We start from the raw sequence: 42,029 nt of genomic DNA on the forward strand, positions 1-42,029 counted from the left end.
TTGAACAATCTTTATGCATGCATAGTATGCACCTTAAGGGTGTTTTCAGGCGAAACCCGCCTGTTTGAATCGCGACCTGCGGAAATGCCGGAACAACACTTCAAAACAGCCCTAAAATGGTCGGAAGGATTGTTCAACGACTGTGAAAACGGCTCGAAATGGGTGTGACGTGCGGATTGTTCAGCAATCCGCACCACCTGCTTACCCCCGGAAATTACCCCCGTTTTAGGACCAGGTACGCCATAACAGGCCTCAAGACACGAAAACAGGGCGTTTCACGCCCGTTTGCGCCGCTGCAACCACCATCACGACGCCCGATTCGATGCCTATATATAGGGCTGTATAGGGCCTGGCTGGGATTCGATCGATTTCAGAGGAGCGAGGGCAGGATCAGCAGCATTGCAATACTCCACGTCAGGTGGAGTGCGATGGGGGAGTACAGCCTGCCGGTGCGCACTGCCTCGGTATAGGCGAGCGCACCGAGGACCACTGCCGCGAACACAAGCAGCGGCACACCCATCACGACGGTGACCAACCCGTAGGCGACCGTCGACCACACACCAGCTTGCAGCACCGTTTGTCCAATGCTTTGTAGCTGGCGGGGGACGACGTCGCGGAAGATGAGCTCCTCGCCGACGCCGTTGACCACGAGGACGAGCAGCGTCAGCGCGTAACCGCCTTTGTTAGGAGTATCCAGGATCTCTGCGACAGGGCCGGCAAGTGCTGGGATGCGGGTGACGATCAGGGCACCCAAGAAAAAGACAACCGCAAGTGCGGTGCCTAATCCGATGCCACGTACGACGTCGCGGAGTTTGCCGGGGCCAGCGAATGCGCCTTTGTCGCCCCACACCCACCAGGCGGCTAGGTACACGACGGCGGTAAAAGCGGTGGCCCAGTAGAAACCTGCGGTGCCGTCGCCAGCCTGGCGCGCGAGGAAGAGCCCGAGCGCACCAAAAGCGCAGGGCAGAAGAAACAACCATTGCCTGGCCACGAGAGAAACTCCGTCCAAATAATCTGGCGATGTGAATGACAGATTACCGGGCAGTTTCTCAGGGCAGATAGTTGTTAATTGACAGAGAAGATGATCATCTCCGTGTCGTCTGGCTTACCGCGGTACCGGCCGTCATCGCCAGGGAAGTTGTTGTCCAAGGCAGTTAAGTATCGGCCGTCCTCAAGCTGAACAATCGTTTCGACGCTCAGTAGCGCAAACATGAAAGGGTCGCCGACACCGTATGCCCGTGCATCGGAAACCATGCCGATCTTATTGGGGTTGGCGATGTGGAGAAGGTCTGCCATAAGCGCCTTTTCCACTGTTTTCCCTGGCTCGATACCCTTGAAATTCGCAACCTCGAATACCTTCTTCAGCTTCGCATCGGAGCCGAGGAAGTCGTCGCGCTCAAGCACGAGCAAACGGCCATCCTTGGTTAGGAAAGCGTCGCCGATGAGCGCGTCATCGCCTTCAGCAAGGTAGGTCCAAGTCTTGCCGGTGTATTTGCCTGTCGTTGTGTCGAACTGAGAAATGACGCGTTCACGCTTGTCGGCCGCCTTGTCGAGGTACCCCTCGAAAATCGGGTAAAGATAGCGTCCGTCCCATGCCATGGCTTCAAAGCCTTTGGAATTGTGCAGGTTTGGTCGCTCATTATCGCCAAGTGTTGGGTTCGATGGGCTCTTCACACCTGGGTATGCGTAGGGCTCTTCGAGCAAGGTGCCGTTCTTGTCCACATGGAGGATGTAGGGGCCGAACTCCTCGCCGATCCAGAAAGATCCGTCGGCGGCCTGGACGAATGACTCGGGGTCAAAGTCTGCGCCGGTAAGTAGACGATCCTCGGTGTCGTTGTTGACGATCTTCCACGGAATCTTTCCGTCGGGGTCTTTTAATGAGATGTAGTCAAGTACATCAACACCACCGGTGGTTTGTGGATTCTTCGCTGTTTCCGCCGTTTCCCAATTGGGCTTGACCGTGTAGATCCTCAGGAGGAAATCGGAAGAATTCGATTTCGAACCGAAGCCGTTATCTGGCAAGCCATAAAACGTGCCGTCGCCAATCTCGATCATTCCAGAAAAGCCGGGGATGACCTGCCCTTTAAAAGGGTGGGTTTGCCCGTTACCGTCGAAAGCATCCTTGCCTGAATTCGGGCCGGGAGCCTGGTATAACGCCGAGAGCTTCGCACGGCCCTCGAGAGTTGGGCCAGTGACCTCGGGAGCCGTGGTGGACGCCGTTGGATCTACGTCGCTGTTGCTGGAACCAGAATGCTCGGATCCGTTGCCGGCAGCCGCGCCAATTGCTCCGCCGACAAGACCACCGACGACGAAAACGCCTGCTACTGCTGCGATGAGCTGCTCAAGGTTGATGTCTTTGATCAGTTGGTTTAAAGGGGGTGGAAGTTGAATGTTCATGTGTCACTACCTCGAAAATCGCCAGGAACTGAGCGAGAAACTCAGGCGAAACTTACATTTCGCACAGCGAGTGTATGGCGGGCAGTGCACTTTCGCTCGGTGAGATTTTCCGGCCGGTTTCAGCATTGAGGCGCCGGGGAAGTACCATATTTCTCGGCGCCCCTATAGCCCAATTGGCAGAGGCAGCGGACTTAAAATCCGCCCAGTGTCGGTTCGAGCCCGACTGGGGGCACAATTACTAGCCCGGTAACCGGGCTACATGGCGGTATAGCAGCCGTTGACGAGGTGTCGTCGGAAAGCAAGAAGCTCACTCGCGCAGCAAGCTACGCAGCCTCGCCGATTTGGGATGCGGCAGCCGTGACCAGCGCGACTCGCGACGATGAATCCAGTGATGGGAACGGGCCAGCGCGTTCAGTACAGTCGAGGCCATGACTGATCGCATGAATGTTGAATCCTTCAACCTCGACCACACCAAGGTTGACGCACCGTTTATTCGCCTCGCGGATCGCAAGGAACTTCCCCAGGGTGACACGCTGGTGAAGTGGGACATCCGCTTCAAGCAGCCGAACGTCGAGCACCTTGAGATGCCGGCAGTGCACTCCCTGGAGCACATGTTTGCCGAGCACGCCCGCAACCATGCAGACAACGTGATCGACTTCGGCCCGATGGGCTGCCAGACCGGTTTCTACCTGATGCTCTCCGGCGACGTCGCAGAGGCAGAGGTCACTGATCTGGTGGAAAAGACGCTCACCGACATCACCAACGCCACCGAGGTGCCGGCTGCGAACGAGAAGCAGTGCGGCTGGGGCGCAAGCCACGACCTCGAGGCCGCTAAGCGCGAAGCGCAGGCGTTTCTGGACAAGCGTGACGAGTGGGGCAACGTCTTTAAGTAAGCGTCCTACGTTGTCGGGTCGATGACCTGGAACGTCAACGGCACGGTCCTCAACGCATAAGTGCCCGGCGCAGTGTCGAATACAGCGAGCAATTCATTCGCTACATCGGCACGGCCCGGCACGACAATGTGATCCTCGGCCAACTCGAGATCGATTGCCTTCGGGTCGAACATGAGCCACGTGTCGTTGCGGATGAGGGCATATGACTTGCCAAACAGCAATCGGTAGCGCGCCGCCCGAAGGAGTGCGGCGGCGGCACGTTCGTCGAGATCCACACGGCCAGCGACATCGACATCTAAATACTTGGCGGTGTTTGCGCCGATAGAGGAGCCGTCGGTGTGCGAGGCGTCGTCGAGAAGCACACGCACCTGCGGATCGCTTGACAGCGGGGCACGTGCAGGGTCCGTCAACCCAAGCGGCACATGCTCGCCGAGCACGCCCGCGAACTTCACCGGATCCCACCGCAACATCCGCTCCAGATCATCTCCGACCAACCCCGCGGCGTAGGTGAACTGCACTCGCCCGGTCGGCCCTTCAGCGCAGCCGAGGAGTGGATCCGCGACGAACACAAACCCCGCGAGCGAGCCAGAAGCCGACGATAAATAATGCCCAGGCTCAATCTCGACTCCGCTGCGGACCACGTTGCGAGCCATGCGTGCCAGCTGCTGCGCCGGCCACTCAGGAGGGAACACCTCATCGTCCATCGGGATGCGGAGCGTGAGCTCGGTCTGTGTGCCCGCAACGCGTTGCGACGACTCCACCTGGGACAACCCGAACGTGCAGTACAAGACGTGGGGGAGGGGGTCGTCGACAAGAAATGCGAGCACATCTACCTCTGCGTAAGAAAAGGTGTAGGACTGCGCGCCACCAGTTGCTGCAGCGAGCCGTTCCAACACAAGATCGCCGCCCGTGCTCGGGCCGCGACGCCAACGATCGAACACACCCATGTGTCCAAATTCTACGCCTCGGGAACCTTTTTGAAGGTGCAAGCGTTACAACCTGTGAATAGTGGTCGCAACAAGACTCGAAAGGAATGTTGGACGACGTGAGAAGTACCAACCCGGTTCTGAAGAACCTGACCAATGAAGAACACACCGCTGGATACGGCTACGCGCCCGAAATCCAGCAGGACCGCCCGCTGACGGTCGATGACATTGTCTCCAAGACCGGCATCACCATCGCCGTTATCATCCTGTTCGCCGCCATTAACTTCGGCATTTACCTGTCCGGAAACGCCGGCGTGGGGATGATCCTGACGCTTGTTGGCGGCATCGGCGCGTTCGTGGTCACCCTGGTCCACGCGTTCTCGCGCACCTTCGGCTCCCGCACGGTGACGCTTCTGTACGCAGCCTTTGAAGGCCTGTTCCTAGGTGGATTCTCTCTGCTGATCTCCGGCTGGTTCTCCGTCGGCGGGGCTGACGCTGGCCAGATGATTTTCCAGGCCATCCTGGGCACCCTCGGCGTGTTCATTGGCATGCTCGTGGTTTACCGCACCGGCGCCATCCGCGTCACGCCGCGACTGAACCGCCTGATCACCGGCGCCATCTTCGGCGTTGTCATCATGGCGCTGGGCAACCTGCTGCTCGCTCTTTTCACCGGCCAGAACCCACTGCGTGATGGCGGCACCATGTCCATCATCTTCGGCGTCGTATGCGTGGTCCTCGCAGCTATTTCCTTCCTGCAGGACTTCGATCTGGCCGACAGGCTCGTGCGCACCAGCGCACCGTCGAACGCCGCGTGGGGCGTCGCACTGGGCCTCGCTGTGACGCTCGTGTGGCTCTACACCGAGATCCTGCGTCTGCTGTCCTACTTCGCCAACGACCGCTAGACGGCGCTAAGCAACGCTAAACGGCGGTACCAAACGCCGCCGACAATAAAGCGGCCCTGTTCCGATTGGAACAGGGCCGCTACTCTTTGCGCCGATGAGAGGCGATTAGAGGCGATTAGAGACGTTCCGGGTTCACGGTCGCACCATCAACCGAGATGGTGGTGAACAGCAGATCGTTGTTCACAACTTGCGGAGCGCCAAGGACGACCTTGACGCCTTCCTCGCGGTTATTCGGGTCCAGGACAACACGGGTTGCGGTGCCCTCGGCCAGGTCCTCGGTCCAAGTGTCCCAGACGATGTCCTGCAGGAAATCGTTCTGGCTCTTGCAGTCGACCGTCAGCTGGGTCGGGCGCAGCAGGCCGGTCTCGCCACAGTTGTTGAAGGTTGGCAGCTCGTCCGCGGCGGCCTCGAGGGTCTCCGTCGCGGTCGCCTCGCTGGCCTCGACAACATTGGTCGCGGCGGTGGCGGAAGCGCCAGCACCCTTGAGGGAGCCAGCGTCCTGGCTCGTCGCGGTGTCGATCTTCTTGTCGGACGGGTTCTCGTTCGGCGGGGTGCAGCCGGCGAGGGCGAGAGCAGCGATGGCAGCTACGCCAACCAGAGCTTTGCGGGAAGAGGTTGCAATCACAGGATGATCCTTCGCTATCGAAAAAGAACGGGTAAAACTACTTTGCACGAGGCGTTGAAGCTTTAACTGAATCATACGGCTCAGCCTTGACGATCGTGACCGAAATCTCGCGACCATTCGGAGCCGTGTAGGTACGGGTCTCGCCCTCAGCGGCACCAACGACGGCGGCGCCCAGCGGGGACTGCTCGGAGTAGGTCTCCAAATCAGCGTTGTCGGTCGACGCAGCGCGGGTACCGATGAGGAACGTCTCGCGATCCTCCTTGTCGTCGTTGTAGTAGACGTGAACGACGGAACCGATGTGAGCGACACCTTCGACAATGCCGGTGCGCTCGGTGGTGGAGTTGGAGAGGATCTCAGAGATCTGCTTAATGCGAGCCTCTTCCTGATCCTGCTGCTCACGAGCTGCGTCGTAACCAGCGTTTTCCTTCAGGTCGCCTTCCTCGCGGCGCTCGTTGATCTCCGCGGCAATCACCGGACGGTTATCGATCAGCTGCTGGAGTTCGGCCTCCAGCTTGGCCTTCATTTCCGGGGTAATGTACTGCTGCTGGGGTTCAGCCATAGGGGTAACACCCTTCCCTCATACGTAAAACGAGCCCGCAGGCTGCGGGCGAAACTGTGCAGATATACCGCAAAAGATTAGCACATGGTAGTGCGTGGCCCGTGTGCTAGCGGGCGTCGTAAAATTTGCTCTCCGGGTCCATGTAGAACGGCAGATTTTCGGAACAGCCGTAGATGCGGCCGGAAACAAGCGGTTCACGCAGCGGCAGGTCCACCGGGATGCGCTGGTGCTTCTCCCCGCCGGCGGGAAGGATGACCTCGCGGCGCCCCACCTCAGCGTGGGAGTAATCCACCGCAGTGACGATGCAATAGGACGGTACCGACGGGTCCTTGCGGGTCACGTCGATCCAAAGGCGTCCGGTTGAGTCGTCGATATGTTCCTGCGAAATAAATTCAGCGGTGACGGGACGGTCCATCCTGTCGATGATCGTTCGGGCGCCGAAGAAGATGAACGCGATGGCGATGAGCACAGCGGCGACTGCGACCACTTTGCCGCTTACGCCGTCGCTCTTGCCGGAGCTATAGCGTTGCGACGGACGGCGCACTGGAGTGGACACGGATGCAACCTCGCAATAACAAGGGGGATAGGGACTTAACTGGGATGGTACTAAGATGTTCCGAAGTTCTAACAACACCCCTACAAAAGTTGGAGAGTACGAGTGGCTGGTCTGCGTCTGATGGCGATCCACGCTCACCCGGACGATGAGTCCTCGAAGGGTGCGGCGACCATGGCGAAATACGCTGCCGAAGGGAACCGTGTGAAGGTGGTGACCTGTACCGACGGACGACGTGGGGACATTTTGAACCCTGCGATGGACCGCCCTGGGGTGCTCGAAAACATGACGGCCGTGCGCCACGAGGAGATGGCGCGTGCCGTCGAGGCGCTTGGTGTGGAACACGTTTGGCTGGGCTACGAAGACTCCGGCCTGCCCGAGGGGGACCCGCTGCCGCCGCTGCCGGAGGGGTCATTCGCGGTCCAGGACCCGGAAGAGGTTGCGGTGAAGATCGTGGAGGAGATCCGCGAGTTCAAACCGCACGTCATCATTACCTACGACGAAAACGGTGGCTACCCGCACCCGGACCATCTCATGGTTCACGCGATTTCGATGATTGCGTGGGAGAAGGCGGGTGACGCCTCGTTTGCGCCAGAAGCCGGCGAGCCGTGGACACCGCTGAAGCTCTACTACACGCATGGTTTTATCCTCCAGCGCATGAAGCTGCTGCAAGAGGCGTTGTTCGAACGCGGTGAGAAGAGCCCCTACGAGCTCATGATCAAGCGCTGGGAGGAAGCCGAGGGGGATGTGTTTGACCGCGTGACCACCCAAGTGGAGTGCGCCGACTACTTTGGACAACGTGAGCAGGCGCTGACTGCTCACGCCACCCAGATCGATCCGGCAGGGGCGTTTTTGGCCAGCCCGGTGGCGGACCAGCAAAAGGTGTGGCCGACGGAAGAATTCGAGCTCGCACGTACCCGGGTGGAGACCACCTTGCCTGAAGATGACTTGTTTGCCGGTATCGATGCCGGTGCTGAGGAGGAGTAGTGTTCGCCAACTTCATCAACGCCGCCGCAACCGTTGATCTGGTCCTGGCGCAGTCGCCGGGGGAGACCCCGGCTGGTCCGGACTTTGGCAAGGCGTCGCCGATTGGGCTGCTGCTGCTTGTCTGCCTCGCGGTCGTTGTCTTGTCGATTGGGTATGCGTTTCACCGGCGTTTCTCCCGGTTCCGTCGTCGTCAAGCATTTGCTGAGGCGCATGGCATTGATCCTTTCGACGAGAAAGCTATCGACGAGGCCATGGCGAAGGCTGGCGTTGCCGACCAGCGTAAGAAGCGCACCTTTTAAGCCCCGCTAGAATCAACGTTGTGTCTGTCCTCTCCAAACTGCGCTACCCGCTGTACCAGCTGTACGAAGCACGACTTAAGCGTGAGCTGCGCGGAAAGAAACGCCCGAAGCACATCGCTGTGATGGCTGACGGGAACCGGCGCTGGGCTCGCGAGTCGGGGTTTAAGGACATTTCCCACGGCCACAGGGTCGGCGGCGCGAAGATTGGCGATTTGGTTCGCTGGTCTGCGGAAATGGATGTCGATGTTCTCACGATTTACCTGCTTTCCACCGAGAACCTTCAGCGCACCTCGGAGGAGGTGGAGCTGCTCTTCGACATCATCTCCGAAGTCATCGAGGACCTCGCCACCGAGGATTACACCTGCCGCGTGCGCTTGGTCGGCCAACTGGACCTGCTGCCGGACGATGTGGCAGCACGCATGCGAGAAAGTGCCGCTACCACTACCGAGAAAGCCGGGCTGACCGTGAATATTGCGGTGGGCTATGGCGGGCGCCAGGAGATCGTGGACGCGGTGCGTGCGCTTATCGACGACACCGCAGCCGCCGGCGCAACCCCCGCCGAAATCAAAGAGGCGGTGACGGTCGAGTCCATCGCTGAACACCTCTACACCAAGGGCCAGCCCGACCCAGATCTGGTGATCCGCACCTCCGGTGAGCAGCGTCTTTCAGGATTCCTGCTGTGGCAGGCCGCGTACTCCGAAATCTGGTTCACGGATACGTACTGGCCGGCGTTTCGCAAGATCGACTTCCTGCGAGCACTGCGCGACTATTCGCAGCGCTCCCGCCGCTTTGGCAAATAAAACCCTGGCGAATTAGAGCTTGCGCATGCGGACGCGCTGAACGGTGTGGTCGTAATCCTTGCGCAGCACAAGCGATGCGCGCACCCGCGTGGGCAGAATGTTTTCCACCAGGTTTGGCAGGTTGATGGACTGCCAGATTTCGCGTGCGGCGTAGGTCGCCTGCGCGTCGTCAAGACCTGCGTAGTGAGCAAAGTGTGCGCCGGGCTCTTGGAATGCGGTATCGCGCAGTTTGAGGAAGCGCTCGATGTACCAGTGCTCGATGTCGGAGGTCTTGGCATCGACATAGATGGAGAAGTCGAACAGGTCCGACACCATCAGCGTTGGGCCGGTCTGCAATACGTTGAGGCCCTCCAGAATCAAGATGTCTGGCTGGCGTACCTCGATGTACTCGTCCGGGAGAATGTCGTAGGCCTCGTGGGAGTAGATCGGAGCCTTGACCAGGGGCTGGCCCGATTTCACCTCGGTGACAAATCGCATGAGGTTGCGGCGGTCGTAAGACTCAGGGAAGCCCTTACGGGCCATCAAGCCGCGCTCCTTGAGCACTGCGGAGGGGTGCAGAAACCCGTCAGTGGTGATCAGGTCGACGCGGGGGTGGGAGTCCCAGCGCTGAAGTAGCACCTGCAGCACACGCGCGGTGGTTGATTTGCCTACTGCGACCGAGCCTGCAAGCCCGATGATGAACGGCACATGCCCCGGATCGCCGCCGATGAACGTTTCGGTGGCTTTGGTCAGTTTCTGGCGCGCTCGTACCTGCAGGTGGATCAGGCGCGACAGCGGTAGGTAAATGTCTTCGACCTCTTGCAGATCGAGGCTCTCACCGATGCCTGCGAGTTTGGTGAGCTCATCTTCGGTGAGCACCTGTGGCATGGTGGCACGACGTTTGCGCCAGTCCTCGCGGTGAAAATCGAGGTAAGGCGAAGAATCGACACGTGGCATGGCCCTATTGTTTCACCTTGGATCCTGTGCATGGAATTCGACATAACACCCGGGTTGCTTACATATACTTCGAAGCGGTAACTACGACCGAACGAGAAAGGACCCGGTGGACGTGTCTGAAGATTTCCGTTACCAGGATCTGGCTACTTTTGACCCCGAAGTTCACGCCGCGATTGTCGACGAGCTAGCGCGCCAGCGCAACACCCTCGAAATGATTGCGTCTGAAAACTTCGTTCCGCGCGCCGTACTTGAGGCACAGGGTTCTGTGCTGACCAACAAGTACGCCGAGGGCTACCCGGGCAAGCGCTACTACGGTGGCTGCGAGCACGTGGACGTTGTGGAGACCCTGGCACAGGAGCGTGCCAAGGAAGTCTTCGGTGCAAAGTTTGCAAACGTGCAGCCACACTCCGGTGCGCAGGCGAACGCCGCTGTGCTAATGGCACTGGCGGAGCCGGGTGACACCATCCTGGGCCTGAACCTGGCTCACGGCGGCCACCTGACCCACGGCATGAAGATCAACTTCTCCGGCCGTCTCTACAACGTGGCAGCGTACGAGGTAGAGAAGGACACCCACCTCATCGATATGGCCAAGCTGCGTGAGCAGGCTCGCGAGGTCAAGCCGAAGGTGATCATCGCCGGCTGGTCCGCCTACCCGCGCCACGAGGACTTCGCTGAGTTCCGCTCGATCGCGGACGAGGTCGGCGCCTACCTGTGGGTTGACATGGCCCACTTCGCCGGCCTGGTTGCGGCTGGCCTGCACCCGTCGCCGGTCCCGCATGCGCACGTGGTGTCCTCCACGGTGCATAAGACGCTGGGTGGCCCCCGTTCCGGCTTCATCCTGACCAACGATGAGGAGCTGAACAAGAAGATCAACTCCGCCGTCTTCCCTGGTCAGCAGGGTGGCCCGCTCATGCACGTCATCGCTGCGAAGGCGACCGCGTTCAAGATCGCGGGCATGGAGGAGTTCAAGGACCGTCAGCAGCGCACCATCGACGGTGCGAAGATCCTGGCCGAGCGCCTTACCAGCGAGGACGCGAAGGCTGCCGGCATCGACGTTGTCTCCGGCGGCACCGACGTCCACCTCGTGCTGGTGGACCTGCGTAACTCGCCGATGGATGGCCAGCAGGCCGAGGACCTCCTGCACGCCGCAGGCATCACGGTCAACCGCAATGCGGTGCCGTTCGACCCGCGCCCGCCAAAGGTCACCTCTGGCCTGCGTATCGGCACGTCGGCGCTTGCTACCCGTGGCTTCGGCGAGGAGGACTTCCGCGAGGTGTCCGACATCATCGCCGAGACCCTGATCCAGGGCGAGAAGGCTGATATCCCGGCGCTGCGCGCCCGCGTTGAGGCCCTGGCGGAGAAGTACCCGCTGTACCCGGGCCTTGAAGACTGGAAGATGCTCTAGTCGTTCTGGCCGTCGGCGGCGCTTGCGGTGTCGACATTGTGCCCGCGCTGCTCTGCGAGAGCGGCGCGGGCTTTTTGTAGCCAGTCCGGTTGGTCGTCGAGAAGCGCGCGGATTTGCTCCGTGGTCATCGACTGCTCAACGCCGGCTGCTTTCAGCGCGGTCACCGAGATGCCGAGCTTGCGTGCGACCTCGGTACGGGGGTGCGGGCCGTTGAGGCGCAGTTCTTGCAGCCACGCGGGCGGGTTTTCCTGCAGTTCGCGCAGTTCGGCGTGAGTGATGGCGCCGTCCTGGAACTCCTGTGGGGTGGCGGGAAGGTAGATACCGAGTTTTTTCGCCGCGGTCATCGGCTTCATTGCGGTGCCGGATGGGGTCTGTTCAGTCATGCCCAAAACGGTAGCATTACCTGCCATGCTCACCATCGCGTTCGTCACCGGTACTGAACCCGGCAAATGGTTCCGCCGCTACGCCCAAATGTCGGGCGAGGACCCTGCGACATTGCCGTCGGATGATCCGTTTCCCCTCGTCGGCAAGGATGCGGACGCGGCGCTGGTCAGGCTTCCGGACGAGCGGGTCACGGACGAATACCACGTGGTCCGGCTCTACGAGGAGGCCTGGGGCGTGGCCGTGCCAAAGGACTCCGTCTATGCGGAGGTGGGGGAGGTTGATCGCGGGGATCTTGCGGAAGAGATTGTGAATTTCGAGTACGCAGAGCAGCCGCTTATCGACGATCTGCGCACCGCCCTTTCCGTTGTCGCCGCAAACGTCGGCATCGCCTACGGGCCGTTGCCGTTGCTGAAGACGCTTGCGAAGAAGCAGATTAAGGCGCTGCCGATCGACCCGGGGGAAGGCGTTAATATCACGACGGTTGCGCTCGTGTGGCGGAAATCGGACGATTGTGACGCTATCCAGGACTTTGTTGGTATTACGAAGGGGAGAACTCCCAGGTCGTCGCGCAACACATCACACCCCCGATCGGGTGGGAAGAAGACTCGACGTTCGCGCGGTGCCCATAATGGGCGACGCACCTAAATCAACATGAAAGGTATGACAAATTATGTTTTCCCGTAAGATCGCTGCTTCCGCCGCTGCTGTAGCCCTGGCTGCTACCGGGTTAGTTGCGTGCTCTAACGACGACGACACCGCGGCAGAGACCGAGGTTGTGGAGGCCACCGCTACTGAGACGAACGTAGAGACTGAGACTGCGGCTGCGAAGACGGAAACCGCTGACGCTTCCGCAACCGATTCCGCGGACTCCATCGGCGCTGCGGGCGAGGGCACCGAGGCGACCGAGGAGATTACAACTGCTGACGGCGGCACCGCAATGGTTCCGGCTGGCGTCGTTGCTGCCATGGATAAGTTTGCTGAGCCGTCCTGGGGCGAGCCGATGAAGGTTGAGCAGGTCGACGAAGGCTGGATCGTTACGTACGACCAGGAGCACTACGTCACCTGGAATGAGAACACCGGTGGCGCACCGACCTGGGGTCAGATTGCCAACGAGTGGATGACCGACGTCAACGTGGATAAGAAGCTGGGCTTCCCGCTGGCTCCGGAGGCTGCTAACCCGGACGAGTCCGGCTGGACCCAGGAGTTCGAGCGCGGCTCCATCAACTGGACCCGTGCTGGCGAAGGCGAGCCGTTCGCCGCGGTGATCACCGAGAAGTAAACCGCGCCCATGTAACGGCGTTCGGCCCGGCCCCATGTGAGGGGCCGGGCCGTTTTCGTTTCCCGGTTAGCTCAAATCTTCCTTGAGTGGGTCTTCCTTGACCGGCAGGAGTATCACGAACGCGATGATGGCCAGCGGCACCATGAGGAGGAACACGGGGGTAAGGCCGTCGTTGTAGCTCGACAGCACGACTTCCTTCACCGGCTGAGGCAGTTGCGCCACGCTGCTCGGGGTTAGCGAGTTCGCGGCACCCTCACCGAATTGCTTGCCTAGCGCAGCACCTTCTTCGCCGAGTTTCGCCAGAGCTTCCGGCAGGCGCTCCTCCAGCTTTTCGCGCATGTTGTGAATGAACAACGAGCCGGACAGGGAGGCGCCGATAGCGGAGCCGATCTGGCGGAAGAAGTTGTTCGTCGACGTTGCGGTGCCCACTTGGGCGAGTGGGAACGAGTTCTGCACGATGAGCACAAGAACCTGCATGACCAGACCAAGGCCGAAACCGAAGATGAACATGTAGATCCCGAGCACGGTCAGCGACGTGTCCACGCTCAGCCGAGAGAACAGGAACAGTCCCACGGTGGTAATGAGCATGCCGGACAGTGGGTACATCTTGTAGCGGCCGGTGCGAGAGATGATGAAGCCGACTGCCGTGCCGGTGCCGAGCATGCCGAGCACCATCGGCAGCATCATAAGGCCCGCGTCGGTCGGGGTCAGTTCGTGCACCATTTGCAAGTACGTCGGGAGGTAGGCGAGAGCACTGGTCATCCCGAGGCCAAGCACAGTGCCCGCCAGGGTGGTCAGCACCATGTTGCGGTTGCGGAACAGCCCCATGGGGATCAGCGGGTTAGTCGCGCGCAGCTCGACAATCACGAACAGCACGGCAGCGATCACAGCGATAGCGCTGGTGGCGATGATGGTCGGGGAGGTCCAGTCGTACTGCGTGCCACCCCATGTGGTGGTGAGGATCAGCGACGTGGTGGCCACGATCATCAGCGTGGTACCGATGTAGTCAAAGTTCATGCCCTTGGCGGATCCGCGGCGCAGCTTCAGCACCTTGGTGCATACCGTCATGGCGAGCAGGCCGAGCGGGATGTTCATCCAGAGCGCCCAACGCCAGCCGGGGCCGTCGGTAAACCAGCCGCCGAGGACCGGACCGAGCACCGAGGACACACCAAATACTGCGCCCATCACGCCCATGTACTTGCCGCGCTCGCGAGCAGGAACGACTTCCGCGATGATGGACTGCGAGTTCACCATCATGCCGCCCGCGCCGAGGCCTTGGATGGCGCGGCCGATGATGAGCAGCTCCATGGTGTTAGCAAAGCCGCCGATGGCGGAGCCGATTACGAACAGGCCGATGCCGGTGATGTAGAGCCACTTGCGGCCCAATACGTCGCCAAGCTTGCCGTTGATGGGCATCGCGATGGTCATCGTGACCAAGAACGAGGAGATGACCCAGCTCATGTGGTCCACGCCGCCGAGGTCACCAACAATGGTCGGCAGGGCCGTGGCGAAGATCATCTGGCCCAGCGAACTCATCAGCATGGTCAGCAGCAGGGCGGCGAACACGACGCCGACGTTCGGGGGAGTGGCTTGAAGCGGGTGGCGTCCCGCGCGGTTGTCTACCATGTCATGTCCTTTGCGTAATTCGTGATGTCTTTGGCGTATTCGATGAGCTGCTCGATTGGGTCTCCTTCATCGGGCGGCGCCCAAAGGTACCTGGTCACGACCCCTTGAAATAGCACGACGATGAATAGTGCTTCCGCCTCCAGCGATCCCGAATGCTTGCGGTCCTGCGGGAAGGTTTCAAAGTGGGCGCGGAGGGCGCGACCAATTTCGGTGAGGAATCCGCGCTTTCGGGCGGCTTCGGCGTGCATCAAGCCCGGGTTGTTCTCCAGTAATTGACGACGACACTTCGCCGCCGGACCATCAAACGTGCCCGGCTCAACCACGATGGAACGAATGACAAGCTCCAGCACGTTGTCGCTCTGGGTCGTGCGGATCGCGTCCAGCGCGTCCTCGTCGAGGGTGAACGGAAACGATCCCAAGATCGCCTCGTCCTTAGATTCCACATAGTTGAAGAAGGTTCGCCGGGAGATGCCTGCCTCGCGGCAGATGTCGTCGACGGTGACGTTGTCGTAGCCACGCTTGTCGACAAGCGCCGCCGCCTCGTTGCGGATCCGCTGTAGCGTCTCGCGGCGCTTCTGTTCCCGAATTCCCTCATTTTGCACGGGGTGCAATATTACACCCGGTGCATGTTAAGGCAAACCGGCGGAGAGTTCCCCTTCTACCAGCGCTTTTTCGCCTTCAAAGTACGTCAGTTTCACAATCCCGGGCTCTTGCTTTTCGACGACCCACCGCCCCGAACCATCCCCACACGGCTTCGTCAACGGCACCGACGCACCGTCCTCACCGATCAGTGCGGTGCATCCGGTCAACGGATACGTCACCGACGCGGTCCCACCACCGAAGGTTGCCACCGCTGGCCAGGCCTTCACTTTCGCGTTGTCCTCCAGGCTGTTCAGGGTGCCGGTGTAGGTGCCGGTGGGGGAGGTGGAGTCGTCGTCACGCAACTGCGGTTGTGCCGTCACCGTGACGGTTTCGGGCACCTCGTTGGTCGGCTCCGGCTTCGGGTTGGCGTACCAATATGCCGCAGCGAGCGCGACGCCGATCACGGCGACAATCAGCGCGAGCACACCACCGACGACCCACGGCTTGTTCGGGCCACCGGCAGTGCGAAGCTCGGAGAAAGAATCAGGCATGAAAAAGCCCCCAGCATGTTGAAGTGAAGTGCTGGGGGCAGATTCTAGCTAGGTGCGAGTTGCGGCCTAGTTTCGGTCGGTGTTGGCCATGGACAGTACATCGAGGCGCTTGTCCAGCTCCTCCTCGGTGAGCTTCTCGCCATCAACGAAGCCAAGGTCGATGGTGGCCTGGCGGATGGTGATGCCTTCCTTGACCGCGTGCTTGGCAATCTTGGCCGCGTTCTCGTAACCAATAGCGGAGTTCAGCGGGGTCACGATCGACGGGGAAGACTCGGCCAGGGTGCGCATGCGCTCCTCGTTCGGCTCGATGCCGTCAACCAGCTTGGTAGCGAACTGACGCGAGGTGTTTGCCAGCAGGCGGGAGGACTCGAGCACGTTGCGCGCCATCATCGGGATGAACACGTTGAGCTCGAACTGGCCCTGGGTGCCGCCGAACGCCACAGCAGCATCGTTACCGATGACCTGTGCGGAAACCTGGGTTGCGGTCTCGCACAGCACCGGGTTGACCTTGCCCGGCATGATCGAGGAGCCCGGCTGCAGATCCGGCAGGTGGATTTCCGCGAAGCCAGCCAGCGGGCCGGAGCCCATCAGGCGGATATCGTTCGCAATCTTGTACAGGGAGACCGCAACGGAACGCATCGCGCCGGAGAACTCCACCAGGGAGTCGCGGTTGGCCTGAGCCTCGAAGTGGTTCTTCGCCTCGGAGAGCTCATCGAGGCCAGTGAGCTTCTTGAGCTCCTCGGTAACCTTGCCGCCGAACTCAGCCGGAGTGTTGATGCCGGTGCCCACAGCGGTGCCGCCGATAGCCAGCTCACCCAGACGGTGCAGGGTAGCCTCGACGCGCTCGACACCCAGCTCGATCTGGCGTGCGTAGCCGGAGAACTCCTGACCCAAGGTGACCGGGGTGGCATCCATCAAGTGGGTGCGGCCCGACTTCACAACCTCGTGCCACTCCTTCGCCTTCTTCTCCAGGGACTCCTGGAGCACCTTCAGCGCCGGGATGAGATCGTTTGCGGCAGCCTCGGTGGCAGCAACGTGAGTAGCGGTCGGGAAGGTGTCGTTAGAGGACTGGCCCATGTTCACATGGTCGTTCGGGTGAACCTCAACACCGTTCGCCTTCGCAATGGACGCGATGACCTCATTGGTGTTCATGTTCGACGAGGTGCCGGAACCGGTCTGGAACACATCGATCGGGAACTGGTCGTCGTGCTTGCCGTCCGCAATCTCCTTCGCAGCAGCGATGATCGCGTCCGCCTTCTCAGCGTCCAGCTTGCCCAGGTCCTTGTTCACCTGAGCACACGCAGCCTTCAGCAGGCCAAGGGCGCGAATCTGCTGGGCCTCAAGGCCGCGGCCGGAGATTGGGAAGTTCTCCACAGCACGCTGCGTCTGGGCGCGCCAGAGAGCGTCGACGGGCACCTTGACCTCGCCCATCGTGTCATGTTCGATGCGGTATTCCTGATCAGCCATGATTGTCCTTTACTTCTGTCCCATGCACGCCACGCACGCTAAAGTGCGCTCGTGCCTTTCCAAAGATCGATTATGCCCCAGATAACAAAAACGGGGAGCTGTAATGTCTGAAAACCGGACACAAAAGGCCCCCGCATTGAGGGATGCGCTGGTGGCGTTGGCGGCAATGGCCATTATGTACGCCCTTTTGGCGGGACAAGGTCTGCTGTTGGTGCACGCGAACGTGTCCCGCACCGTCGCGATCAGCATGCTGCCTCTCGCGGTTCTCATTGCCATCGTTGTGCCCTTGGTGCTGCTTATCCGCTACATGAAGAGTCGCGGACTCGAGCTGGGGTTTACGCGGCTAGGGAGTCGAGGCTGGCATGTGCTGTGGCAAGTTCCGGCAGTGATCGTCGGGGCGGCTGCGTCGAGCGCTATCGTCGGCTCGCTGATCGGGATGGAACCAGGCGGAGGCTCAACCGCAGATGACTTAGCCAAAGATGCCGGAAGTGTGGCGCCGGTGCTCATCTTGCTTGCCGGTTATCTGCTGCTCGGGCCAGTGATTGAAGAGATTGTGTTCCGCCGTGTGCTCATGGGCTACTTTGACACGCTCATGCCGGCAGCAGCGAGCGTGCTGCTCACCTCCGCCATCTTTGCTGCAGCCCATATCGCGCCACCCGTGATCGTCTACACATTCTTCTGCGGCGTCGGCTTGGCGCTGGTCGCACGGTTCCACGGCAGCATCACCGCGAGTTTCATCGTGCACGTAGCCAACAACGTCGCGGCTAGCGCAGCAGTCATTGGTGCCTTGTTCTAGAACGACAAAGCCCCGCGCTCTTCGCTGAGAAGGCGCAGGGCAGCAGCCAGGGTTCTACTCGGTTGGCTCGGAGTAATCGACCACCGAGTAGTCCTGCAGCTTGGCCAGCTGGTGCTGGGATTCGACGTAGCGCACGGTGCCGGACTTCGAACGCATCACCAGCGAACGGGTGGTGGCGCCAGACTTGCGGTAGGTCACGCCACGCAGCATGTCACCGTTGGTCACGCCGGTAGCGGCGAAGTAGCAGTTATCAGAGGTGACCAGGTCGTTGATGCCAAGGACACGATCCAGGTCGTGGCCAGCGGCGAGTACCTTCTCGCGCTCCTCGTCGGACTGCGGGGCTAGCATGCCCTGAATGTCGCCCCCAAGGCACTTCAGCGCACATGCGGTGACAACACCTTCCGGGGTGCCGCCAATGCCCATAGCGATGTCGATGGAGCTGTTGTCTTGAGCGGCAGCAATTGCGCCGGCAACGTCGCCGTCCATGATGAAGCGAACCTTGGCGCCGGCGGCACGGATCTCCTCGACCAGCTTGTCGTGGCGCGGGCGATCCAACACAACAACCGTGATGTCAGCCGGACGAACGCCCTTCGCCTTGGCAACCGACTTGATGTTGTCCTCTACAGAAGCGGTGATATCAATCGCTCCGACCGCCTCCGGGCCGACAGCAATCTTGTTCATGTAGAACGCGTCCTGCGGGTTGAACATGGAGCCACGGTCTGCAGCAGCAATAACAGAAATCGCGTTCGGGCGGCCCTCTGCCATCAGGCGGGTGCCATCTACCGGGTCAACGGCGATATCCACCGCAGCACCACGGCCGGTGCCAACCTGCTCGCCGTTGAACAGCATCGGGGCCTCGTCCTTCTCGCCTTCGCCGATCACGATCACGCCGTCCATCTCCACGGAGTTGATCATCTTGCGCATCGCGTTCACGGCAGCGCCGTCGCCCTCGTTCTTCTGTCCGCGACCCACCCAACGGCCGGAGGCGAGCGCTGCCGCCTCCGTCACACGGACGAGCTCCATTGCTAGGTTGCGGTCAGGGACAAGATCAGACTGTTCAGTCATCGCGGGGGCCTTCCTCCAGAGGACAAAAATCGACCCCTCTATTCTGGCACTTCCACACGCCGAAGTGTTGGTATCGCCCACCTTTACGGGGGAGAAGCCCGCCCGTTCTGGGGTGCAGGTGGCTCATGACATACTGAAACGCGTGGCAAACGACAAGAAACCCCGCATCTTCCAAAACGGCCGAGACATGGCAATCAACGCCGTGCTCATTGTGGTGCTCATGCTCGTCGCTGTCGGCGCGACCGGGCTGTGCTCCTTCAACCCCGGCGCCCCCGAATCCGGCCCCGTGCAGGAGGTCGACGCAGAAGCGTTCCTCGACCTCGAGGCGCGCGCGGTGGATTACCCGGTGCGCTACCCGCAGATGCCAGAAGGCTGGACCACCAACTCGGCGCGCCGCAGCATGCTTGCCGGCAACTCGGCACCCGTCGTCGGGTGGGTCACCCCGAACCGTGGCTACCTGCAACTCACCCAGACTGGCGTCGATAAGGATGCGGCGCTCCAGGCCTCCAACGCCGACAACCGCATGCTCGATCGCACAGTGCGTATCGACGACACCGACGTCGAGGTCTACACCAGCGACGAACGCGAGGTCCGCGACCTGTGGATTGTGGACGCCGGCGACGCACGCTTCGTCGTCACCGGCGCAGGCAGCACGGACGAGTTCGAAGAGCTCATCAGCGCAGCGCTGAAGGCTACTCCGATCACACCCCAGTAGCTTCTAGTACTTACTGCTCAGGAGCCTGCCCGCTGACCTGACGGGTGCTGATGGCTTCTTCGACGCGCTTCGAAGCGCCGTCGAGAAGCACCTCGCACCGCTTCGCCAGCGCCTCACCGCGCTCCCAATACTTCAACGACTCGTCCAAACTCATCTGGCCGAGCTCCAAAATCTTCACCGTCTCCACAAGCTCATCGCGAGCCTGCTCGTAGGTCAGCGTCTCCGGGTCCGGGAAAGCGTTGTCGTTCGCCTGGCCGGATCCAAACGTGTTGTCTGTCATGAGTGTTCCTTAAACGTTCTTAGTTGACTTCAGCTGGTTGCATTAATCAGCGGGAGTGGTGGACATCGAAGCGGCGGTAATCGAGCCATCGCCGACACGGATACGCAGCTGCGCGCCGGGCTGAGCCTGATCAATAGAGGTCACAACCTCAGGGCCAGAGTGGTCGCGCGGAACCACCTGCACCACGGCGTAACCACGGGCCAAGGTTGCAGAGGGGCCGAGCGCCGACACCTGGGCGCGCAACGCCGAGACCTGCTGGTTCTCACGCTGCAGCACATGGGAAATGTCGCGGCGGATCAACGCCTGGGCGCGCTCCACTTCCTCGCGGCGGCGCGTGATCGCCATCATCGGATCCGCTAGGGCAGGACGGGTGCGAATCGACGCGAGGCCGTTTCGTTCCCGCTGCACCCATCCGCGCAGGGCGGCGGACATGCGGGCACGTGCTTCGTCGATAAGCGCACGCTCCTGCACAACATCCGGCACGGCGCGCTTCGCGGCATCGGTTGGGGTGGCGGCGCGAACATCAGCCACATTGTCCAGCACCGGATTATCCGGCTCGTGGCCAATCGCCGAAATGACAGGTGTGCCAGCGGCCGCCACCGCGCGTTGCAGGGCCTCCTCCGAAAACGGCAACAAGTCCTCAACCGAACCGCCGCCGCGGGCGATGATGATCACCTCCACGTCCGGATCGCGATCCAGCACTTGCAGTGCCTCGATCACCGCAGGCACGGTCGTCGGCCCCTGTACCGGCGTGTTGATGATCTCGAAGTTCACCTGTGGCCAACGTCCCTGCGCCACCGTGACCACGTCACGCTCAGCAGCCGAACCACGCCCCGTGATCAGGCCAACCTTTTTCGGAAGGTAGGGCAGCGGGCGCTTGCGTGCCGGATCGAACAGGCCCTCGGCCGCCAACTGCTTGCGCAACGCCTCAATGCGCGCCAGCAACTCGCCCGCGCCAACGTGGCGGATCTCCGCCACCTTCATCGAAAACGAGCCGCGGCCTTGATAAAACGTCGGCTTACCGTATGCGACCACGCGGTCGCCGTCCTTCAACGGCACAGCCATGCCGGTCAGTAACGACGTCTCCGCCGTCAACTGCACCGACACCTGCTCCTGCGTGTCCCGCAACGTCATATACGACAGCCGCCACGACGGCTTCGTATTAATCTGCGTGAGCTGACCCTCAATCCACAACCAACCCAGCCGGTCGATCCAACTCTTCACGGAGTTATTGAGCTTGGCCACAGACCACGGCGTTTCCGGCGTGCTCTTCGGCGGCGCCCCTTGCGCTTGTGCCATGCGATGCTCCTTTCTCCCCAGTTCTTCTGCCAGGTAAACAGTACCCGGCGGGCACGATTTACCCGCCTACTGTTTTTGACGCAGATTCGTTAGGGTTGGTTCCATGACTGATCAGGGTAAGAAAGTGCTACTCGCGTCCCCACGCGGATACTGTGCAGGCGTGGATCGCGCCGTGGAGACCGTAGAAAAGGCGCTGGAGAAGTACGGCGCCCCCGTCTACGTGCGCAAGGAGATCGTGCACAACAAGTACGTGGTGGAGACGCTGCAGGACCGCGGCGTGATCTTTGTCGACGAAACCGACGAGGTCCCCGAAGGATCCCACCTCGTGTTCTCCGCCCACGGTGTGTCGCCCGCAGTGCGCGAATCCGCCAAGGAGCGCAGCCTGCACACCCTCGACGCATCCTGCCCGCTGGTGACCAAGGTGCACAACGAGGCGAAGCGCTTCGCCCGCGACGGCTACCACATCCTGCTCGTCGGCCACGAAGGCCACGAAGAGGTCGAAGGCACCGCAGGTGAGGCTCCGGACATCACCCACCTCGTCGACGGCGTCGACGGCGTCGACCGCCTGCCGGACTTCCCGGAGGGGCAGAAGCTGGTGTGGCTGTCCCAGACGACGCTGTCTGTCGACGAGACCATGGAGATCGTCAACAAACTGCACGAGCGTTACCCGAACTTGGAGAACCCGCCGAGCGACGACATTTGCTACGCCACCCAGAACCGCCAGGCCGCGGTGAAGAAGATCGCGCCCCAAAGTGACCTGGTCATCGTGGTTGGCTCCCAGAACTCGTCCAACTCGAAACGCCTCGTCGAGGTTGCCCTCGAGGCCGGTGCGCAGAATGCTTACCTGGTCGATTACGCCCACCAGGTCGACGATGCCTGGTTCGACGGTGTCAACACCGTCGGCGTGACCTCCGGCGCGTCGGTGCCGGACATCCTCGTCCGCGAACTGCTCGACTACCTGGGGGAGAAGGGCTACGGCGACGTGGAAGAGGTCACCACCACCGTGGAGACCATCACGTTCTCCCTGCCGCGCGAACTGCGCCTGCCGCGCCGCGAGGCACCGCTCGAGGCATAAACCCCGCCGAGAACGACCAAAGGCCTTGCCCCGTTGACATCGGGACAAGGCCTTTAGCCTTTGTACAAGTCCTCGCCGAGGCGGTGAACCGCACGTGAAGAACCACCGGTTTCACCGGATCTACGCGAGCCACCCGCATTTGCCTTGCGACGACGCGCCCCCTCCGACTTCGCCCGCTCCAACAACTCCTGCACAGGAACCGACCGAGCCTGCTCGCGAGCCCTCCGCCCTTGAGAATTTGTGCGACGGTTGCTGCGGTTCTGCGAGGTCCGCTGGGCGGTTTCGCGTCGGCGAATCGCATCGTTTTGCCGACGGATCAGTCGCAGCCGCACCGCAGCGATAAGCAGCGAGCCCGCGGTGGTGAAAAACAGTACCGGGAAGTACTCCGCCACCGGGTACGCGATACCGAGCAGTGCAGTCTTAGCGCTCGCGCCGCCAGCCGACAGGCTCTCGCGCGACATGAAGTAACCCGTGGCCACCAGCGCGGCGACAAACATTAATGGTGCGCTCGTCACCGTCAGGGAAAGCCCCTTCGGGTTCACCAACGTGGTCACCACAATGACCGCGAGGGCGTAAAGCGCAAGAAAGGGCCACGAAATTACACCTGCGGACAGCGACAGCAGCACGCCGGTGAACAGGGCGGCGAACACGATGCCGAGGCCAGACCCCGTCGGCAACCCAACAAAGGTGGCGGACGTAGGGGAATGGCTCCGGCTCGAAAGATGTGACACGCTGACGCAGCTTACCTGTCATTGTCCTCCGCCATGTGCCGGGCACGCGTTGAAACCGGATTCAGCTCGGGCGCCTGCTCCCGCCGTACGGGAACATGGGCCTCCTCAAGCTTGCGGGCCGTCACCATCACGCGGGAATCCATCGACGCCAACGTGGCGTTGTATGCCTCAACTGCCTTCTCCAATGAGGCGCCGACTTTGTTGTAGTGGCGGGCCATCGTCGATAAACGCTGATGCAGTTCCGCACCGAGGCGCTGGACCTCTTTCGCGGAGGCGTTGATAGCTTCCTGCCGCCACCCCAGCGCCACTGTGCGTAGCAGCGCAAACAGTGTGGTCGGGGTGGCGATGACCACGTCGCGCGAAAACGCATAGTCCAGGAGTTGCGGATCGAGCCCGAGCGCGGCATCCAAAAACGGGTCCGCCGGAACGAACAACACAACAAACTCCGGGGTGGGTTGAAACGCCTCAATGTAGGCCTTGCCCGACAACGTATCCACATGCGAACGCAACAAATGCGCATGGCGACGCAGGTGGGCCTCGTGCTCCTCAGGATCGTCCGTGTTCAGCGCGTCGAGGTAAGAGCCGAACGGAACTTTCGCGTCCACCACGATGTTTCGGCCCTGGGTGAGGCGGATGATCATGTCGGGGCGGACCCGGGTGTCGTCGATACGCATGTGCGCCTGCGTATCAAAGTCGACATGTTCGAGCATGCCTCCGAGCTCCACGACGCGCTCCAGCTGCATCTCGCCCCAACGCCCGCGCGTCTGCGGGGAGCGCAGCGCAGTGATGAGTTGATCGGTGCGGTCACCGAGGCGCGCGGAGGTGCGCCCGATCGCCTGCACCTGCCCTGCGATTGCCGACGACGCCACCGCCTGCTGCTTATCCATCGCATCAATCTGCTCACGCATGTCCTTCAACGCGCGAGCGACGGGGCGAAGATCCTGCGGCGGCGCCGGCTGTGGCGCAGAGCGGCGAAACCACGCCACGCCGGTGAACACCCCGACGATAAACCCGGTGAGGAGACCCGTTGCAAGGATGAGAAAGACCGTGGAGGTTTGCATGCCGGAGATCTAACCACCCCGGCACGACACACTACTCGTCGGGTTCGCTTTTATGTTCGAACTCCCTGCGGCGCAAGATGGTGCGATTGCCTACCTCGCGCAACTTCTTCAAGCTGTTCGACGCGAAGTGGGGCGACTCCTTGTCCTCATCACCTTCTTGCACGTCCTCTTCGGGGGTCTGCGGAGCGTTCACCCAGTCACGCTCGCCACGCCACGCCTCGCGCTTGTGTACAGACTCGGCCTCGTCGATTTCCGCAATGAGCTTGCCTTCCGGAGTGGCGAAGGTGAGGTCCTCGGCACGGACCTCGCCGGCGTTGATGCGCAGGATATCCAGCACGTAGCGGTACACCACAGCAATCATCGCCGCCGCTGGTACCGCGAGGAAGCCGCCCATGAGGCCGAAGAGGCCGCCGCCGACGGTCACGGAGATCAGCACGATCACCGGGTGCAGGTTCATCGCCTTGGACTGCAGCAGGGGAGAGAGCACGTTGCCCTCAAGCTGCTGGGTGGCCAGGACGATGCCGAGCACGATCAGGGCCTTGGTGAACCCGAGCGTGACCAGTGCGATCAGGACCGCCAGCGCGCCCGCGACCACCGCACCGACGATCGGGATGAAGCCTGCAACGAACGTAATAATCGCAAGCGTGAACGCCATGGGAACGCCGACGATGGCAATGCCGATGCCGATCACCAGCGCATCGATAAGCGAGCACACCGCCTGCGCCCTGATGAAGCCCGACAGGGTGTTCCAAGCGCGGGTCAACAGTTCCGTGAAATGGAGTCCCGTGCGTCCGCCCGTCGCGCCGCGCAGCCACGGCAGGAAGCGGTGGCCGTCCTTCAGGAAGAAGAAGGTCAGCACGAACAGCACCATCAGCGTCACCGACAGGCCTGCCGCGGTGTTGATGCCGGAGAACACGCCACCGGCGATGGCGCCGGCCTGGTTCTGGACCCACCGCGTGATTTCGTCGACACCCTCGTTCAGGTTCTCCGGGTTAAGGTTCAGCGGTGGACCCTGCGCCCACAACTGCAGGCGCTGCACACCCTCGAGCGCTTGGATGTACAGCAGCCGCGACTGGCCCACAATGTCTGGGGCAACGATCATGCCGAGGGCAGCAAGCACCCCGAAGAACAGCAGCATGGTCACCATCGCCGCGAGGCCATCGGCGAACTTATGGTTGCGCAGCCAGCTCGCAACCGGGGCAAGTACCGTGCACACAATCAGCGCGAGCACCGCAGGCAACACACCCACCCAGAAGGCGCCGATGAGCTTGCCTATTGCGAAGAAAAACAGTGCGATGACCAGCAGTCGCAGCGTAAATTTCGCCCCGGAGGAAACCCAGGCGTTAAACACCACGATGCGATCGACGCGGTCGTCGCGCTTGTCTGCAGTCTGATTCGGAGCGGTCACGCGAACTATTGTGCCCCACTGCACATTGCTTTGCGACGAACCCCTCACAACCAGCGCCACAACGTGGGATAGGATGGAGCGCCGTGAGCCTTACTCTTGGAATTGTCGGTCTGCCCAACGTTGGTAAATCCACCTTGTTTAATGCGCTGACGCGTAACGAGGTGCTTGCCGCTAACTACCCGTTCGCCACCATCGAGCCGAACATCGGCCTGGTGGAGCTGCCGGATCCGCGCCTGGACCGGCTGGCGGAAATCTTCGACTCGGAGCGTGTGCTGCCCGCGACCGTGTCCTTCGTGGACATCGCCGGCATCGTCAAGGGCGCGTCCGAGGGCGAGGGCATGGGCAACGCCTTTTTGGCCAACATCCGCGAGGCGGACGCGATCTGCCAGGTGGTGCGTGCGTTTTCCGACGACAACGTCATCCACGTCGACGGCCAGGTCAACCCGTCCTCCGACATCGACGTGATTAACACCGAGCTGATCCTCGCGGACCTGCAGACCATCGAAAAGGCCCTGCCACGCCTGGAGAAGGACGGCCGCAAGGACAAGGACGTCGCCGACCAGGCCGAGGAGGCTAAGAAGGCCCAGGCCATTCTTGAAGACGGCCGCACCCTGTTCGCCGCCTCCAAAACCGGCGACATCGACCTGGCGCTGCTGCACCACCTGCACCTGATGACCGCCAAGCCGTTCCTCTACGTCTTCAACTCCGACGAAGCCGTGCTGACCGACGAGGCGAAGAAACAGGAACTGCGCGAACTCGTCGCCCCTGCCGAGGCTGTGTTCCTCGACGCCCAGACCGAAACCGAGCTGCTCGAACTTGACGACGAAGACGCAGCCGAGCTCCTCGCCGCCGTCGGCCAAAACGAACCAGGTTTGAAGACCCTGGCCAAGGCCGGCTTTGACACCCTCGGCCTGCAGACCTACCTCACCGCAGGCCCGAAGGAGGCTCGCGCCTGGACCATCCACAAGGGGGACACCGCCCCGAAGGCCGCAGGCGTGATCCACTCCGACTTTGAAAAGGGCTTCATCAAGGCCGAGATCGTCGGCTTCGAAGACCTGGACGCGCTCGGCTCCATGGCCGAGGCCCGCGCCGCCGGCAAGGTCCGTCAGGAAGGCAAGGACTACGTCATGGTCGACGGCGACGTGGTGGAGTTTCGTTTCAATGTAACCTAAATACGCTATGAGTAGCGTATGACTACGCGCGCTGCTATTTACCTCCGTATCTCGTTAGATGCTGCCATGGACGGCCTCGCCATCGACCGGCAGCGTCAGGACTGCGAAGCCCTCGCCGAGCAACGCGGCTGGGACGTCGTGCATACCTACATCGATCAATTGATCTCTGCATCAAAGAAGGACGTGGACCGTCCCGACTACGACGCGATGGTGGCGTCCTTTGAGCGCGGCGAGATCGACGCGATCATTTGCTGGGACCTCGACCGCCTCACACGACAGCCCGCGCAGCTCGAAGAGTGGATCGACAGGGCGGAAGAGCAGGGGCTGAAACTCGTCACCGCGAACGGTGATGCTGACCTTGCCACCGACGGCGGCAGAATGTACGCGCGTATCAAAGCAGCCGTGGCGCGCGGCGAGATCGAACGCAAAAGCATGCGCCAATCCCGTGCGCAACAGCAGCGCACCGAGCAGGGCCGCTGGTACTCCGGCGGTGTGCGCCCGATCGGCTACACCTCCACCGGCGAGATCATCCCATCCGAAGCCGCCGCCGTGCTCGGTATGTTCCGCACTGTCGAGAGGGGCAACTCCATGCGCGACATTGCGCGCGCCTTATCTGGGGTCGATCAACCGGGCTTGCCGGACATTCCGACCACGCCGCGCCATATGCACACCGTGGTCACAGAGCGCAACGCACGCCGTCGCGCTGCTGGCCAGGAAGAAAAGTCGGTTCCCGACGCCCAGCCGTGGGCCTACACGTCGTTGCACTCGATCCTGCGCAACCCCGTGTATGCCGGTTACTCCACCTATAAGAAGGCCAAGCGCAAAGGCGTGTAGAACAAATACCGCCGTGTCACGCATATCGTCCGCGACCCCGATACCGGCGAGCCGGTGAAAGGGCAGTGGGAGCCGATCGTCACACCCGATCTGTGGTGGCGTGTGCAAAACGTGCTCGATGATCCCGACCGGCTGACAAACAAGGAGCGCCGGAACACTCGCCGCCATCTTGGCTCGGGCCTGTATGTCTGCGACGAGTGCGGCAACCCCGTGCACACGCATGCCGACCGCTACCGCTGCGCGGCCTGTGGCTTAGTGCGCACTCACAGCGTCGATGATTTTGTGCTCGCCGTGATCCGCGCCCGCCTTGGCCGTGACGATCTAGCAGACCTGTTGCCAACTGCGGATGACGACGAGGTCGACGCCATCGACGACGAACTCGCTGAGCTTCGCGCAAAGCTCGCCCGCGTCCAGGCTGACTACGACGAGGAGCTTATCGAGGCCCGTGACCTCAAGCGCGCGCGAAACCGTTATGAGCCGCAGATCGAGAAACTCGAAACGCGCCGTGCCCGCCTTGCTGGCGCATCGGCGCTGCTCGACACAACCGGCTACGCCTCGCCCGTGGACGCCTTCGACAACGCAGAGCTTGCCGTGCAGCGTCGAGTCATCAACACCCTGTGCCAGGTGCGCCTGCGCCGTGGCGTGCGCGGCACCAAGACCTTCAACCCTGAATCGGTGCAGATCGTGTGGAACTAGGTTGCAGTGTGTGGCACATCAACAATCGCGCGCATGTGCTGCGCCTTAGGGGCGGCCTAAGCAAGCGCACGACACCGTGCGCTTGCGGCGTGCGAAACTAGGCAGGAGTTTCGCGCAGCTGACGTTGGCGAGGATGACGTCAGAAGAGAGCAAGGACGAAAGGGCGTGTTGCGGGCAACCCCACTCCGTACGGGGTGAATCCAAGACATAGCGGACCAAGGACAACCACCGCCCTCCCGAGCCTAAGGCCTGTGAAAAGTACCAATATAATTAGAAAACTGGTTCTATTCCCATTTGTATTCACTTAGGGTAGTTTCCCTTTTGAGGCAATCCCGCCTCATTTCCTCTCTCAAAGGAGACTGTTATGCCCCCCAAAAAAGCGCACTCGGCAGTTTGCAGCGCTGCTGATTGCCTCTGCTCTGAGCGTTTCCGTATCTAACTCAGCCGTTGCTTCCGCAGAAGAATTCCAAGACCACGGCGCCAAGGGAGGCTTTGCTTCCGGTGTGATGGCCGAGCTACTCGGCGAGGCAGCACCAGCCTTCACAACCTACTGGGCATCTGTCGGCCGGAAAGTTCGCTACCCTGCAGGTGGCGGTACCTGGGAGTACGGATTCTGGGACGCTAAGGCGCGTTCTTATTTCACCGTGAATCGGTGCCATACTTCGACTGTGACCGTCAACGACAGAACGCAACGAAGCATCAACACCCGCGGCGGCCAGAAGTCGATCGCCGAGCTTTGGGCAACGAATTTGCCGGGCACTAAGGACAGCTACTACTACAACTTCTGCTAGAACTCATGCGCATTCGACCCCTAGTACTTGGGCTTTTGAGCCTACTTCTTGCTGCAGTCATCGCGACTACTGGGTGGCTGCTGACAGCCCTGGTTGACTCCACCAAGCCCTTGTCCTTAGGGGTCGAATCAACCTTTAGTCTTGACTACGTCGAGCCTAAGACTTCACTCGCGGAGGAACTTGAGTCAGACCACGCACCGACGGTAATCCGTAACTCACTGGTTTCATTGGCCGAGCAGAACGGCTACTCCATCTACCGGCTGACTGGCACCGATGACGCAAGCGGGACTTCCCACGAGGTTTTCATCCCGCTGGAGCAAAATTATCCAGCACCGGAACGCATTCCCCGGCTCAACCGGCCGGATGCCTTGAGCCAAGCGGCCAGTGAGCTTGGGTCGCTGGATTACCACGGTGACTACGTCTTGGTTCCCAAAGCAACGGGTGGCAATGCGAACCACTTCTACGAATCGGCCAGGAATGACGGGCTCAGGCTAAGCGAAAAGACGCAGTTCCTTCACCTCATCCAATCGGTCGTATTCCGCCTGCCCGCGTTGGTGGCGATCCTGTTTCTATTTGTCGTTTCCCTTTTTGCCCTGGTATTTGTTCTTCGGGTTTCCGGTCTTAGATTGGCAGCGCTGCGCACAATAAATGGAGGGCACCGCAGTCAAAAAGGCAATTGGCGGCAATGGACCTTTGTCATCCTCCCGCACCTAGTTCTCATTGGCCTTGCGAGTACATTCCTCGCCCGCCAAGGGAGCTATTCTTTTGCCCTCCTGTTCCTCAGATTCTACGCCGCCGGGATAGGCTTGGCCCTGGCTACCACCGGTTTGGCCGTAGCCGTCACCGCCCCATTGTTGCGCCGCGCAGTAGCGCTGCTGGGGCAGCGTGCCCCCGCAGAGAAGGCGGCGGGAAAAGCGCTGAAAGTAATTTCGGTCTTTACCTGCGTGACCTTTGTAGCAGCGAGTCTTAGCTCAGCGGCTGCGCTCCGCTCCTACCAGCAGGAATCCGAGGCCCAGCAGACCTGGAAATCTCTCGCGGAGTTTGGAGCCTTGCATTTTTCAGCCAACTTCGACGGCCCTGCTGGCCGCGTGGAAGGAGGCGAGCTCTTGCCGCCCAGTCTGCAGCAGAACTTCCGCGACTTCGCGCTCAGCTGGGAACGGGAGCACGGGGCTGTCCTCAGCCATACTTTGCCGAAAGAAGGTACCGGTGTGCCGGACTCCTGCCCCGTGGCACTTGCTAACCGCCAATGGCACGATCTGCAGGATTATCAGTTCCGTCCCGGAGACGACAACCACTCGGTCGACTATTCCGCAGCCCAAGAGCATTTCGCAGCTTCCGTGGATCTGTGGGCTCAGGAATCCGGCGACCTGCTCCTTAAATCTGCGCAAATTGGTCCGGTCAGTGCCGATCATGCGGTCGGATTCATTAGTGGAACAATGTCGGGGGAACTGGTTCCCGGCGATTGTTTTTACGTGCTTGAAACGGACGATCTATCCGGCTTCGACGCAGACTTCCTAGGCTCCACAGCTTCGAGTGGAAATTTGCTCTTCGCGGATTTCTCGGAACTGGGTCCAGAACTTACCGCTGCCGGCCTCGAAGGCTACGTGTACCCGGTACGCGCGGCCGATCGCGGTCTGGCCGAACTAGTAGCCAGCACGGCGCTGTTCTGGCTGAGTATCCTGAGCGTCCTCGGAGCTTTGCTCGCCACGCTTGCGGCCTTGATAGTCCAGGCGCGCATCCAGCTCCGAGTTCACCGTCGCCTCCTGGCACTCCTCCACAGCGCTGGGCAATCACCGGACAAAACGATGTGGCGACTATTCAAAAGCCAACTGGTCAGCCTGACAGTTGTCGTCATATTGTCCGTCCTGGCTCCGCTACTGCTTCCCAACCCGTTCCTCTACACCTTCACCGCGCTAAGCTGCCTTGTCTTAATCGTCTACCTCGGTTTTGTCCGTCTCAGTATTTCTCAGCACATGTCCGCCTCCCCTAGGAGTCACAATGTCATTGGCTAGCCCCAATCAGTCCCCCACTCTGCCGCCGGAGATTTCCACCTCTCATCTCTGTCTCGCCGCGGAGTCGACTTTTTCTGTGGGGCGCAGCACGCGGATGGTGAAGAAGTCCCTCGTGGAAAATGCAACGTTTTCCCTACCCGGGCCAGGCTTTGTCGCCATCTGTGGAGCCAGCGGTTCCGGAAAGACTTTGCTGCTCAACACCTTGGCCGGGCTCCTGCCGCCGGCGGACGGCCTCCTCCGGATAGACGGTGAGAATGCCTCCGCGTGGAGGATGAAGCGGAGGCGGAGGTTCTGGCGAGAACGCGCAGCGATAATCCACCAAGACCACGGAATCATTCCCGAACTAAGCTGCGAAGATAACCTCACCCTCGGGCTATCCAGGAAGCAATACTCCAAAGAAGAATTGCTGCACTCCCTCGGCGAAGTCGGTCTTGATGTCCCCTTCGACGGGCCGGCAGCTATTCTCAGCGGAGGCGAGCAGCAGCGGCTGGCGATCGCCCGAGCCCTGCTCCGCGGCGCGGCTTATGTGTTCGCTGACGAGCCGACCGCCTCCCTCGACCCCACTAACCGCGACCAAGTTATCGCGCTCCTGCGGCGAGCTGCGGACGGGGGCGCACTCGTTCTGGCCGCCACGCACGATGCCGCAGTTATTGCTGCCGCTGACAGCACCTTGCGCATCAATGATCGCCAGGTCACAGTCTCCGGCTCTGCGCGGGATTAAATCGCGATGCCCGCGGCCTTGGCCACCTTCCGGTACCCGGCCGCATGGACCGCGACGCTGGCGTGGGCGTTGAGTCCGCTGGGGTTGTCGAGCACGGGCCTGACCCCCGGAAAGTAGACACGTCGGGGGTTAGCTATGCTGCTTGGGTCAGCGTAGCTGATGTGAGTGCTTCGAAGTCATTGGGGGCTAGAAAGTTGCACCAGGAGTGCCGTCTGCGGGTGTTGTAGCGCATGCACCACCGGAAGACTTCTTGGCGACTGATGTCGAAGTGGTCGAGTTCAAGTTCAATGTAACTTAAGGCGCGCCAGTGTTAGTCGTATGACAACACGTGCTGCCATTTACCTTCGCATCTCGCTCGATGCTGCAATGGACGGTCTTGCCATCGAGCGTCAGCGCGAAGACTGTGAAGCCATTGCAAAGCAGCGTGGCTGGATGGTCGTGTACACCTATGTGGATTAGTCGATCTCGGCCTCTAAGAAAGACGTGGAACGTCCCGATTACGACGCGATGGTGGCTAGTCTTCAGTGAGGCGAGCTAGACGCGATTATCTGCTGGGACTTGGATCGTCTAACGCGGCAGCCCGCGCAGCTCGAAGGGTGGATCGACAGAGCGGAACAGCACGGGTTGAAGCTTTTTACCGCGAATGGTGATGCGGACCTCAGTACTGACGGAGGCCGGATGTTCGCGCGCATCAAGGCGGCCGTAGCACGCGGTGAAGTCGAGCGTAAAGGGGCTAGGCAGTCACGCGCCCAACAGCAGCGTGGAGAGCGAGGGCAGACACCGTCCTCGCCGGCTACGGCGCAACGCAGGCGATGCCAGGCCCGCTGTTCACGTTCGCGTCCTTCCTCGGTGCCAGACACCACGCGCAGGTGCGGCCCTGGCTGGAGCGAATGCCGCGGTGGTCGGCATTCTCGGTGCAGCGCTGTACACCCCGGTGTTCACCGCCGGGGTTTCCGGCGTGATCACTCTGTCCATCACCGTGGTCTGCTACGCCGCGCCCACCTCGTGGAAGGTCCCGCCCTGGGCGGTCGTCATCGGCGCGGCCCTGGTCGGCTGGATTGTGCTGTGAACTTCGCTCTCGTCCGGTGCTCGGCGCTGAAGCGCGCCAAGGGAGGGAACCGGGACTAGAGCGTCACGTTGGCCAGCACCGCACCGGTGGGTTGCGCCGCGCCGGCGGCGACTTCCTCGGTGACGAGGACTGAAGCAGTTCCACCGGGCAGCGGCATCCACACGTCGTCGTGGGGTTCTTGGCCGATGACTCCAGCCGATTCCATGGCGCCGTCATCCATGACTGCCCACACTTGTGCCCCCATGCCGTCGTCGAGAGCTGGCTGGCCGTTGACCATGGCGCCGCCCTTGCCCATGTCAGAGCTGATCGCGATGTCGAGGCTCGCGCCCATCGCGTCGGCCTGACCTTGACGCGCGTCTGCCTTGGGGATCGAGGACGCAGGCGTGGTGGAAGTATTTGCCGACGTCCACGCCAATGACGAAGTCATAGGCCATGGGTGTGTTCCTCCTAGCGATGAATTAGAAGTTGGACTATTTGAGCTTCATCGCTGGGGGTGGTCGGACATACTTAGTACTGGCATCTACATTACTGTGAGACCTCATACCACCTGGGCTGGGTCAGGTTCCTATTAGCAGTTTGAGTATGTCACTGTCTTCGGCGGCATCACCCCCGGATCATTTTCAGACAGGGGCGGGAATAAGCCATACCGAAGCCAGCGACTAGTTCTACTGTCCTTTCAGACGGAGGGAACGGAAATAAACATAACCCGCCCAATCGGGTGGACAGGCTATGAATCTTCGGTGCCCTGAGGTGGAACTGCTAACAACGAAATGGGGGGGAACGGGGGCAAAGTCAATAATTCGAGTCTGGCATAAGTTGATAAGGATTGCCTAACCTAATACTGTTTCAAGTTATGGTCCCGATCGGGAATCGGCAACGGAAGCGAGGCGGCGACGATGAACAGAAAACGTGGATCGACCAGAGAACCCCTCTCCGGAGGGGGAGTCGGGGACGCGGGCCCGGACGGGACGGGCGACGGCGACGCGGTGGCGTCGCAGACGGACGACGGGCGGTTGGTACACGCCGCACCGGTCGCAGTGGGGGGCCGACCATACACCCGCGACATGCTCGTCGCCGCCGCGATCGGCGTCGCGGGGTCTCTCATCGTCGTGCCCCTGACCTACCTGCAGGTGTTCGCCGGCATCGCCCACGTTTATCTCGTCGCGGCGACGCTCGGGTTGTGGTTCCTGCCGTGCGTCGTTCCCCTCATCGTCGTCCGCAAGCCTGGCGCGAGCCTCATCGCGTGCCTTGCCATGGGCGTCGTGTCCGCGGCGACCACCCCGTTCGGCGTCGCCGCGATCGGGGCGCTGATCATGGAAGGATTGCTCATCGAGCTTCCGTTCATGGTCACCCTGTACCGGCGGTGGACGCGTCCCCAGTTCGTGGCGTCGGCGATGTTATTCTCCGCGCTGATGGGAACGATGGCCCCGCGTGCCGTCGGCGTCGACTCGCCGACCACGCCCATGGCCCTGATCAGCTTCGCCGTAGCCTTGGCATCGAGCCTGGTGTTTTTGGTCCTGGGCTTTGCCGTCGCAAAGGGGCTCCGCAGCCGCGGGGTCACCCGATGACCGGCGGAGCGCCCGCGTGCGCCGGTGCGACACGCGGGACGGCCCCGGCCCGGTTGTGGGTCAGTGGCGCGGGAGTGCGGCACGCCGATGGGCGATGGGCACCCGACATGGTGGACCTCTCCTTCGATTTCGGCACGATCAACGCCATCACGGGACCCGTGGGATGCGGAAAGACGAGCCTGGCCCACCTCATCGCTGGACTGATACCCTCGCACATCCCCATCGACCATGCCGGATCCGTGCACATCGTCGATGCCGACGGCACCGAATGCCCCGTGGACCGGGACCGGGTCACCTTCGTCGGGCAAGACCCGGCGACGCAGGTGCTCACGCTCCGAGTCGTCGATGACGTGTCCATGGCCCTCGAGTTTTCCCTCGTGGAAGCCGGCATCGTCGCCAAGCGATCAGCCGAGGCCCTAGCGGAGCTCGGGCTGTCAGAGCTCGCGGAGAAGGATCCGTGGGCTTTGTCGGGCGGGCAACGCCAGCGGATGGCCATCGCCGGTGCGGTGGCCAGGGCGCCGGAGGTCATGATCTTCGACGAGCCCGCGGCCCACGTCGACGAGGACGGTCGCCGGTCGCTGTTCGCCGCCATCCGTGACTTGCGGGCCCCGGGGCGCGTCATCCTGCTCATCGAGCACGACCTCCGCCCGTTCGACGGGTGGGTCGACACGGTGACGATCCTCGATGCGGACGGGAGCGTCGCCGCCCACGGAGCGCCGGATAACATCGTGGTGAAGGGCATTGCGACGACGGCCGCGACCGCCGGAACGCCGGACACCAGTACGCCGGGCACGGGGGCACCGGACCGTCCCGGTCCGGACCGGCGGCGAAAGTCCCGGAGGGCCGGGAATGGCACCGATCCGGAATCGGAGGCGGATGCCGTTCCACTGCTGGCCTTGACCGGAACCCACGTGGCCCGAGGCGGGGAGAAGATCCTGAACGGGGCCGATCTGACACTGGAACGGGGCGAGATTCATGCCCTAGTCGGCGCCAACGGAGCCGGTAAGTCCACCTTGCTGGCGGTGCTGTCGGGCCAGATGAAGGCGGGAGCGGACCTCCGGATCGACGGCGCGTCCGCCTGGCGCGTCCCCGACGCCTTCGCGTCGTGGGCGTTCCAGAACCCCGAGCACCAGTTCACCCGCGCGACCGTCGCCGCGGAAATCGACTCCGCGCTGGCCGGCACGGACCCGCACGGGCCACTCGGCACCGATGAGCTGCGGAAACTGCGGGAAGCCCTGTTCCCCCGGGCACTTGACCCCGTCTCGCCGTTCGTCCTGTCGGGCGGACAGAAAAGACGGTTGGGCATCTTCCTGGCGGTGGCGGCCAATCGCCGTTTGCTGCTTCTCGACGAGCCGTTGGCGCACCTGGATTCGCCGAGCGCGCGCATCGTGCTGGATGCGCTGGCGGAATACGCCGGGGCCGGCGGAACCGTTGTGTTCACGTGCCACGACCGCCGTGTCGCGCGAACGTGGGCGGATCGGGCGAGCATCGTCGCCGAAGGGAAGGTCGCCTGGTCCGGTCCCGCGGCCGACGTGCCGGCTGCCCCGGAGTCGTCCCGGCGGGATCGCGCACTGCCCGTGGCCGGCGCACGGACGTCCGGGGACGAAAGCCCCTGGACCGGTGAATCCGCCGCTCGGAGGCGCGCGGGGTTGAACGCCATCACGATCGTCGCGGCGGTGATGCTCGTCCTCGTCGCCGGGCTGCTCTCCGGCGGAGACGCCGTTCTCGCGCTGACGGGGGTCGCGTTCCTCGCACTCGCTGCAATCGCGGAGCGCGACGTTCGGGCGACGGCGGGGAAGGTCCTCCTCGTCCTGTTGATCGGGGTGTTCTTCGGCCTGCTCGGGTGGCGCTCCGAGTTCTACGGCGGTGGGGATCCGGCGGAGGCCGTCCGCCACGGCATCCATCACGGACTGCTGCTGACGGCCGTGTTCGCGGGGACGGTCCTGGTCTCCGCGTGCATGCGCGTCGAGGAGCTTTTCGACGCCATGGTGCAACGCTTCCGGGTGCCCTACACATGGTGCACCATAGCGATTTCCGGGGTGAGCATCGCGGCGTTCCTGCGCAGCGAAATCCCCCATCTGACATGGGCGATTAGATTGCGCTCGATGCGACCGGGGCAGTCTTTCCGCTCCGGCTTCATTCGCGCGACGACGCCCGCGCGCATCGCCTTTCCCTTGTTCGTCAGCGCCGTGCGCTGCGCCGAAAAGCTGTCCTTGACCCTGGCGATGCGCAACTTCGGCCGCCATCCGCGGCGCACCTTCCGCACCGATCACCCCTGGCGAGTGCGTGACGGATTCGCGGCCGCAGCGTCCGCCGCGGCCTTCGTCGCCGCCCTGGTGTCCGCAGTGACTTGACGGACGCCCGGAACCGGCGGGTCCCGGGCCCGCGAGCGTTTCCGAGCTTGTGCGGAGACGCGCCCCACCCAGTTGCTTCACCCTTTCAACCCTTCAGACACATCCTCCGGGTCACGCCATGCGGGCCCGGTCCGCCCGGCACCGGCATGGCGCCGACAACCGAAAGAGGTACCAATGAACACGATCCGGACCATCAGCGACGTGCTTCGGGACAAGGCCGATGAGACGAAAAAGGGGGCCGATCTTGATCCCGCGCTGGTGTTTCTCGACAGCCTGGCTCCGGGGATCGCGGTCGACGTCGGGGATTTCGGCGCGGAATCCGAAAAGGGGCTGCTGTCCCGGGTGGCGCCCTCGATCGCCGATCTCCCGCACGGAACGCCGGTTGCCCGCCTCTGGGCGGAGTTCGGCGGGGTCGATGAGACCGACGGGGAACGGGGGCCCGTCTGCGTGCCCTGGCCGCAGCAGTCGCACCGACGCTCCTGGAGGACCTTGGGCTTTCCGGCGACCGGGTGACGGCGACGGAGTTCAACTCGCTGCGCTCGCTCATCGATGCCCGCACCCGGTACCGGCCCGAGGGTCGGGTGAGGGAGGCGTTGTTCGTTTTCCCCGATGACGGCGAGGCTCACAACCACGACCAGTGGCGGGACCACCTCGTCGATGACCTCTGCGTCGCCGGCGTCGCGGGAAACCACTATTCGTTCGTCCTCGGAGAGGATGCCGCGCTGACCGGGGCCCTCATCGGGGAGTACATCGAACGCCGGCGCCAGGCGCCGGAAACGGACGACAGGGCAGCGGACCCGTCGTCCGAAGGAATCGACCGGTCGCGGGACCGGGGAAACGAAATGGAACATGACTGACCGACGAAACGGCGGGGAAGCACGGGACCGCGACGCGGGCGAACCCGTGAAAGTGCTGGTGGCCGGAGGTACCGGCGTCACCGGACGGCTCGTCCGGGGGATGCTCGGCGTCGTCGATGGGATTGAGCTGGCCTACACTTCCCGGCAGAAACCGGACGATGGCCCGGGGCGGCACTTCCCGCTGAGGATCGCCGCCGGCCACAACGAGATCTGCAGGGTCTTCCGCAAACACGATTGGGTGGTCAACTGCACCGGCCCGTTCGAGGTGCATGCAGACTCACTCGCCCGTGCTTGCATCGACTCAGGCACCGGGTACATCGACGTCAACGATTCGATCGACGCCCGCCGCGCGATCATGGCCCTCGACGGGGATGCTCGGCGGGAGGGGGTTCCCGTGCTCACCGGGTTCGGCCTGTGCCCGGGCTTGTCGACGGCCCTGTTGATGCTCGGGGCCCGCGCTGCGGGGGCCGAAGAGGTCCGCGATGTGCGGGTCGATCTGCGAATTGGCGCCGACCAGGAATCCGGGGCCGCGTCGGTCGAGTCGATGTTCCGGACTATCCGCGGCGGATACCGCACGATGCTCGGCGGCACCATCGTCGAGGTGCGGCGCAACCCGGTGTCGTCGCAAAGCGGAATCAGCTACGAATGCCCGGACATCGACGTCGTACGCGAGGTGTGCCCCTCGATCCGTGGATATTCCTACCACGTCGCCTTCGATGCCCTCCCCGATGAGTCGGTGGAGAAAATCCGCACGTCGAGACTGTACTCGATGCCCGTTGTCTCCGGTCTGCTCGCCCGTCTCGGAGCGGCCGTGACATCGCGGAAGGCGCGGGCGAAGGGCACTCCGCAACCCGCCGAGCTGGTCGTCGCACTGTCCTCCGCCGGCGCGGGCGATGCGGGGCCGGCGGCCGAGACGACCGTCGTCCGGGCGACCGGCCCGGGTTCCTACAAAATGACCGCGGCGATTGCTGCCGCCACCGTTGTGGCGGTCGCGGGGAAGCCGGTCGCGCCGGGGTGCCGGGATCTCGTCGGCCACCCCCGGCTCCTCGAACCGGTCCTCGCCTTCGCCCGCGATGCGGGCATCCATATCGAGGTGCCACATGACAACCCGACCACGGGGCCGCTGCCGACAGCGGCCCACTGCGATACCAAAGAAAAGGGGAAACGATGACGGATCAAGCTGAACGAGGTGCGGCGATCGTCGTCCGCGACCTCACGAAGAGCTACCCGATTGCGGGCAAAGCGGGCACCCCGCCCGAAGGCGGGGCAGGTGCCCCGCCGGACGGCGGGCGCAAGGGAAAGCGCGGTGCCCGGATGCGCAAGCATGTGCTCGACGGCGTGAGTTTCACCGTGCCCACCGGGGCGATCGTGTCATTCCTCGGCCACAACGGTGCAGGCAAGACCACCCTCATCCGAATCCTGTCGACGCTCATCACCGCCGACTCCGGCGAGGTGAGCATCTTCTCGCGCGACGTGAAAGAGGACCCGGCGGGCGTGCGCGCTGACATTGCCACCACCGGCCAATTCGCGGCGATCGACGAGAACCTCACCGGCCGGGAGAACCTGGAGTTCTTCGGGCGGCTGCGCGGACTCGACCGCGCCGCCGCGGCCGCCCGCGCGACGGAACTGCTCGCGCAATTCTCGCTCGCAGACAGTGCCTCGACGCTGGCGTCGGCCTATTCGGGTGGCATGCGGCGCCGCCTCGACATCGCCGCGTCGCTGTGCGTCGTGCCCAGGCTGCTGTTCCTCGACGAACCCACGACGGGGCTGGACCCGGTCAGCCGCGAAGAGCTGTGGGGCTTCATCCGGCAACTGCGGGACGACGGAATGACCCTGGTGCTGACCACCCAGTACCTGGAAGAGGCGGAGGCGCTGGCAGACCACGTCCATCTGCTCAAGGATCGCCGCATCGTCGCCAGCGGAACGCCGGAGGAATTGCGCCGCGCCTTCGGGTCGCACGTGCTCCGCGTGTCCTTCGCCACCGCCGCCGAGGCGGAGGCGTTCGCCCGCTGCCTCGGGGGAACGTGCCTGGACGGCGCCCGCGTCGCGGGGAAGTCGGTGTCCCTCGACGTCGACCCCGGACCGCGGGTCCTCGAGGCGGTGGCGCAGGCGATGGAGGCCTCGGAAGCGTTGCCGGATTCGCTGAGCGTGTCGCCGCCCACCCTCAACGAGGTGTTCATATCGATGAACGCAGGGGGTGCGGCGCGATGAGTGCGACGTCGGTCGCGGCGTTTCTCCGTCGGGATCTGCTGCTGTTGCGACGCAACACCGCGTCGCTGATCTCCATGTTCGTGGTTCCGCCCCTCTTCCTGCTGTGCCTGTACGCGGTGTTCGGGTACTCGGCGGAGCAATCCGGCTTCGGGTACCTGCGTTTCGTGCTCGGCGGCTGCCTGTTCCAGGCGGCGATGTTCACCGCCGCGGCGTCGGCGATGGCGGTGGGACAGGACGTCGAATCCGGGCTCGTTGACCGCGTGCGCGTGTTGCCCGGGGCCACAGGCGGCTATGTCGCCGGCAGGCTCGTCACCGATGTGCTGCGGATGTCCGCGTCGATCGCGGCGCTGCTGGTCGTCGCGTGGGCCTGCGGCCTCGACATGGCTGTCGGTGACGTCGCGTGGACTGTCCTGTGGTCGCTGCTCGCCGCGGCGGTCCTGTCCCTGGTCACGGACGGGGTGATCCTGATGGTGCCCGCCCCGGTGTCGACGGCCTCATCGATCCAGGCGCTGGAAATGCTGCTGCTCATGTTCTCCACCGCGTTCATTCCGGCGACCGCTTTGGACGGCTCCCTTCGCGACGTCGTGCGCCACATGCCTTTTTCGCCGGTGATCGAGGTGATTAGGGCGGCGTCCCCGGACGCCTTCCCGGATCGCGCCGGGGAAGAGGCCGCCCTGTGGCTCGGTGTCGCGGCGGTCGCCGGAATCGTCCTGTTCATCCGCCGGTTCACCTCGAGGAGCGAATCATGATTGGCGCCATCTTCGTGCATCTGCGGCGCATCGCCCACATTTGGCTGCGGCGCCCCGACTTCTGGTTCATGACGTTCATTGCTCCGCTCGTGTACCTGTTCATCGTCAACCGCATGTTCGGTGGCCTGGTCAGGCAGCTCACCGGAGAGTTCGAACTCCGGAACGCGGTCATCCTGGTCGTGACGGCGTGGGCGTTCATCCTGGCCATCACGGGATCATCCACCGTGTTCGTTGAACGCAGCAATGGCTTCCACGAGCGGTTGATCACCATGCCGGCGCCGTACGCGGCCGTGCCGGCCGCACGGATCATTGCCGAGTTCATCCGGATCATGGCGATGACGGCCGTCGTCGCGGCGGTGGCCGCCTTGCTTTCCGACGGCCCACCGGAGGTGTCCTGGTGGTGGAGGATCGCGGTGACCGGCGCGATGGTTGCCGCGGCGGCCGCATGCACCGGCACGTACATCGCGTTCTCCATCACCAGCCCCCAGGGTTCCGTGGCCCTCATCCCGTTAATCATCGTTGCGATGTTCGTCAACACGGTGCTCATGCCCGCCGACCACTTCCGTCCCCTCCTGCGCGGAATCGCCGGGCACACCCCCGTATCCGCGGCCGGCGAGGCCGTCAACGGCACCGGGGCTGCGGGTCTGGTGGTCTGCGCGGCCTGGTTCTTAGGCATCGCCGTGCTCGCGGCGTGGGGCATCGCCGTGAAAACGAGGCCGGGGGAGTCTGCATGACGGCCCGCGAATCCGAGCATCTAACCCGAAACCGCCGCGTGGATGCGGCCCACACACCCGGAGACAGAACCAGATGAAGTCGATTGCCCAGATCGTCCAGAACAACCTCAGACTCCTCGCGGCCTACGAGGACAAGGTCCAGCCGAGGTTCCTCAGCCGCTATGCGCGCGAACCGATGGACGCCGCCGTGTACCGGAAGCTCCGTGCGCTGGATCCCGGGCCGGATGCGCCGGCCCGGGTCCTCGACCTCGGTTGCGGAACCGGGTGGCTCGCCCGCACGCTCGCCGCTGAGTCTCGCTATCGCAGGGCGAACATCGTCGGCTACGACCTGTCGCCCAATGCGATCCGCATCGCCCGCGAACGCGCCGCCGCCGACGGGCTTGGGGCCCGGACGGAATTCCACGTTGCCGACATCCTCACGCCGCTCGCGGGAGAGCCCGGCGGGGCCTGTGAAATCTGGGTGTGTGGCGCGCTCCACCAAATGAAGGATGCGGGAGCCGCGCTCGGCAGGGTCGCCGGGCTGCTCGCCGATGGAGGCATCGCTTACGTGCAGACGTTCGTCGAGGATCCCGACGTGAACGAGCATGTGGACATGGCCGTCGTTGCGAAGATGGGCCACCGGGTGTTCCGGGGCAGCGAGGTCGAGGACCTCGCCGAAGC

46 protein-coding genes, 1 tRNA gene and 2 pseudogenes are annotated in these 42,029 nt (G+C 62.6%); 29 read left to right on the plus strand and 20 right to left on the minus strand.

What is annotated here, in order from left to right:
• Positions 1-370 precede the first annotated feature (370 nt).
• Both HMPREF3171_RS02365 and HMPREF3171_RS02370 read right to left on the minus strand, forming a co-directional pair.
• A complete protein-coding gene (locus HMPREF3171_RS02365) occupies positions 371-991 on the minus strand; it encodes a CPBP family intramembrane glutamic endopeptidase (protein ID WP_070452551.1) in 621 nt (206 codons plus the stop codon).
• A gap of 74 nt (positions 992-1,065) precedes the next feature.
• Complete coding sequence (locus HMPREF3171_RS02370) at positions 1,066-2,397, minus strand: esterase-like activity of phytase family protein (RefSeq protein WP_070482571.1); 1,332 nt, start codon at positions 2,395-2,397, stop codon at positions 1,066-1,068.
• 158 nt (positions 2,398-2,555) lie between these two features.
• Here HMPREF3171_RS02370 and HMPREF3171_RS02375 point away from each other — a divergent pair.
• Both HMPREF3171_RS02375 and HMPREF3171_RS02380 read left to right on the plus strand, forming a co-directional pair.
• A tRNA-Leu gene (locus tag HMPREF3171_RS02375) sits at positions 2,556-2,629 on the plus strand.
• A 196-nt stretch (positions 2,630-2,825) separates the two neighbouring features.
• Positions 2,826-3,290 (plus strand): S-ribosylhomocysteine lyase, encoded by a 465-nt coding sequence (locus HMPREF3171_RS02380; RefSeq protein ID WP_070482573.1) that lies wholly within the window; start codon positions 2,826-2,828, stop codon positions 3,288-3,290.
• 5 nt (positions 3,291-3,295) lie between these two features.
• Here the strand turns inward: HMPREF3171_RS02380 and HMPREF3171_RS02385 are convergent, their stop codons facing one another.
• Entirely contained in the window at positions 3,296-4,237 is a 942-nt protein-coding gene (locus HMPREF3171_RS02385; protein WP_070482574.1) for a suppressor of fused domain protein, read from the minus strand.
• A 98-nt stretch (positions 4,238-4,335) separates the two neighbouring features.
• Between HMPREF3171_RS02385 and HMPREF3171_RS02390 the strand changes: the two genes are divergently transcribed.
• Complete coding sequence (locus HMPREF3171_RS02390) at positions 4,336-5,118, plus strand: Bax inhibitor-1/YccA family protein (protein WP_070421698.1); 783 nt, start codon at positions 4,336-4,338, stop codon at positions 5,116-5,118.
• Positions 5,119-5,233: 115 nt separating this feature from the next.
• Here the strand turns inward: HMPREF3171_RS02390 and HMPREF3171_RS02395 are convergent, their stop codons facing one another.
• The 3 genes from HMPREF3171_RS02395 to HMPREF3171_RS02405 form a co-directional block, all read right to left on the minus strand.
• Entirely contained in the window at positions 5,234-5,743 is a 510-nt protein-coding gene (locus tag HMPREF3171_RS02395; protein WP_070482576.1) for a hypothetical protein, read from the minus strand.
• A gap of 37 nt (positions 5,744-5,780) precedes the next feature.
• Positions 5,781-6,302, minus strand: coding sequence for a transcription elongation factor GreA (gene greA / locus HMPREF3171_RS02400; protein WP_070482578.1), 522 nt, complete (start codon positions 6,300-6,302; stop codon positions 5,781-5,783).
• Between the two features lie 106 nt (positions 6,303-6,408).
• Positions 6,409-6,858, minus strand: a complete 450-nt coding sequence (locus tag HMPREF3171_RS02405) for a DUF4307 domain-containing protein (RefSeq protein ID WP_224212882.1) — start codon at positions 6,856-6,858, stop codon at positions 6,409-6,411.
• A gap of 102 nt (positions 6,859-6,960) precedes the next feature.
• Between HMPREF3171_RS02405 and mca the strand changes: the two genes are divergently transcribed.
• Genes mca through HMPREF3171_RS02420 form a run of 3 tightly spaced genes read left to right on the plus strand, consistent with a single transcriptional unit; the run spans position 6,961 to position 8,941 of the window.
• On the plus strand, positions 6,961-7,842 hold the full coding sequence (mca, locus tag HMPREF3171_RS02410) for a mycothiol conjugate amidase Mca (protein ID WP_070421688.1): 882 nt from the start codon (positions 6,961-6,963) through the stop codon (positions 7,840-7,842).
• On the plus strand, positions 7,842-8,141 hold the full coding sequence (locus HMPREF3171_RS02415) for a hypothetical protein (RefSeq protein WP_070452565.1): 300 nt from the start codon (positions 7,842-7,844) through the stop codon (positions 8,139-8,141). Before mca ends, HMPREF3171_RS02415 begins: the two co-directional genes overlap by 1 nt.
• A 20-nt stretch (positions 8,142-8,161) precedes the next feature.
• A complete protein-coding gene (locus tag HMPREF3171_RS02420; protein WP_070482580.1) occupies positions 8,162-8,941 on the plus strand; it encodes an isoprenyl transferase in 780 nt (259 codons plus the stop codon).
• Positions 8,942-8,953: 12 nt separating this feature from the next.
• Here HMPREF3171_RS02420 and coaA read toward each other — a convergent pair whose 3' ends face one another.
• The gene (gene coaA / locus HMPREF3171_RS02425) at positions 8,954-9,877 is read right to left on the minus strand and encodes a type I pantothenate kinase (RefSeq protein ID WP_070421685.1); all 924 of its coding nucleotides are present in this window, start codon (positions 9,875-9,877) and stop codon (positions 8,954-8,956) included.
• A gap of 112 nt (positions 9,878-9,989) precedes the next feature.
• Between coaA and glyA the strand changes: the two genes are divergently transcribed.
• Positions 9,990-11,282, plus strand: coding sequence for a serine hydroxymethyltransferase (gene glyA / locus HMPREF3171_RS02430; RefSeq protein WP_070421697.1), 1,293 nt, complete (start codon positions 9,990-9,992; stop codon positions 11,280-11,282).
• Here the strand turns inward: glyA and HMPREF3171_RS02435 are convergent.
• Positions 11,279-11,665, minus strand: a complete 387-nt coding sequence (locus tag HMPREF3171_RS02435) for a DUF5997 family protein (protein WP_070482621.1) — start codon at positions 11,663-11,665, stop codon at positions 11,279-11,281. The two genes, glyA and HMPREF3171_RS02435, sit on opposite strands and share 4 nt — an antisense overlap.
• A 25-nt stretch (positions 11,666-11,690) precedes the next feature.
• On the opposite strand from HMPREF3171_RS02435, the gene HMPREF3171_RS02440 reads away from it, so the two are divergent.
• Positions 11,691-12,311, plus strand: coding sequence for a LysR family transcriptional regulator substrate-binding protein (locus tag HMPREF3171_RS02440; protein ID WP_070482582.1), 621 nt, complete (start codon positions 11,691-11,693; stop codon positions 12,309-12,311).
• A gap of 25 nt (positions 12,312-12,336) precedes the next feature.
• The gene (locus HMPREF3171_RS02445) at positions 12,337-12,945 is read left to right on the plus strand and encodes a hypothetical protein (protein WP_070452570.1); all 609 of its coding nucleotides are present in this window, start codon (positions 12,337-12,339) and stop codon (positions 12,943-12,945) included.
• Positions 12,946-13,011: 66 nt separating this feature from the next.
• Here the strand turns inward: HMPREF3171_RS02445 and HMPREF3171_RS02450 are convergent, their stop codons facing one another.
• From HMPREF3171_RS02450 to HMPREF3171_RS02465, 4 genes are all read right to left on the minus strand, one after another.
• Complete coding sequence (locus tag HMPREF3171_RS02450; RefSeq protein WP_070421682.1) at positions 13,012-14,571, minus strand: MDR family MFS transporter; 1,560 nt, start codon at positions 14,569-14,571, stop codon at positions 13,012-13,014.
• Positions 14,565-15,173: a TetR/AcrR family transcriptional regulator gene (locus HMPREF3171_RS02455; RefSeq protein ID WP_070482583.1), complete on the minus strand. Its 609-nt coding sequence runs from the start codon at positions 15,171-15,173 to the stop codon at positions 14,565-14,567. Before HMPREF3171_RS02455 ends, HMPREF3171_RS02450 begins: the two co-directional genes overlap by 7 nt.
• A 27-nt stretch (positions 15,174-15,200) precedes the next feature.
• Entirely contained in the window at positions 15,201-15,704 is a 504-nt protein-coding gene (locus HMPREF3171_RS02460; protein ID WP_070482585.1) for a hypothetical protein, read from the minus strand.
• A 66-nt stretch (positions 15,705-15,770) separates the two neighbouring features.
• Complete coding sequence (locus HMPREF3171_RS02465) at positions 15,771-17,171, minus strand: class II fumarate hydratase (protein WP_070482587.1); 1,401 nt, start codon at positions 17,169-17,171, stop codon at positions 15,771-15,773.
• Positions 17,172-17,274: 103 nt separating this feature from the next.
• On the opposite strand from HMPREF3171_RS02465, the gene HMPREF3171_RS02470 reads away from it, so the two are divergent.
• The gene (locus tag HMPREF3171_RS02470; RefSeq protein ID WP_083291922.1) at positions 17,275-17,967 is read left to right on the plus strand and encodes a CPBP family intramembrane glutamic endopeptidase; all 693 of its coding nucleotides are present in this window, start codon (positions 17,275-17,277) and stop codon (positions 17,965-17,967) included.
• 54 nt (positions 17,968-18,021) lie between these two features.
• Here the strand turns inward: HMPREF3171_RS02470 and glpX are convergent, their stop codons facing one another.
• Positions 18,022-19,032: a class II fructose-bisphosphatase gene (gene glpX, locus HMPREF3171_RS02475; protein ID WP_070482591.1), complete on the minus strand. Its 1,011-nt coding sequence runs from the start codon at positions 19,030-19,032 to the stop codon at positions 18,022-18,024.
• A 142-nt stretch (positions 19,033-19,174) separates the two neighbouring features.
• Between glpX and HMPREF3171_RS02480 the strand changes: the two genes are divergently transcribed.
• The gene (locus HMPREF3171_RS02480; protein ID WP_070482592.1) at positions 19,175-19,747 is read left to right on the plus strand and encodes a DUF4245 domain-containing protein; all 573 of its coding nucleotides are present in this window, start codon (positions 19,175-19,177) and stop codon (positions 19,745-19,747) included.
• Positions 19,748-19,757: 10 nt separating this feature from the next.
• Here the strand turns inward: HMPREF3171_RS02480 and HMPREF3171_RS02485 are convergent, their stop codons facing one another.
• Positions 19,758-20,027 carry an exodeoxyribonuclease VII small subunit gene (locus HMPREF3171_RS02485; RefSeq protein ID WP_070421676.1) on the minus strand — a complete coding sequence of 90 codons (270 nt, stop codon included), beginning with the start codon at positions 20,025-20,027 and terminating at the stop codon, positions 19,758-19,760.
• Between the two features lie 42 nt (positions 20,028-20,069).
• Positions 20,070-21,326 (minus strand): exodeoxyribonuclease VII large subunit, encoded by a 1,257-nt coding sequence (xseA, locus tag HMPREF3171_RS02490; RefSeq protein WP_070482594.1) that lies wholly within the window; start codon positions 21,324-21,326, stop codon positions 20,070-20,072.
• A 103-nt stretch (positions 21,327-21,429) separates the two neighbouring features.
• Here xseA and HMPREF3171_RS02495 point away from each other — a divergent pair, with 103 nt between their 5' ends.
• Positions 21,430-22,401, plus strand: a complete 972-nt coding sequence (locus HMPREF3171_RS02495) for a 4-hydroxy-3-methylbut-2-enyl diphosphate reductase (RefSeq protein ID WP_070482596.1) — start codon at positions 21,430-21,432, stop codon at positions 22,399-22,401.
• A gap of 53 nt (positions 22,402-22,454) precedes the next feature.
• Here HMPREF3171_RS02495 and HMPREF3171_RS02500 read toward each other — a convergent pair whose 3' ends face one another.
• From HMPREF3171_RS02500 to HMPREF3171_RS02510, 3 genes are read right to left on the minus strand one after another with little or no spacing between them, the layout of a single operon-like run.
• Positions 22,455-23,132, minus strand: a complete 678-nt coding sequence (locus HMPREF3171_RS02500) for a DUF6542 domain-containing protein (protein ID WP_186806843.1) — start codon at positions 23,130-23,132, stop codon at positions 22,455-22,457.
• Between the two features lie 11 nt (positions 23,133-23,143).
• On the minus strand, positions 23,144-24,193 hold the full coding sequence (locus HMPREF3171_RS02505; RefSeq protein ID WP_070482600.1) for a DNA recombination protein RmuC: 1,050 nt from the start codon (positions 24,191-24,193) through the stop codon (positions 23,144-23,146).
• A gap of 31 nt (positions 24,194-24,224) precedes the next feature.
• Positions 24,225-25,601, minus strand: a complete 1,377-nt coding sequence (locus tag HMPREF3171_RS02510) for an AI-2E family transporter (protein WP_070482602.1) — start codon at positions 25,599-25,601, stop codon at positions 24,225-24,227.
• Between the two features lie 83 nt (positions 25,602-25,684).
• Here HMPREF3171_RS02510 and ychF point away from each other — a divergent pair, with 83 nt between their 5' ends.
• The 6 genes from ychF (at position 25,685) to HMPREF3171_RS02535 (ending at position 31,827) form a co-directional block, all read left to right on the plus strand.
• Entirely contained in the window at positions 25,685-26,773 is a 1,089-nt protein-coding gene (ychF, locus tag HMPREF3171_RS02515) for a redox-regulated ATPase YchF (protein ID WP_070482604.1), read from the plus strand.
• Positions 26,774-26,791: 18 nt separating this feature from the next.
• Entirely contained in the window at positions 26,792-27,607 is an 816-nt protein-coding gene (locus HMPREF3171_RS12255) for a recombinase family protein (protein ID WP_246815304.1), read from the plus strand.
• A gap of 54 nt (positions 27,608-27,661) precedes the next feature.
• On the plus strand, positions 27,662-28,303 hold the full coding sequence (locus HMPREF3171_RS12260; protein ID WP_224212873.1) for a host-nuclease inhibitor Gam family protein: 642 nt from the start codon (positions 27,662-27,664) through the stop codon (positions 28,301-28,303).
• Positions 28,304-28,809: 506 nt separating this feature from the next.
• The gene (locus HMPREF3171_RS02525; RefSeq protein ID WP_070482606.1) at positions 28,810-29,094 is read left to right on the plus strand and encodes a lactococcin 972 family bacteriocin; all 285 of its coding nucleotides are present in this window, start codon (positions 28,810-28,812) and stop codon (positions 29,092-29,094) included.
• 227 nt (positions 29,095-29,321) lie between these two features.
• Entirely contained in the window at positions 29,322-31,106 is a 1,785-nt protein-coding gene (locus HMPREF3171_RS02530; RefSeq protein WP_246815305.1) for a hypothetical protein, read from the plus strand.
• Entirely contained in the window at positions 31,093-31,827 is a 735-nt protein-coding gene (locus HMPREF3171_RS02535) for an ATP-binding cassette domain-containing protein (protein WP_016456434.1), read from the plus strand. The genes HMPREF3171_RS02530 and HMPREF3171_RS02535 overlap by 14 nt, the downstream gene beginning before the upstream one ends.
• A 133-nt stretch (positions 31,828-31,960) precedes the next feature.
• Here HMPREF3171_RS02535 and HMPREF3171_RS12265 read toward each other — a convergent pair.
• Positions 31,961-32,083: pseudogene (locus HMPREF3171_RS12265) on the minus strand (IS3-like element IS1206 family transposase); the annotation flags it as partial.
• Positions 32,084-32,193: 110 nt separating this feature from the next.
• Here HMPREF3171_RS12265 and HMPREF3171_RS11805 point away from each other — a divergent pair.
• Positions 32,194-32,544, plus strand: a pseudogene (locus HMPREF3171_RS11805) (recombinase family protein); the annotation flags it as partial.
• Positions 32,545-32,725: 181 nt separating this feature from the next.
• Complete coding sequence (locus tag HMPREF3171_RS12270; protein ID WP_218079174.1) at positions 32,726-32,896, plus strand: hypothetical protein; 171 nt, start codon at positions 32,726-32,728, stop codon at positions 32,894-32,896.
• Positions 32,897-32,951: 55 nt separating this feature from the next.
• Here HMPREF3171_RS12270 and HMPREF3171_RS02540 read toward each other — a convergent pair whose 3' ends face one another.
• Entirely contained in the window at positions 32,952-33,227 is a 276-nt protein-coding gene (locus tag HMPREF3171_RS02540) for an anti-sigma factor (protein WP_070764471.1), read from the minus strand.
• A gap of 733 nt (positions 33,228-33,960) precedes the next feature.
• Here HMPREF3171_RS02540 and HMPREF3171_RS02545 point away from each other — a divergent pair.
• The 9 genes from HMPREF3171_RS02545 to HMPREF3171_RS02585 all read left to right on the plus strand — a co-directional run.
• On the plus strand, positions 33,961-34,464 hold the full coding sequence (locus HMPREF3171_RS02545; RefSeq protein ID WP_218079185.1) for an ECF transporter S component: 504 nt from the start codon (positions 33,961-33,963) through the stop codon (positions 34,462-34,464).
• 107 nt (positions 34,465-34,571) lie between these two features.
• On the plus strand, positions 34,572-36,818 hold the full coding sequence (locus HMPREF3171_RS02550) for an ATP-binding cassette domain-containing protein (RefSeq protein ID WP_246815306.1): 2,247 nt from the start codon (positions 34,572-34,574) through the stop codon (positions 36,816-36,818).
• A 174-nt stretch (positions 36,819-36,992) separates the two neighbouring features.
• Positions 36,993-37,331: a hypothetical protein gene (locus HMPREF3171_RS12275; RefSeq protein ID WP_070482613.1), complete on the plus strand. Its 339-nt coding sequence runs from the start codon at positions 36,993-36,995 to the stop codon at positions 37,329-37,331.
• Positions 37,328-37,675 (plus strand): hypothetical protein, encoded by a 348-nt coding sequence (locus tag HMPREF3171_RS12280; RefSeq protein WP_070482615.1) that lies wholly within the window; start codon positions 37,328-37,330, stop codon positions 37,673-37,675. The genes HMPREF3171_RS12275 and HMPREF3171_RS12280 overlap by 4 nt, the downstream gene beginning before the upstream one ends.
• The gene (locus HMPREF3171_RS02565; RefSeq protein ID WP_034666009.1) at positions 37,668-38,846 is read left to right on the plus strand and encodes a saccharopine dehydrogenase family protein; all 1,179 of its coding nucleotides are present in this window, start codon (positions 37,668-37,670) and stop codon (positions 38,844-38,846) included. The genes HMPREF3171_RS12280 and HMPREF3171_RS02565 overlap by 8 nt, the downstream gene beginning before the upstream one ends.
• Complete coding sequence (locus tag HMPREF3171_RS02570; protein ID WP_034666007.1) at positions 38,843-39,886, plus strand: ABC transporter ATP-binding protein; 1,044 nt, start codon at positions 38,843-38,845, stop codon at positions 39,884-39,886. Before HMPREF3171_RS02565 ends, HMPREF3171_RS02570 begins: the two co-directional genes overlap by 4 nt.
• Positions 39,883-40,635: an ABC transporter permease gene (locus HMPREF3171_RS02575; RefSeq protein WP_034666004.1), complete on the plus strand. Its 753-nt coding sequence runs from the start codon at positions 39,883-39,885 to the stop codon at positions 40,633-40,635. Before HMPREF3171_RS02570 ends, HMPREF3171_RS02575 begins: the two co-directional genes overlap by 4 nt.
• Entirely contained in the window at positions 40,632-41,369 is a 738-nt protein-coding gene (locus tag HMPREF3171_RS02580; protein ID WP_052205195.1) for an ABC transporter permease, read from the plus strand. Before HMPREF3171_RS02575 ends, HMPREF3171_RS02580 begins: the two co-directional genes overlap by 4 nt.
• Before the next feature lie 73 nt (positions 41,370-41,442).
• Positions 41,443-42,029: class I SAM-dependent methyltransferase (locus tag HMPREF3171_RS02585; protein WP_070482617.1), on the plus strand; the 587-nt coding region annotated here is incomplete at its 3' end.

It is taken from the genome of Corynebacterium sp. HMSC08F01 (assembly GCF_001807545.1).
GTDB classification, from domain to species: domain Bacteria; phylum Actinomycetota; class Actinomycetes; order Mycobacteriales; family Mycobacteriaceae; genus Corynebacterium; species Corynebacterium coyleae.

Coding starts and splice junctions, on each gene's coding strand:
- HMPREF3171_RS02370 (WP_070482571.1), bottom strand. CDS start 2,397: ATGAACATTCAACTTCCACCCCCTTTAAACCAACTGATCAAAGACATC.
- HMPREF3171_RS02380 (WP_070482573.1), top strand. CDS start 2,826: ATGACTGATCGCATGAATGTTGAATCCTTCAACCTCGACCACACCAAG.
- HMPREF3171_RS02385 (WP_070482574.1), bottom strand. CDS start 4,237: ATGGGTGTGTTCGATCGTTGGCGTCGCGGCCCGAGCACGGGCGGCGAT.
- greA (WP_070482578.1), bottom strand. CDS start 6,302: ATGGCTGAACCCCAGCAGCAGTACATTACCCCGGAAATGAAGGCCAAG.
- coaA (WP_070421685.1), bottom strand. CDS start 9,877: ATGCCACGTGTCGATTCTTCGCCTTACCTCGATTTTCACCGCGAGGAC.
- HMPREF3171_RS02435 (WP_070482621.1), bottom strand. CDS start 11,665: ATGACTGAACAGACCCCATCCGGCACCGCAATGAAGCCGATGACCGCG.
- HMPREF3171_RS02440 (WP_070482582.1), top strand. CDS start 11,691: ATGCTCACCATCGCGTTCGTCACCGGTACTGAACCCGGCAAATGGTTC.
- HMPREF3171_RS02445 (WP_070452570.1), top strand. CDS start 12,337: ATGTTTTCCCGTAAGATCGCTGCTTCCGCCGCTGCTGTAGCCCTGGCT.
- HMPREF3171_RS02450 (WP_070421682.1), bottom strand. CDS start 14,571: ATGGTAGACAACCGCGCGGGACGCCACCCGCTTCAAGCCACTCCCCCG.
- HMPREF3171_RS02460 (WP_070482585.1), bottom strand. CDS start 15,704: ATGCCTGATTCTTTCTCCGAGCTTCGCACTGCCGGTGGCCCGAACAAG.
- HMPREF3171_RS02465 (WP_070482587.1), bottom strand. CDS start 17,171: ATGGCTGATCAGGAATACCGCATCGAACATGACACGATGGGCGAGGTC.
- HMPREF3171_RS02470 (WP_083291922.1), top strand. CDS start 17,275: ATGTCTGAAAACCGGACACAAAAGGCCCCCGCATTGAGGGATGCGCTG.
- glpX (WP_070482591.1), bottom strand. CDS start 19,032: ATGACTGAACAGTCTGATCTTGTCCCTGACCGCAACCTAGCAATGGAG.
- HMPREF3171_RS02485 (WP_070421676.1), bottom strand. CDS start 20,027: ATGACAGACAACACGTTTGGATCCGGCCAGGCGAACGACAACGCTTTC.
- xseA (WP_070482594.1), bottom strand. CDS start 21,326: ATGGCACAAGCGCAAGGGGCGCCGCCGAAGAGCACGCCGGAAACGCCG.
- HMPREF3171_RS02495 (WP_070482596.1), top strand. CDS start 21,430: ATGACTGATCAGGGTAAGAAAGTGCTACTCGCGTCCCCACGCGGATAC.
- HMPREF3171_RS02505 (WP_070482600.1), bottom strand. CDS start 24,193: ATGCAAACCTCCACGGTCTTTCTCATCCTTGCAACGGGTCTCCTCACC.
- HMPREF3171_RS12255 (WP_246815304.1), top strand. CDS start 26,792: ATGACTACGCGCGCTGCTATTTACCTCCGTATCTCGTTAGATGCTGCC.
- HMPREF3171_RS02525 (WP_070482606.1), top strand. CDS start 28,810: ATGGCCGAGCTACTCGGCGAGGCAGCACCAGCCTTCACAACCTACTGG.
- HMPREF3171_RS02535 (WP_016456434.1), top strand. CDS start 31,093: ATGTCATTGGCTAGCCCCAATCAGTCCCCCACTCTGCCGCCGGAGATT.
- HMPREF3171_RS02540 (WP_070764471.1), bottom strand. CDS start 33,227: ATGGGCGCGAGCCTCGACATCGCGATCAGCTCTGACATGGGCAAGGGC.
- HMPREF3171_RS02545 (WP_218079185.1), top strand. CDS start 33,961: ATGCTCGTCGCCGCCGCGATCGGCGTCGCGGGGTCTCTCATCGTCGTG.
- HMPREF3171_RS02550 (WP_246815306.1), top strand. CDS start 34,572: ATGGTGGACCTCTCCTTCGATTTCGGCACGATCAACGCCATCACGGGA.
- HMPREF3171_RS12275 (WP_070482613.1), top strand. CDS start 36,993: ATGAACACGATCCGGACCATCAGCGACGTGCTTCGGGACAAGGCCGAT.
- HMPREF3171_RS02565 (WP_034666009.1), top strand. CDS start 37,668: ATGACTGACCGACGAAACGGCGGGGAAGCACGGGACCGCGACGCGGGC.
- HMPREF3171_RS02570 (WP_034666007.1), top strand. CDS start 38,843: ATGACGGATCAAGCTGAACGAGGTGCGGCGATCGTCGTCCGCGACCTC.
- HMPREF3171_RS02575 (WP_034666004.1), top strand. CDS start 39,883: ATGAGTGCGACGTCGGTCGCGGCGTTTCTCCGTCGGGATCTGCTGCTG.
- HMPREF3171_RS02580 (WP_052205195.1), top strand. CDS start 40,632: ATGATTGGCGCCATCTTCGTGCATCTGCGGCGCATCGCCCACATTTGG.